This is a genomic window from Desulfoluna spongiiphila, assembly GCF_900101345.1.
Classification (GTDB): Bacteria; Desulfobacterota; Desulfobacteria; order Desulfobacterales; family Desulfolunaceae; genus Desulfoluna; species Desulfoluna spongiiphila.
The window spans coordinates 57,672-115,342 of sequence record NZ_FMUX01000016.1; the positions used below are offsets into that span (position 1 = coordinate 57,672).

A 57,671-nucleotide genomic window follows, 5' to 3' on the forward strand; every position below is an offset into this window, starting at 1 on the left:
GGGATCAGGCCCGCTGAACCGCACCTCCACGGCACCGCTGGACGGGCCGAGCTTGAACTTTTCCAATATGGGCTGGGCCTCCGGAAACTCATCGCTCAAGTAGGCCAGGTACTCTTCGATAAGGTCACCGATCACCTTGTAATCGTTAACGGAAACGAGAACCAGGCCAAAGCCTTTGTCCCTGGAAGTCTCCGGGTTGAAGGTGAGCATGAACCGGGGCGCCCCCTCACCGATATACGACGCCGTGGAGACCACCCGCTCGTCCTCCAGCAGGCGTTTTTCGATCTTGGCGATGTCTTCCGTGGTCTGACGAATATCGGTTCCTGCCGGGAGCCAGTAATTGATCATGAACTGAGGCCGCGTGGATTCCGGAAAAAAACTGTTCTTCAGCATGCCGAACCCGGTGACGGCCAGAAACAACAAACCGGTCATGATCAGCATGGTGCCCCAGCGCCACTTGATGCACACCTTGAGAAAGGCCTTGTAACCCACAAAAATCACGCCGCGATACGGGTCTTTCGCCTCGTCCTCTCCCTCCGAGTGGGCCTTGCTCTTGAGAAACATGGTACAAAACAGCGGAGTAATGGTGATGCCGATGACCCAGCTGCTCATCAGAGAGATGAGCATCACCTGAAAAAGGGAACGGCAATACTCCCCTGTGGAGTCCTGGGAGACTCCAATGGCCGCAAAGGCAAGCACCGCGATGACCGTGGCGCCGAACAAGGGCCAGAGATTCTGATCCACCACCTCCTTTGCCGCCTTAAGGCGATTCATGCCTGACTCGATCCGTATGAGCATGCCCTCGGTAATAACAATGGCGTTGTCCACCAGCATGCCCAGGGCGATGACAAGGGCCCCCAGGGAAATCCTCTCCAGATTGATGGCCAACATCTTCATGATCACCAGGGTGGCAAGGACCGTCAAGGCCAGGACCACGCCGATGAGAAGACCGCTCCGGAGCCCCATAAAGAGCAGAAGCACCACCACCACAATGAGGACAGCCTGGATAAAGTTGCTCACAAACCCGTTCACCGCTTTGGAGACATCATCGGACTGGAAATTGACAACCCCCATCTCCATGCCCACCGGCCTCTGGTTTTCAAGCTCTGCAAGCCTCTTCTTGATGGCCTCCCCCATGGTGACCACGTTGCCCCCCGGCACCACGGAGATGCCGATGGAGATGGCCGGAGCCCCGTTGAAATGGAGCACCCTGGACGGCGGCGTTATATACCCCCGCTTCACGTCTGCAACGTCCTTGAGATAAATGACCCGATCCGATTCGGGGTCCCTCACCTGGAGGTTGGCGATATCCTCAACCGAGTCGAAGCTGCCCGTGGGATTGATCCGGATGTATTCGGGTCCCACCTTCACTGCCCCGGATTCCACCACGAGGTTCTGGTCCTTCAAGGCGGAATAGATGCTGTCCAGACCGATGCCCAGACGAGCGATGCGCGCGCGGGAAAGCTCGACGAAGACCGCCTCGTCCTGAAGTCCCCAAAGGGTGATCTTGGCCACGCCCGGCACCAGCAGAAGCTCTTTTCTCAGAAATTTCATGTACTCCTTGAGTTCCTCGTAGGAGTACCCCTCTCCGGTGACGGCAAGAAGAACGCCATACACGTCGCCGAAGCTGTCGTTGACGATGGAGGGATGGGTCCCCGGAGGCAGCTGGGACTGAATATCCCCCACCTTGCGCCGCAGCTCATCCCAGACCTGGGGAAGGGTGTGCTTGTCATACTGATCCTTGATTGTCACCGTTACAATGGACCCTCCGGCGCGGGAGGTGGACTCCACATAATCAAGCTGGGGCATCTGCTGAATGGCCGTCTCGATACGATCCGTGACCTCATCGGCCACCTCCATGGGGGTGGCCCCGGGGTACGGGGTGAGAACAACGGCATTTTTCACCGTAAACTCGGGATCCTCCAGGCGTCCCAACCCGAAATAGGCAAGGATGCCCCCCACAACAATGCAAAAACAGATCACCAGTGTGACGGTCTTTTTTTCGATGGAGAGTTCTGCGATATTCATAGATACCAGCCTCCTATCCCGCATATTTCATGAGAAAACGATCACATGATAACAATAGGCTGTGATTGGCATGCGTTATTGTGGAACGCTCAGTCACTTGAAAAATACACAATGTAATCAACGGTTATATTGGCGATTTTCTCACCTTCCGGGCTAGTTGGACCGCAATTCCCTGATTTTCATTCCGGACTGAAGGTAGCTGACACCAGCAGAGACGATCGCCTCTCCGGCTTCAAGCCCCTCAAGGACAATGATGCTGCTCCCCGACACACTGCCGACCTTCACCTCACGCATCTCCACGGTCATGTTGCCTGAGTCCACAACCCAAACGAATTCGCGGCCCGTTTCATCTGCGAAAACGGAATTGACAGGCACGAGAAAGCCTTTTTTTACCTTTATGCCCTTCAGGCCTTCCACCGTATCCTCGCTGGCCTTGTCCTCTGTTTCCGCTGCCGCCTCTGCCTCTGCCTGACTCTTTCCCGTGACCTTGGCGGTCATTCCGGGAAGGATGTTGGCTCCCTTGGGAGCAGGCAGGGCAAGGACCACACGATAGGTCTGGGTCTGGTCGTCTGCCTCGGTGGAAAACTCCTTGAGGGTGAGGTCATGCTTGACCCCGGCCATGGCAGAGAACTCCACTTCGGCCACGACGGCTCCCTTGGACTTGTTCCTCACTCTGGCCATGAGTGTCTCGGGCACGTCCACCACGATCTCCAGTTCCGATACGTCCTGAAGGCTGACAATGGGGTCCTTGGCGCGGACCTCCTGAAAATTTTCCACGTACCGCCTGGCAATCACCCCGGCAAAGGGCGCCCGCAAATAGGTATCCTTGAGGGCATTCTCTGCGTTGGTCACATCGGACTTGGCCACGTCGTACTCCCGCTTGGCCCTGTCAAAATCGGCCTTGGAGACCTGCTTTTTGATGTAGAGGTCCTTGTACCGATTATACTGATGCATGGCCTCCAGCTCGTTGGCCTTGGCCGTGGCAAGGGCTGTCTTGAAGTCCCTGGGGAGGATCCGTGCCACCACCTCTCCTCTTTTCACGGGATCGCCCTCCTCAACAGGGAACGTTGTCAACGGTCCGGAAACCTGGAACGCAAGGTCGGCCCGCCTGCTCGCCCTGACCCTTCCCGGGAGCTCCCGGAGATTCTCCTCAACAGCAGACGTGACGCGAAAGAGTTTTGCCGGGCGCACCACCTCCGGCTCGGGCTCTTTCTCGCCCCTCCTGCCGCAGGACAGCAACAAAACCGCCACAAGAATCATGAGCCCGGTGCCCAAGGGCAACCTCCGGGCCAACGCCGGGCCTCTGTCTCTTTTTTTTGAGTCCATGTTTTCCCCGTTTTCTATGTTTATCAGTTAGGAATCGCCGCATTAAACGGCACGAAACCTCAACTAAACAGCGTTCCGAGAATCGATAAAAAAAGCCCGCCATCTATAAGGGAACCTGCCCACAGCCTGCTCCCGATTTACCAATGCAACAGGCCTCACAGTATGGTATGATTTCCATCATCCTCCCGGATTCCGAAGAAGCCAACAGCACGCATATGACAGGCTGGATGGACAAAATCCATCGCCTAAGCGACTGTGGTCCTAAGGCCGAATTTCAAAAAGTAAATATGTGGACATCCGAACAGAAAGGCATGACTGGCTTGAAAGACGACTGGCCTTGCGATGTCACTGAGTATCGCAGTGCACCACACTCACCAGTACCGGTGATTACCCGATGAATATATCAACAACCTGCGTGGGTTACAAACATAATAAGGAAGGGCGAAGCATTATATTCATCGGACCCATGTGCGGCAGGCCCCATTAAACGGAGAAAACGCGAAATCAGGTTGATTTCGTATGACAGGAGCAATACCGCCCGGATTGAAGGCGATTTCGCCGAGGGGCAACAACGGCCCCCCCCCTTTACCCTGCAGTATGGACACGAAAGGCTCTTAATCGTGGACTATCCGGGTTAACGACAACCCCGGCCATAAACAACGCAGCGCAACAACCAGGGCGCTGCAAAGGAGACACCATGACCGCCCCCCTTCCCTACGCGCTTCTGTCACCGGAAACCCTCAGCCGCTGGCTGGAAGAGGAAAAGCCCTTTTACCTGCTGCATACCCTCACCGAGGACCACTACACCAAGATACGCCTGCCGCGAGCATTGAGGGCTTCGGTGTTTGAGATCAATTTTCTGGAACAGGTCGAAGGCGCCACCAGGGATCCGGAAGCCGTCATCGTCCTTTACGGCTCCAGCCATCGCTCCATGGACGCGGATACGGCGGCACGCAAGCTTCACCGCGCCGGGTACCGCCGCCTCCATGTCCTGTCAGGGGGACTCAGCGCATGGAACGAAAAGGGGCTGCCCCTTGAGGGAAGCGCACCGGAGGTGGTCCATGCCCCCCAGAGAACGCTGACCATTCCCGACGGTACCTACCGCATCGACACAGAGGAGAGCTCTATCCTATGGGTCGGCCGGAACCCTGCAAGCCGCCACCACGGCCAAGTTCGTCTTGCCTCGGGATCCGTGGACGCAAAGGGCGGAACCGTCACCGGACACTTCGACATCGACATGAACACCATCGCCAACATCAATCTGGAAGGAGATGAGCTGCAACAGGTCCTGGAAGACCACCTGAAATCAGATGACTTCTTCTTCACCCGGCGCTTTCCCGTGGCCCGCTTCACCATGGAAGACGCAGCCCCCGTGCCGGAGCCCTTTTTGAGCGTTCCCAACTGCAAGGTCCGTGGACAGCTTGAACTCGGCGGCGTCACTGCCCCCCTCGCCTTTCCCGCCACCGTTACCCCCACCGACGAAGGCCACCTGGCGGCCGAAGCCCACTTCGACCTGGACCGCACCCGGTGGAAGGTGATCTACGGCTCATCCAAATTTTTCGAACACCTCGGCATGCACCTCGTCTTCGACCTCATCAGCTTCGAGATCCGCATCAAGGCACAAAAAAGCCAGACGTAAGTCAGGGAAAAACGCTGCAGCCGGAGACATTGCAAGCGCTTCAAACAAACAACCGAATCTCCCCTGCCCATGCCCCGTGATGATGCATCAGGCACAGGCCACACTCCGGATTGAACCGGTGAGCAATGTCAACCGTCTCTTTCTGCGACATCTCGTCAATGGATCTCACACCGCCCTCCTTTGCCCCCGAGCGAATCGGGTCCAGTGGGAAGAAACGATAAAAACACACAGCGGATAACCGATAAAACGGATGCAGTGACGAGCCAAATGTGGTTACCACACTCCGGGAATCAACCGGTACCTCACCGTCGTTGCGTACTCTGCATATCCTTCCAGTTCCTCCTGCAGCATCCTGTCTTCCAGGAAGGTGCGGAGTACCGTGGCCCCAATGCCAACGAAACTCAGGATCAGCGCCAGCCTGGAGCCGATGATAAACGGATCGGCCAGGCAGACGAACACCATGGCCACATACCCGGGGTGACGCACTACGCCATAAGGGCCACGGGTGACGACTTTATGCCCCCGCTCTTTCTGGATACGGGCGGTCCCTTCAAAATGCTCATTGACCAACATGGCCCAATAAAACAACAGGAAAAAGCCAAGGTACAGGACAAGTCCCACCCCGCAACTGCCCCCTTCCATCTGCACGCCTCCGAGCCGCCCCAGATCCAACCCCGCCACGATGGGAACACCGAGGATCAACACCAAAAAGTAGGAAAGCAAAATGAGCTTGTCCCATCCCTTGGTCCCCTCCCTGGCCTCCGCCCTCTGATTGGCCAGTCCCGGTGCGAACCGCAGCATCAGGTAGGCTCCGGTAACGGCCCCGGCCACATGGATACCGAAGGCAAGCCAGGCCCTGAAAATATCCCATCGCCCGGCGGCAAGAAAAAAGGCAACGCCCATGAGGAGGCTCCAGCGAATGGGAGCAAACAGGTACTTCAATCCATCTCTGTTCAATTTTTGTGACAACAAACGTCTCCTTTTCGAAAAATCGTACGGGTGGGCTGCCATCCCCCTGACCTCCCAAACCATCAATTTCCCATATATCCATAATCATGATCACGAATCGATGGTAGTGATGACCACCCCGGGTCAATCCCTCAGCATGATGGTCCCGCCTGCAGCGCATCGAACGTGCAGGTCTCCCGATGTCCGCCCCCATGACTCATTCTATATACCCAACGATTAGAATAGGCATACGACACAACCCGCCATGCTTCAACACAAAAATATGGAGCCATCCATTTCACAGATCCCTGTCGGGGCCCGCGATATTAAAGGAGATTAACGAGACACATTACGAATCAAAAGTACGAGGGATGCCCAGAAAACATCCCTTCGCGATAATCAATGACGCCTGAAAGCCCCAAAACCCCGCCAAAAAAAAGTAAAATGAGTGCTGTAAAGGGCCGGTCTTTTTTCCCTTGGCAAAGGATCTGAAAATCCTTATAGTTCAACACATAAAAAACAGAAACGGGGCCGTACCGGACCCATCCCATGGATTCCATGCCCCTTCCAACCCCACAGAAAAAAGCATAAACAGACAGGCCAGACGCCAAAGCGATTCATACCTCAGCCCAGGGCAGGCGTTCCGCCCCCCTTGTTTGTCACATCGCAAGATTCGCGACACGTTTTCGCATGCCCCGTACCTGATGCGATACACACATACCGGATAAGGAAAAGAACCGCTCAGCCCGCTGACAGCACCGCCGTACGATTGCCTGCCCCAATGCTCAGGCACCTTACCGCCCACCCGAACATGTACGTTTATCACGGCTTATTCTCCATAAAAGGCGCACCCGCGTCGCGTTTAACGTCATAAACACGCCATAGCAGCAGAACATTCATCATTCACGGGTCACTAACACTCTTTTGGAGGACACATGAGCACCTACCCCACACTGAAAAACCTTGTGAACGCCATGAACGGAAGCTCTTCCACCAACAACTGGGACATGGTCTGTTCCTACACCACCAAACAGCTCAACGACTTTCTCGCCACAGCCTACGCAAAAAAACAGCTGGTCACTGAGATGCACTTTGATGTCCAGGAAGACGACCCCCTGACCGGGGAGCCCTTTACGGTGAAATACGACCTCTTCCTCGGCCAACCCACCCTGAAATTCATCGCCGGCCGCTCGGACCAGGCCAACCTCACCATGCTCATCACCAAGGGCACCTACAGCATCTATTTGAAAGGCCAGGAGAAGCCCTTCAAGACAGCCGATTTCCCAGAGAATAAATACAGCGTGGATGCCTATGTCCCCCTGGCGGCCGTCACGGGCGACACCGGCAAGGTCTCCTCCAAGGGAGACATCGTCACCTTTGATGACGACAAGACCAGCCAGAGCCACGTGATCCTCCACTTTGCCAATGAAAAGGGCACCCAGTTCAAGATCATGCCCGAACCGGACCCGTCCCTCAAGGCCATCATCAACCCGCAGTTTGTCGACGCCGTGGAGAGCTACTTTACCTACCATGTCAAAGAGATCGATTACGCCCTGGCCCAGGTGAACAACGACAAGGCCTCCCAGGGAAGCGTGCTTCTCACGCCGAAATCCTTTGTCTTTGCCTCGGAAGGAGACGGAGATACCGGTATTCTGAGCCTTTACATTCAGGTCAAGGAGAGCGGCAACCCTCCGGGCAACCGCAACCCCTCGTTTCAGCCGGGCACCAAAGAGATGCTCCCCATTCCGGATGGCTACACCGCCAGCCTCATCCTGGGCTACCAGCTCCTCACCACCTGCTACATTACCAGGCAGCTTCAGGGCGAAGGGTTTACGGTGACCTACGAATCGGTGCCCAAGGGCATCGCATGCAATGTGAGCAAGGACCTGGAAGTCCTTGCCAAGGACGACTCGGGCCACTGGTTCTTCGGCAGCCATTACTACAAGGGCTTTGACATCAACTTCAAGGACCACCCCATCCGCATGCAGATCGCAGACGGCAGTGTGTCCCTTAACTGGCAGGCCTCTGCCGACACCTCCTGGTCCGAAAGCTCCTCCTTCGGCCAGTCCTCCTCCAACCAATGGGGCGGGGTCAAGGTGACCCTCTCCTATGAACAGGACGGCGGTACCATCAGCCTGAACACCACCACCGACGAAATCAGCATCGCCTCCATCTCCATCACCCCCAAAAACATCCATGTGGGGCTTCACAACGACGGCTGCAGCTTCTGGAAACGACTGGTGGGCTGCGTGGAGTCCCATCCTTCGTTCTACGACAACCTGGACGACCACCTTGTGATGCCCAAAAGCCTCACCATAGACCTCAAGGGGTTGAACTTCCTCATGGAGACCAACCTGCTGGCCCCCGGTGAGACAATGATCAACTTTGATGCCTCCGCCGGTGTCAAGACCCCCATGGACTTTCTGCTGGTGGGGCAGGTAAACGCCAGATAGCCGTACCCGGCTCACACCGCAGGCAGGAAACGCGGAACGACAACAACACAACGGGCCCGGCAAATGGCCGGGCCGTCAACGTAAGGAGAATCCCCATGCCCAAACAACTTGAGGTCTTGTTGTATGATCTGGCGTTCCACATGGCCAAAACCGTCTTCAAGCAAACCCCGCTGACGAGCCGCACGGTCTCGTTCACCAAAGGCGACGCCGTCTACCGCTACGGCAGCTACATCGCAGACCGGCCCCAGCTCTGGAACGAGGTGCTCAAGGTCTGGCAGCCCTTAAGCAAAGACAACAACCGCTGGACCGGCACCGACGGCAAAGGGGGCGGCAGCCAGGGCCTGTATACCTCCAACGAATTCCTGTTTGACACGGACTTTACCTTTGCCGAGATGAAGCACTACATGACCCAGTCCCTCACGGACACGCCCCTGGATCCCCAGACCCCGGTGGAGTACATGCACTACGAGGCGGGCAAAGCCCCCCAAGCCAAAATGGAAAAAGCAGGCAACCTGCGCAGCGTCTTCCTCTACACCTTCAACCAGAGCCAGGACGGGCTGAACCTCCGGTTCACCGCAGACCCCATGAGCTATCCCCAACTGATCTACAAAAACATGCTCAAGGAGGGGGCGGACATCGTCAAGGGACGCAGCCTGAAGGATCTCTACCTGGGAGAGGATTACAGCTTTACCCGGGCCGTGGGCAACGCCGCCTTCGAAGCCTTTGACCTGCCGTGCATCCAGGTCTCCTCAGCGCGGGAGCTCGGCGGGTTCAACACGATTTTCCGATGCGACCAGGGCCAGATGGTCCTGGACGTGGAGCCCCAGGGCCGAGCCTCTGGCTACCAGATCCTGAAAGACGGCAGCACCGTGGTCCGCCAGGCCTACACCATGGACGACCTCACTTACAACGCCATGTTCGACCAGCCGGAGAGCAAAAAACTCGTGCCCCTGCCCGAACAGCTGGAGGTCCTCTCCCCCCTGGAAAAAAAGGTCCGGGACATGTCCAAGGAAGTGGACTGGTCCTTTGAGCCCACCACCGTGGACAAGGCCATTGCCGACTCGGTGAACCGCCAACTGTCGGCCATGGATACGCCCTTTGACACCTCTGTTGACGACTTGAACAAAACCATGCAGGACGGTGTCATGGATTCGGTGGCTTTGGCCCTCACCAAAACCGGCGTGAGCCTCATCGCCCCGGAACCGGGATTTACCGACCTGGTCACCCGGATTCAGGTCTCGGGCGTGGCCACCCTCTTCCAATCCCAGATGGTCAAGGAGCGCCTGGCAAAATTGACCGAAAAGGTGTCCGGGGCCCCGGGCTACCTTCAGACCGTCACCGACCAGGTGCTTCTGGAGAAAAAGCAGCACCTTCTTTCCCAGGAGGCGGGCACCATCCAGGCCACCATCGCCGAAGCGGGCACAGCCAGGCAGGAGACCAGCGCCTCCATGGAGACCAAAAACCAGCAGCTCAAAGAGGTGGAGGAAAAACTCAAGACCAAACCCGACGATCCGGACCTGAAAAAGACCCAACAAGAGCTGACCCGGGAACTGGCTGACCTGACGGACAAGCTCAAGGCGGAAGACGAAAAATACACCACGGCCGAAGAGGCCCAAAAGAGCAACGAAGCCGCCCAAAAAGAGGCCGAGGAGAAGGACAAAGAGGCGGCAGAGCGTCGGGCGGCCCTTAAAGACCACGTATTCGAGGGGAAATGACATGAGCAATCCCAAAACCGACACCAACCTGCTCTCCAACCCCCAGGAGGCTTTCCAGACCCTGGCGTCGGGGGGCAACCTCTTTATCATCAGCGTCCTGGACGAAGTATCCCTGGGCAAAGACACGGACATCGGCGACGACCTCACCGCCTACGACCATGTCTACCTCTACGGCCAGGGATGCCTCCTGAGCCAGTCCGTCAAACTCAAGAACAGCCTGTTTTCCCTGCAGAGCCTCACCACCACCGGCCCGGGGCTCTTCGATCTCTCCGGCAAACCGGGCACCAGCCCGGACACCCCCAACCAGAACCCCAATGAAAAAGGGCAGCCCGGAGGTTCCGGAGAACCGGGAGGTACCTTTCGCCTCTATCTCCAGAACGTGGCCGACAACCGGCTCAACTTCAAGGTGTCTGTTGCGGGGGGGGCCGGAGGAGACGGGCAGCAGGGAAAAATCAACACCGACGGGGGGGATGGGGGAGACGGAGGAAACGGTGGCACGGCGGAGGTCCTGGTGGGCCTCAGCTGCTGCAACCTGCTGGACAGCCTTCGAGCCGTCGCCGGGCTGGACAACCTTGCCCGGCGGCATGTGGCTCTGACCCCCATCATCGGGGCCTACAAAGCCGACACCCAATGGGCGTCATTGATCCCCCTTCTCACCAAAGCAGCCCGGGCCAAGAGCCTGGACGACTCCACCCGTGCCCTTCAAGCCGTGGCCGACGAGTTGGCATCCATGGACTCCCAATTCGACAACACCCTCCACGGCAACCTGGTGGTCAACGGCGGAATCTACGGCACCTACGGCCAGGGCAAAACCCCGGGAACCAACGGCTCCCCGGGATCCCCGGGAAGCAAAAGCCTCTTTACCTTTGGCCGGCTCTCCCAGCTGGACTGGGAGACGGGACACACCGCCCCGGGATTTTTCGTCCACCCCAGCCAGGTGAGCCGCCTCATGGACAAAGCCAGGCTCACCTACTGGACCATGGACCCGGTGGGCCGCCCCCAGTCTGTCACCGACACCATGGTCCTTTTTCAGCAGATCGAGGAAAAGACCGCGCCCTTTGCCTACGCCACCCCGGAAAACAAGGCCCTGCGTTCCTATTACACGGCCCATGAAACCGAGTACGGTGCCCTGGGGGCGGTGCAGCAGCTCCAGAGCCTCCATGCCCAGGCGGTTAACGCCCTGCTGCAGATCAAACAGGGCCAGGACCTCTTCGGATTTGCCGCCGATCACGTCCCCCTGGTCTCCTTTGACAGCCTCTTTCAAACCCTGGATGAACTCATGGCCAACTTCAGCCTCATCCAGGCCGCCTACGACGACTACTTTGCCAAACTGAAAGAGAAAAAGACGGAGATCGCATCCGTGGTCACCACACGGCAGAAAAACGAGGCCCTCATCAGCAACGCAAAAAGCCAGATCCGGATGCTGAAAGTCCTTCTTATCAAACAGGCGGGGGTCATCGACAGCTACCAGAGCATCCTGCCGACCCTGAAAAAGAAGGTGACGGACCTCCTCAAAACCTTTGAGACCAAGGTCAAGGACCACTTTGACTTCAACTTCGACAGCTTCCTCCAGAACATGAGCATGGTGGCCTTTGCCCCGGAGTCCAAGTTCATGGCACTGACCCAGGGAGCAGAGTTTCTTCACAACTCCCTGTCCAAGGTCACGGACAGCCGGGGGATTGCGGTGAACAAAGACTACCTGGTGGACGAAATCCAGACGGTGCAGTCCAGCGTCAAAGGGTTGCAGGAGGGCTACGAGGCTTTAAACGACGGGACCCTGAAACCCGACGACCCGGGCGGGGCCAAGCTTATGGCCGAAGAGCAGCAGTTCCAGACGTTCTTCAATGACTTCAAAGACCAGTTCCCCGACGATCTCAAGGAATTGAAAAAGGCCTTCGACGCCTACGTCCAGAAGGTCCAGGAGAGAAACAACCACATCCTCCAGTACAACGCCCAGGTCATCGTGGCCCTGAAAAACCACCAGCTCATCGACAGCCTCACCGCTGAAGACGCCACCTACACCGCCAAGGTCCTCTCCACCATGGACCCTTCCCTCCCCGACATGGTCAGCTTCATGTCCCGAAGCTATTACACGGCCCGACAGCAGATCATGGAGTTCATGGACCTGACCCAGCAAGCCTACAGGTTCTGGGCCCTGTCCGACGCTGAGATCATCAGCAGCACCTTTTCAGGCAACCTGCCCACCCTCAATGCCTCCGCCCTGCTGGCCGCCAAAAGCGACCTGCTGGCCAAGACCGACAAGGCCCTGGAACACTTCGGTTCCAACGCCCAGCACTTCCCGGACAAGCCCGACGAAAAGGGGCTGATGGTGGAGGTGGGTCAGGGGGAACGTTCGGTGCTGCCGTACCTGAACCTCATGACGATCTCCCTTGCCGCCCCCAGCCTCACCACCGGCAAGGCCGACAGCGTCTTTGCCGGCATGTGCGATGTCCGCATCTCCCGCGTGCGGCTCTGGCTGGACGGTGTCAAAACAGATTCGGAAACCCTCAGCATCCACATCACCCACACCGGCGGGGAAGAGATCTACGACCAGGCGAACAACCGCTTCACCTTCACCCATGAACCCGTCACCAAGCTGTTCACCTACAACCTCACAACCAAAAAAATTTTTGAAGACGCCAACTTCGGGGTGGAACAAAATGCGGACCAGGGAACAAGCGAATATGCGGCCCTGGGCCCCTTTACCCAGTGGCAGTTCAAAATCGACCCCGACCTGAACCCCGGGCTGGACCTCTCCGGCCTCAGCGCGGCCCGCATCGAGTTCCACGGAACCAACTACGTCTTTGCCTGAAAAAATCGTCTACGATTAAAGTCGAATGAACCACAGGGTCAAGAGGGCTCAGGATAAAACAAAAAGATGCCTCCGACGGCAAGGTGTGCCACCTTGAAAGCAGATTGCGAATGCTTTCCCCCCTCGTTCCTCGGGGTGAAAGCATCCGCGAAGATTTTCATAAAATCACCTCAAACCTGTATGGCAAACTTTTAAAAAGTTTGGCCCCCGGCAGAGCCGCCGGAGGCCATTTTGAGCTGAACCGTTTGCAAAAACGCAACATGGCCCCGGCAATCCTGCCCGGGGCCATGTGCATGTTGCATCAAAAAAAACCGCAAAACCGACCCGCCTCCGTCATGGGCAGGCCATGGATTCCAAATCTGCAGCCAGGATGCCCTCGTGCCCCAACGGATGCTGAATACTCGCAGCGTACCCCCGATCCGTTTCAATGACGTTCCTGCCCAGAGAGACCTTCCAGATCTTTTCCATCTTCGGGTCCGTGGTCAGGTAAATGGTTCGTTCCCGGGGCAGACACACCATGGAACACAGGGTCGTGCACCCCGGATCATCACAGACCACCTGCCCCAACAGATCAAACCCCTGGGACACACCGAAGGACTGCTTATGCGCCGCCAGGTACGTATGGGCCCGCCGGTACCGTTCCGCCCCGACGCCCACCACCTCGTCCAAAGGCTTTCCGGCCATGGCATGATTGGGAAAATTTGCCATGACCAGAAAATCACCGCCCATGTCAGTGATGACGTGATCTCTGTTGTCCGTCTCGGTGACCATGGCATGACCACCTGTGTCGGCAAACAGGTTGTGCACCGAAGGCCCCGGGGACTGGACCCACCGCGTTGACGGGATCAGTCGCCGGACATCATCTACGCAGGTACAGGTTTCCAGCGCATCGTATTGATCTCCGATGTCCCCCTCCCCTTCCCCCAAACTCTCAAGGCCCTGCACATAGGGTTCCACCTCCTGGCAGGAGCAAAAGAGCCCCCGGTCATTCATGCCGCAGGTTTTGGCGTAATAGTTCCTGAACCTGGGATCATCCTGGGTTTTCTCATAGAGAAAGGCCAGGTGAAACACGTTCATGCCGCCACGGGATTCAATCAAAAATTTTAAAGGGATGGAAAAATAGTCAAAATTCATGCCGTAGACGATCTGCTCGCCATACACGGCAAAACCCGTGCAGGCACACGCCAGTGGCACCCAACAGAAAACAAACAATACCGACAAAAGAGAGATTTTAAGTTTCATCTCTCTTTCATCGCATGTTTTTGCTCATGCCTAAAGGCCAAAGCAAGTTAAACACGGCACAGGTCACCCGATATGGACGACGCGCCATGGCCTTGCCGGAGCAATCAATAGTCAAGGGTCACAATACGTCCTTTGGTAAAGGAGAAAAAAGCCTTCTTATCGGCAACCCGAATTCCCTCGGCCAGATCGTCTTTGCTCTTTCCCGCCGCCTTCAGGCATCCCGGGCAGGCCATGAGGACCGCGTTCTTGTCCATGAGCGATTTCAGGGACGCTTTCGAGGAAGGAAAATGTGCAAAGGTGATCTCCTCGGCATCACGGAGAACAGCCTCCACGCCCTTGATGTCAAAATAGACGAGGACATCCTTGTCCTCGGCCATGATGCTGGCCATGTTCAAGGCCATCAACAGCCTGTGGGGATCATCCGCACCGTGGCTGATGTGAAGAAAAACACCGTCCCTGGGAGCCTCGGCACCGCCCTGACATGCAACACCAAAACAGACCAACCCGATCAACAGAAGTATGGACAAAAACACGCTCAGCTTTTTCATGTGCTCCTCCTTTGCTTTTTTGCAGTTGGCAGTCTGAAACAGATCGACATATCCGAAGGGCAGGCACCAGGGCCCAACAAAGAAAACCGGAGTGCATGCCACAACGGTTCAAAAGAAAAACAGGGAATGGTAATGATTTCATGGAAAGGAAAGCTGCGGTTTGCCCCGCACCGAGTCACGACATATCGGCACCGGTCAATCGTCGCGATAAGTCTAATACCCCAAGCCGCAAAAAGAAAGAACAATATCCCATAACAACCTGTGACATTTATACAAAATCAGTGAAGTCCGGCACAAAAAGAATGCCCTCTCCCTGGGAAACGAAGGGGGAGGGCATTCGCAGCCTGGGGTCCAGGGGATCATCACCTGGCCGCCGGAGACAGTGCGGTTAAAGATGCCTCCGGCGGACCTGCCGGGGGCTAAACTTTTGCCTGATCTTACAACGACGGGTTTAATAAACAGGCTTTAAAAAACAGATTCAGGCCAATCAAAGGCGAATGTGATTTTCCCTGAGGAACGAAGGGGAAAGCGCAATTCGCAACCTGCTTTCGAGGAGGCATGCTTTTCCTGTCCACGTTGACCATAGAAGGCAAGCTGATCAACCCGGATCGGGAAGGTTCACCTCCTGAAGATCTTCGCCCAGGTGAATCCGCTCGGAACTGCCCAGAACGCCCAATGCCAGGGCCAGAATGGTCCAGGCATGGACGGCGTGATACCCGCCCCCGAAGTGATCTCCCAGCTCGTGAATCTGGGCATGGCAGTTGTGACAACCCGTGACACAATAGGTTGCCTGGGTTTTCTTGATCTGCAGATCCTTTATCTGTCCGTAGGCGAGCCGTTCTTCCTTAAAGCCGGACTGAAGGAACCCGCCGCCCCCGCCGCAGCAGAAGTTGTTGGATTTGTTGGGGTACATATCCACGAAGTTCTCTTCCCCCACGCACGACTTGACCACAAACCGCATATCATCCGCCGCAGGATCCCCAAAGGATTTCCTGACGATCTGGCAGGGGTCCTGAAGGGTAAATTTAATTTTCAGCTCATCGTTCCAGCTGGGATCCGGCTTGAGTTTTCCTTCGCGAATCCACCGGGCATAAAGGGTGTACATGGTCTCGACTTTGAAATTATGAGGAATCTTGAATTTATCCAGTCCCACCAGGACTGCAAAGGTGATGTGTCCTCATTCGGTATTCAAAAACGTCTTGCACCCCAGTTCCTCACATTGCATGGCGCTGCGGGCGGTGAGCTCCTTCCACCCCTCGTCGTCGGCCATGAACATGCAGTAGTTCTCGGCGGCCCACCCGGTGCTGCCGTAGGTCCAGTCCACCCCGGCAAGGTTCAGGATTTTCCACAAAGGGCCCATCTCTTCGGGCTCGATCATGGGCTCCCTGGAGTTCTGGTTGATAAAATATTCCGCCCCCTTCTTGTCGATGGGGGCCTGCAGGTTGCGCTCCTCCCAGATGGGATACTCCTCCTTGATTTCGTCGAGGATATCTTCCACCACAAAGGCAAAATCTTCCTGGGTACACCCCATGGCGCTGTTGGTGGGCTTGGCCAGGGCCATGTCGCAGGAACCCAGAATGCCCTTGGGCATCTCCTCCCGGGGACGAAGCCTCCGCGCGTTGAACACGAGCTGGGGGATATTGATCTCCATGGGGCAGGCATGCACACACCGCATGCACATGGTGCAGAACCAGGGCCACCGGCTCTTTTTGATCTCCTCATCCATGCCGAGGGCGGCCATGCGCAGAAACTTTCTGGGGTCCATGTCATCCAGTCCCGTGGCAGGGCAGCCCGAAGCACAGACCCCGCAGGTCAGGCAGGAATTGAGGTTCCCTCCCTTCGGGAGGAGCTTCATGACCATGTCCTTAAAGGGGCTTTTGGATCCCCCTGTCAATTTCACAGGCTTCTCACTCATGGGTTCTATTCCTTATTTTGATGGCTTTTTCAGAAGGGCGAAGGCCCGGCCCGCATCACAAGAGATGACGCGACACATGGTCCTGGCCGGTACCGGCGGACGGCATGCTCCCTGCTGGAAGACCGACAACAAGATGACACGCGCAGGTATCACCTGAAGTCAGGAATCGGTGAGAGGAGAGAAAATGAAGGCAGAGACGGACAGAGAGTGAGGAAGGAGAAAACAGCCGATATACACCAAATGCCAAAGACACACGCCATAAATCCAACTCTACCAAACCCGTCATCCCCTGTAAATACGCAAGGTTTGCCCACGACAAAATCCAAGGAGATATCCGGGTCGGGCGCAGAGCGTGAAGGCCCACGATCTTCTTTCGCGACCACGGTTCTTCCCCACAGACAAACACCGTTCAACACGCCATCTCCGCGACATGAAGGCATTGTCCGTACGCCCAGATAAGCAAGTGCCCCTGTGGACGGGACTTTCCCACAAGGGTATACATGGCAAGATGCCTTGCAGGACAAACCATGCGACGTCCCCCCCCATGCCTGCAAAGACCTGTTCAGCGCAAAAAAAATGCCGGTTTTTCAAACAACACAAGTCAAGGTCCGGTCCATGAATCGCCTTTACTCAAAAATCCTGACGCTCTCCGCCCCCACCATCTTCGGCCTGATCATCCAGGCCATGTACCAGGTCCTCAATGCGTATTTCGTGGGATTTCTGGGGGTGTCCGAGCTGGCAACCGTCAACCTCACCTACCCCCTGACCTTTGTGCTCATCGCGTTGGGCCAGAGCATCGGCATCGGCACGGCGGCCATCACCTCACGGAGCATCGGGCGAAATGACCTTGCCCACGCCCATGTGGCCGCCAGCAGCGGCCTGATGCTGGGAATTCTGGCAGGGGGGGCCTACCTTGGGGTGATGTTCTGGAAATTTGACCTTGTGGCCCGTGTCATGGGAACCGTCCCTGGGACCGAAGCCTGTTTTTACAGGTACGGCAGGCTTATCCTAGTGGCCTTCCTCCTGGTGCTTGCCAACACCATCTTCGGCTTCATCGCGCGGAGCCAGGGGGGCACCCTGTTTTCCATGGTGACCTTGATCATTGCCTTTGCCCTCAACGCCCTCTTCGACCCGATTTTCATTTTCTGGCTGGACCTGGGCATCCGGGGAGCAGCCTGTGCCACCTTACTTGCCCAGATCCCCGCGGTGGGAGCATACATCTGGTATTTTTCGAGCAATAAAAGCCGTATCCACCCAACCATCCGGGCTGTAAACCGCCGAGTCTCTGTAACCATCATGAGTATCGGGATCCCCACCTTCATGGCCTTTACGATCAATGTCCTGGCGGTGATCCTGGTCAATCGACAGGCCGCCGTTTTCGGGGCGGAGGCCGTGGCGGGAGTCGGCATCGCCCTTCGGCTTTACACGGTATCCACCCTGCCCGTCATGGGCCTTGCCAACGGCGTCCAGTCATTAATCGGGGCCTGTGTGGTGGACACAGACCCCGCAAGAATCAAAGACCTTCTCTCCGCCCTTCTCAAAATCGGCACGGGGTACGGCGCCTTGGCGTCCCTTCTCTTTTTGATCTTTTCCAGGCCCCTTGCAGCCCTTTTTTCAACGGAGGCTGCCGTGACCACGATTCTGTCCGGATCCCTTGCCATCTACATGGGCTTTTTCGCCATGGTCCCGGTTCAGCTCATTACCATGATCTTCGAGCAGTCCAAGGGCAACGTCGGGCTTGCCATGTATGTCTCCTTTGCCCGCCAGGGCATCTACCTGATCCCCCTGCTGCTGGTCCTGCCCGGACACGTCGGCATCAAGGGCATCGCCGCCAGCCAGCTCCTCTCGGACCTCACGGCAGGCTTGTCCTGTGTGTTGATCCTGTGGCGGCAGGTGTTCGCCGCCACGGATGCAACGCCGGAGGCCGCTTTTCGGAGCTGACCAGTTAAAACCAAACGGACAGGCCAGACATGAATGTCGTTGCGCTTTAACGCAATGGACGAGGGTTAGACATCATTCGAAGCTTGCGAGCCAGCCAGCACAAGCCATCAGCGTTTATGCCGGGCGAAGCCCGAGTAAAAGGCCCTTGCGCTTTGACCCGAGGAACGAGGGACGAAGCGCAAGGGCAATCAGCTTTCGAGATGGCTCACCTCGCCGCCGGAGGCACGTTTTTGGGACCGACTTTAACCATAGAATTTGGCATTCACCGGGCCGGAAAATTCACATAGATGGGGTTGGTGACCGCCTTCACCCGGCCGTAAAGCAGGCGCTGGAAAAGAAGGAGGTCAGGCGTTCCCATGAGTTCCGCACGGTAGTAGGTCCTGCCCCTTGATGCCGGGACGTCGTCAAAGGTCACGCGGGTGGCACCTCCACTGACGATCCAGGCTCTGTGGGGGATACCGTTTTTCAAGACGCCCACAAGGTAGGTGTCTTTCCCGGCCAGGAGCCCCAGCAGGGCCGGAAGATCCACCTCCCCTGCCGCGAGCTTCACCAGATTCTCGGGCGTGAGTTCTTTGACCCTGGGCACGGCAAACCAGCCCGGCGGGGCCGGGTTGCGGATATCGATCTGAAAGGAGAGCTCCCGGCCCGGGGTCTGGATCAGGTTGTCCCCCATGAGGGTCTCGAAGTATCCGTCGCCGTCCCGGTCGGCCACCAGGTCCAGGCGCTCGGCGTCCGGGGCGTAGCTCAAGGAGACATGGCCGTTTTTCAAACTGCGGAGGATGGCATCCCCGGTCTTCTCTTCGGCGTAAACCCAGGTGGTGGGGTTGCCGTGTCCGAAGAGAGCCGCCTCGATCTTTGCAAAGGGGTCCGAAGCATACTCGGCAAGTTTGTGGGTATCCGAGCCCCCCACCCCTGTCATGCGGCGCCCCTTGAGGAGCTCGGCGTCCCAGAACGGATGGCTGGACCAGCCGTTGAGGTTCGGGATGCGGTACATGCTGTTCCAGATCTCGATGGTGTCCACGGCGTTGTCCACATCATACTCCCAGGGGCAGCAGAAAATGGCCGAGGGGTGGTTGATGGAGAAGAGCGCATCCCCGTCATGGGCCCCGTAGACCGCGGCCACGGCATCCAGACCGGTGTTGGCGTGCCACAGGGGCGTGTAGTCAAAGGGCGCTGTGGCCCAGGCATTGGCATGGCCCTTGCCGGTGGTCCACTCCACGCCGTAGAGGAGCACGGTCTCCTCGGAGGTGTAATCCGGGTCATCCCAATGGGTGGGCATGACCGGGCCGGGGTCCTCGGAATCAAACATGTCCGTGTCGTGCTCGGTAAGGACAAAAAAATCGAGCTCTTTGTGTTCCGCGCTGTTCAGAACGGCGGCAACCGGAGCGTTGCCGTCACTGTGCAGGGAGTGGGCGTGCAGGTCCCCTTTGAACCAGTGCCCCGCGCCGTTGGTGCCCTCATCCTCCCCTTCCAGCCATCGGCTCATAAGAAGAAACAGATCGGTGTTGTCGATAAACGCACCGGAAAATCCCGGGTCAAACCCGGAAAAGAGCTCCGCAAAAAAGGGATCTGTACCGTCCACCAGACCATCGAGGAACGGCCCGGCGCCGGTGCCCTTCACATAGCAGGGAACGGGTACGTTGCTGTGGGTGTCGGCGTGGAACACCATGGCCGGCAGGTTGCCCGCCCCGTTATCCCCCACCGGGACAAAGGCCCTCTCGTCCGTCCCCCAGAGGTAGCCGCACTCATGGTCGGCGGTGACGATGAGAAGGGTTTCCTCCCAATTGCTGTTCTCCTCCACCCAGGCCACCACCTCGGAAACGGCCGCGTTGAAGGCGCTCTGCTCTTCGATCATGCGGCCCTTTTCATTGCTGTGGTTGGCCCAGTCCACGGCCCCGCCCTCCACCATGAGAAAAAAACCGTCCGGGTCATCGGACAAGGCCTGAATCGCCCCCAGAGTCATGTCCGAAAGGCTGGGAACAGACGGGTTCCGGTTGCTCTCGTTCACCACCTGGGGGTTCCCTTCCCGCCCCTGCTGAAGGGTGGTGGCGGCTCTTGCCAGGCCAAACACCTTGCCCGCCGAAAGGGTCCCCTGGGCCAGGGCCTCAAAATCGGCTCTCTCATCCATGAACGACCAGTAACGCCCGTCCTTTGCCCGGGCACCATCCGAATCGGTGAGGTCCTCAAACACCTCTTCGCCGCCCACATACCTGTACTCCCGCTCTTGGAGCCTCGGGTTGCCATTGTTGTCGAACATGGGGTGGCCTGCACCCATGATCACATCAAGATCGCTGTCATAAATCATCTGCGCTGCGATCTGTTCGTAGTTGTTCCGGGAGATGTTGTGGGCCACCATGCCCGCCGGCGTGGCGTGGCTCACCTCAACGGAGGTCACCACCCCCGTGGCCAGCCCCTGGGTCGAAGCCGTTTCCACCATGTTTTTCATGTCCATGAAGAGAGGGCTTTTCCCCAGCATGCCGGGGTAAGTCTTGACCCCGATGGCCATGGCCGTGGCCGCCGCCGCGGAGTCCGTGGGATTCAACAGATGCGAACCGAACAGGCGCCAGCCCAGCTCCGGCTCGTATGTCCCCAGGGCACTGTAGGTGGTCATGGCATACTTACCCTCAAAGGACTCATAGACCGCCCGATTGCCGTTATAAAAATCCGTTGCCATGACGGTGCCCATGCCCTGCCCGTCGCTGATCATCAGGATGACATGTTTTGCAGCCGAGGCCGGTGGGGCGAAAAGCCCGATCACAAGACACGCAATACCCCAAAAACAGCCCTGCTTTCCAAGGATTCTCATGGTTCCTCCTGAAACATACGGGTTGTGGTTTGACAGCTGCCTTTCTTTACCTGTTCGGTGTTAAGCCTGGGTTACCGTTGTGTCATTATTCCGTGCGTATTCCAATAAAGCCAAAAATGATGCCTCCTATGGTTAAAGTCTGATGAATCACAGGGTCAAGAGGGCTCAGGAAAAAACAAAAGCAATGCCTCCGGCGGCGAGGTGTGCCACCTCGAAAGCAGGTTGCGAATGCGCTTTCCCCTTCGTTCCTCAGGGAAAATCACATTCGCCTCTGATTCAGATCAAACTGAATTGTTTTTAAGACCTGTTTGGCAACCTTTTTAAAAGGTTGGCCCCCGGCAGGGCCGCCGGAGGCATCTTTAACGGCACTGCCTCCGGTGGCAAGCTGTGCCACCTTGAAAGCAAGTTGCGAATGCGCTTTCTCCTTCGTTCCTCAGGGAAAATCACATTCGCCTTTGATTTTGATTGGCCTGAATCTGTTTATTAAACCCGTCGTTATAAGATCAGGCAAAAGCTTAGCCCCTGCAGAGCCGCCGGATGCAATGGCGGGACCAATCGCTCTACCGCACCACCACGGAAAGATCGGCATACCGCCCCGAGGCGTCCATCACCGTCAGGGTGTGCCTGCCTGGGGTGGGAAAGGTGATACGGGCGGACGCCCCGTCACGGCTTCGGGACACCCAGGTGTGGTCGATCATCCAGTGCAGGGGACCGCTGCCGCCGGTGGCACAGAGTTCCACGGTGAGTGGCTGTCCGGGTTTTAAGGGGTCTTTGAGAACGGCACCGTCACGGGTGCCGTGGATGGTGATAGGGGCGCTCAAGGGAGCTTCCCCTGCACGGCAGGTGAGATCGGGGTCGGGAAACCGGCTTCGGTCCCGGATCCATGGGGGGAGAAAGGCGATGGCCCCTGCTGGCCACCTGGCGATGGTACGGGTGGGAATATGCGGCCTGTCCGGGTGGGTTGCCAGCCAGCGATCGAGGCAGGGACCGTAAAGCCCTTTGCCGTTGTCCGGGTTCACGGAGACGACAAGGGGATTGGGCGCCATAATGACGTCTTCACGGCCGGAGGCAAAGGTTGGCGGGATGGTATCGTTGAGAACCCAGGCCGTCCGCTTGACGTGGCAATGGCCGGGCTCGGTGTCCGACGAAGAGACGCCCAGGGGCCAGCAAACGGTTTCCCGGGACACACTTGCGGGCATCACCGAGCCCGTTGGGGCTGCCGGGGGCAGACGGTCGGCCACCTGAAACAGGATGGGGACGGCCGTAACGGCACCGTAGTGACCGGGAAGGGGCGTGCCGTCGGGGCGTCCCACCCAGACCCCCAGGGTGTGGGTATCGGTGACGCCCACGGCCCAGGCATCCCGAAAGCCGTAACTCGTCCCGGTTTTCCAGGCCAGCTTCCGGTTGCTGCGCATGCCGAAGCGCCCCCGCCTGTTCCGATTTCTCTCCGGCGTCTCCAGGATACGACGGATAATCCAGGCTGCCCCTTCCGAGAGTACCTGGGTCTCAGTGCCCCGGGCCTGTGAGAGCCTCCCCAAAGGCATCACCCTGCCTCCCCTGGCAAAAGCGGAAAACCCCGCCACCAACTCTTCCAGGGTGGTTCCCACTCCTCCCAGGACCATGGCAAGGTTGGGTTCCCCGCCCTCGGGATAGCGCAGATGAATGCCCGCCTGGCGCAGGAGGCTGTCAAAACGCACCGGTCCCACCCTGTCAAGAAGGTCCACGGCCGGAACGTTCAGGGACCGGACCAGGGCATCGGCGGCCGATACCGGCCCGGAGAAATGGCGTGTAAAATTAAGGGGCGTGTACCCGCCGATGGACAGGGGGCTGTCCATGAGCAGGCTCTCCGAATGAATAAGGCCCTCGTCAAGGGCGACGGCGTACAAGAAGGGCTTCAGGGTGGAACCCGGAGACCTCACGGCCCGAACCATATCCACGTGACCGAAGCGCCCTTCGTCAAAAAAGTCCATGGAGCCCTTGTACCCCCTGACCAGCCCCGTGTCGTTCTCCACCACCAGAAACGCCACGGAGGTCCCGGACGGCAGCTCGCCCTTCAGGTTAACCGCAAGATCGGCCAACCCTGCCTGGAGGGAAGGATCTATGGGGGTCTGGATCACCCCCTGACCCGGACAGGCTCGCCTCAGGCGACGGGCCAAAAGCGGCGCTCGAAACGGGGGCTTCCAGGACTGGACGGCCAGGGGTTCGTCCCGGGCCTCTTCTCCCTGCCAGGGCTCCCAGCGGCCAAACCCCACAAGGCGGCGTATCACCTTGTTGCGGGCCGTAACGGCCCGGTTGGGGTGCAGGTCGGGCCGATAGCGGGACGGCGCCTGGGGCAACACGGCCAACAGGGCCGCTTCGGCGTGGGTCAGCTCAGCGGCGGGTTTGCCCAGGTAAGTCAGGGACGCGGCCTGCACCCCTTCCACGGTGCCGCCAAAGGGGGCATGGTTCAGGTACAGGGTAAGGATCTCCTCTTTGGTGAGACGCCGCTCCAGTTGAAGGGCACGGAGCATCTGGCCGATCTTACCGGCAACGGTGCGCCGATGGGGGTGAAGAATCCGGGCCACCTGCATGGTGAGGGTGGAGCCCCCGGACACGATGCGCCCGTGCCGAATCGCGTCTGCAAGGGCACGTGCCATGGCCAGGGGGTTCACCCCGGGATGCCGGTAGAACCAGCGATCCTCGTAAGCCAGAAGGGCCTCGATGTAGATCGGGGAGACCTCTTCAAGGGTCACCGGGTACCGCCAGATGCCCCGGTCATCGGGAAACACCCGCAAAGGGCTCCCTTCCCGGTCCACCACCGTCACGGCCATGCCCTCACCCGGTGCCGGAATGTCCGGCGGGAAGGCCAGGTCCAGGCAGACCGCCAGCACTACCGCGCAGGCCAGCACGGCAAGCCTCCAGGTTCCCTTGATGATCGCAAGCACACGTGCCATGGATTGCCCTTCCCTTGTGGGCCTTATCTAAATATGCCCCGTGGGCGATGGGGCCCAACCCGTTGGATTCGCCTTCATGGGTCCCCTGCCGCCCGGCCTTGTCTTTCCGAACCGATAATCAACGAATAGTTCCCCGTAGCCCGGCCACCTATCTTTTCTATTTTTGTTTCGCATCGTTAGTAAACATCGCTTAAAAACTTCATGAATGCCATGGTTCCCTGTGGCATCACGATCGCCTCAAAATATAGTAATCCCCCATTGTATTCCTTGAAAGGCTCTGGTATCCACACTCTTTCACAACCAACCACCCCATATAATCCTGATGACATGGGTCAGGAGTCTCTACCGGAAGGCCGTCCATCCGACTATGGGAGTGCAAGAAAAGCCGCAGGTCTCCTGTTGTCCCGGGTGATCTGTTTTCGTATTTCTGCGCCCTCGAGAGACCCCTTGTTCGGCATGTATTTTCAGGAACATGACAACCGCATAAGGAGTCTCATACAATGGAATACATCAAAGATATCCTGGCCGCCCTGAGCGTCATTCTCAACGGCCTGCCCCAGGGCCTTCTCGCCCTCTCCTTCGGCTTTGCCTCCATCCCCACGGCCCTGGCCTTTATCGTTGGCGCCGCTGGGTGCCTTCTCTTCGGGTGCGTGGCCCCCATCTCTTTTCAGGCAGAAACCATCACCCTGGCCGGAACCATGGGCAAAAACATGCAGGAACGCCTCTCCATGATCTTCTTCGGGGCGGCGGCCATGGCCACCATCGGTGTCTTCGGCTTTCTGGAAAAAATCGTCAGCTTTGTGGGGCCCGCCATCACCAACGGCATGATGGCAGGGGTCGGCATCATGCTCGCCAGGGTAGCCTTCGGCATGGCCACAAAAAACAAAGCGGTGGGGTTCAGCTCCATCGCCTCAGGGTTTCTCACCTACATGATGACCAAGGACCTGGTCTACACCATCACCATCTCCGTGGTGCTCTCAAGCGCCGTGGCCCTGGCCATGAAACAGAAATCCGACATGAACGCCGTTGAAAAAGAGGGCTTTTCCCTCCAGAAACCCATCCTCAACCTGTCTGTGGCCCGTGGGGCCCTGGCCATGGTCTGCCTCAACATCGGGGCCAACATCGCCTTTGGAAAAATCACCGGCAACATCGCAGGCGCCAGCGTCAACGTGGATCACCTGGCCATCTACAGCAGCCTGGCGGACATGGCCTCTTCCCTGTTCGGCGGCGGCCCCGTGGAAGCCATCATCTCCGCCACGGGCAGCGCCCCGCACCCGGTCTTTTCCGGCGTGCTCATGATGACCCTTATGGCCATCATCCTCTTTGCCGGACTCCTTCCCAAGATCGGGAAATACGTCCCCAGCGAATCCATCGCCGGCTTCCTCTTCGTCCTGGGAGCCATCGTCACCGTCCCCATCAACGCCTCGGCAGCCCTTGGCGGTGGAAACACCATTGTGGGCGGAGTCACCATGGCGGTCACCGCCATCTCCGACCCTTTTTTGGGCATGATGGCCGGCCTCATCGTGAAATGCCTCTCACCCCTGGTGGGCTTCTGATGACCCGAAAGTACAGGGCAGCCTTGCCGTTTGACACGGTGCCCCACCAGGGCGTAAAACCGATTCCGCCAAAGGGCGATGTGATTTGCCCATTCTGATGTGCTCACATGTACCCAGCACATGCTTGCGGCGTTTGAATAAACGCCACCGACGGTTGCCCGACTGTATTTATCTGTTTTTGTAATTATTCAGTAACAAAAGGCAGCCTCCGGCGGCAAGGTGTGCCACCTTGGAAGCAGGTTGCGGATGCGCTTTGCCCCTCGTTCCTCGGGTCAAAGTACATCCGCCGTTAAAACTCAGTTCATTTAAGCAGTTCAACCCATACGAACTGACAAACGTTTAGCCCCCGGCAGACCCGCCGGGGGCATAAGCTGAATAGTTACCTATTTTTTTACTTGAAGGATATCCCATGAACAAAACATACAGACTGGAAGTGGCCGGTGTAACACGAGACCTTCCCATCATCCCCATCAGTGACACACTGAGCATCGCAAGCTTCGTGGTTCTGGGCGACACCGAGCTCATCTGCGCCGCAGCGCCCCTGCTTAAAGAAAAACTCCCGGACGTGGACGTCCTCGTCACCGCAGAAGCTAAGGGCATTCCCCTTGTCTTTGAGGTCTCGCGCCTCATGGGCATGAAACAATTTTTCGTAGCGAGAAAAAGCGTGAAAGCCTACATGGACAACCCGGTCATTGACGAGGTGCAATCCATCACCACCACGAACAAGCAGCTCCTCTGCTTAGACGCTCTCGATGCCGCAGCCATCAAAGGCAAACGCGTGGCTATCATTGATGACGTCATCAGTACCGGCGAATCCATCGAAGCCATTGAGCGCCTCGTCAAAGCCGTGGGGGGCATCGTCACCGTCAAGGCGGCTATCCTCGCCGAAGGAGATGCCGCCTCCCGCAAGGATATTCTCTTTCTGGAAGAGCTCCCCCTGTTTCCCGCGGAATAGCCTGACCAGGTATAAACAGGCTCTCCCCCACGCCCAGCCAAGAGGAGAGCCTGTGCTTGTTGATTACACAAACCGGTTGTAACACCTCAGGCTATGCCGTCGTCGGCCCTGCAGGAGCCCACCCCTTGAAACAGGTCAACAGACAGGTCTTAAAATGGGATTTTTTGCAACCGGAAGGACCCCGTCCCGGGATTTACCCCATGGTGTCCATGCGCCGGGCCAGCGCCAGGAGCTCCTCTTTTTTCGGGCGGTAGACCAACATGGCCACAGCAGCAACACCCAGGAGTTGGTAGAAAGAGAGGGCATCCTTTGCCAGGAGAAAAAGGACCAGGCCGTAAATACCGATGCTCTCAAGGAGGGCTGAGGTGACAATCACGATGACGGAGTACCGCGCCACCGCCGGATGCTGGGCGGAGGGCATCGATCGTAAGTTCTTCACCGCCCCCGGATGCCCCAGCATAAACCCCCGCAGAAAATGAACCGCCACGAGGGTCGCTGCGGAAATACCGAACAGCGCGTACCGAAGGGTCACCAGTGGGAATTTATCCCCCACCGCGGCCGTCAGGGTATCTGCGATAAAAAGGCTTACCCCGAGGTACACACCCAGGGAAGCAAAGATAGCTCCCCAAATGATCAGGATCAAAGAAAAACCGGAATCAAGCTTTTTAATTTCGTCTGGTTCGATCATGGACACCTGCCTCGTCAAGTTCGTGTTCCCGAAACGTTGGGTAAAAACACCCGCAACAAAACGCGACTTCGACCATACCACAGGATGGCATCCATGTTCATCCATGAAACAGACCGACAGGTACAGAAACATGTCACCGGGAGTCACCCCGGTGCATTCCCCCTTACTCCCCGAACACTTTTTTCAATAGCGCGGTGGTCTGCTTCACCGGGTCTTTCCGGATTTCAGCCTCTTCAATGGCAATATAATGAAAAATCCCGTCGACCCCTTTGTCCAGGACATAATCGGTGAGATCAGCCTTCACATCCGGGACATACGGCATGGTCTTGTACTGATCCATCACCTTGTCGTAGGCCTGGATGGCCCCTACTTCGGAGAGGGTCTGATCCACCACAGGCGCCATCTCCTTCTTCAGGGACGGGGTCATTTTCTCTTGAAAGTAGAGGGTCGCCGAGTTCTCTGGCCCGTCATAGATCTGCTTGACATCCTCAAAGGTCATCTCGGCGATGGCATCCATGAAAAGCGATTTCGCTTTGGGGGTTGCGGCCTCGGCTCCCCGGTTCAACTTGAGCTCAAGATCGTCCACCAGATGCCCCATGCCCGCCTTGTCCAGCATGGATTTCACCGCCTGAAGCTCCGGCGGCAAGGGGATGTGAATGGCCGGGTCGCCGTTGAACCCATCTGCGGTACCCAACTGGCCGACGACACTCTCGGTGCCCATGCGAAGCGCCTCCTTGAACGCATCGCCGATCTCACCGGTGGATGGTGCCCCCTCAGCCACCTCCGTACTTTCTCCACTGTCTTTCTTGAAGATATTGATCTTATCCAGCCATGACCCTTCCGCTTCCCGGTAAACGGACGACCCTGCAACCACACACAGGGCAATCCCCACGGATATCCACTGTTTTTTCATATGAAGTTCCTCGTAAGGGGTGTCGGGTATCAGGCAGAACGCCTGGGACGCAAGGCAACACGCGTCCTTAAAAGACAAGGGCTTTCGCGGAATAGCACAAAAAAACAGGAAAGGGGAGACATGGACAGCGCGGCGGCAGGAGGGGTGCGAAAGCCTGTAATAACTCAGGTAATATACCATGACATGGGCGCATAGGGACATAAAAATAGATTCCCTCTCACCAACGTCATTCGGTTAAACGGCCCGCTCAGGTGCGAAACTTCAAGTTCAGAAACGAGTTCAGGCTGGGGCCTGTTCCGTGTGTACATCTTTACTGCGCCATTTTCTGTGCGGGGAGGCCCACACTCCGAATGTATGTTGCGGGGACGCCTCCGACAACCGTATAGGGATCCACGTTTTCAGTCACCACCGCTCCGGCTGCAACCACTGCGCCCCGGCCTATGGTTACCCCTTGAGTGATGATTGCACCCCCTCCGATCCAGGCTTCGCTTTCTACTGTTATCGGCCGGGTCGTCATCCCTCTTCCCACGCCCTCAACGTATCTCAGGCTGTGGCTTGCGGTTTCAAACATAACCTGCGGGCCAATCAGGACACGGTCCCCGATAATCACCTTGTCCCTGGGAACACCGAAACGCACATGTGTATTAATAAAACAGTTTGCCCCGATTTCAACGTTCCCGGCGCATCCGATGGGCCGAATGGTAAGCGGCCCCCAGATGGTGCACCTGCCTTTTACCCCCACCCGGGCCAGGCGAAAAAAAACATACCGGTGCCTGTCTGCCCAGGCACTCCTTGGAAGATGGTTTGCCAGGGCCAGAAAAACAGACTCTCTCACGGAAGGTCCTTTTAGTTTGAACATACGGTGTAGTCCTTCATTTCGGTTTGTCTTTCCGGAAAGAAAAAAATGATGAAAACCGTTAGAACAGGAATAAAGGAAATATAAAAAAGAACTGTTTTAATGGAATACAAATCAGCCAGCTTCCCGACGAGGGGGGAAAAGAAACCTCCCAACCCAAACGCAAGCCCCATCATCAGGCTTGACACCATTGACCTTCCCTTTGGGGCAAGCTCTTGTGCCATCACCACCCCCAGAGTCATGGTGGCAAACAGAAAAAAACCAGCTATAAAAGCTCCCGGATAGACCCAATGCCCTGAAGAGCGGATAAAAAGCAAAAGGATGGGCGTCATCAGGGTATGCGTTATAAGAAAAATAATCTTGTACCCGATCCTGTCCGAAAGATACCCAGCGGCAAGCCCACTTATTGCGCCGGAGGTGATCAAAAGTGAATTCACAATTCCGATTGATACGAGTGAATACCCCCTGTCGTAGAGCATAATGGATGTAAAGGTATAAAAGGATTGCCCCACGATAGCCCGCAGGACCATAACAAACCATATAAGTAATATAGCCTTCCAGACACCTCCCAACGACTCCTTGATGGATCCTAGGAAGCCGTGATCCTGAAAGCCTTCACTTATTGGAACGGGGATGAGGGGATAGACGCATATCAGGCAAAATATGCCCATAAAAAGCGTATACGACGTGTTTTCAAAACCAAAGGCATGGATGTACCAGGAGATGAAAAGCGGCCCTATTCCAAATGCCACGGTTCCCCCCGTGTTGAAAACCGAAAGGCAGACCCCCTTTCTTGCCCCGCTGTAAAGCGGAACCATACCCGTTATTGAAGGGTGAAACATGGATGAGCCGATAGCCCCGAGTGCTGTTACGGCGACAAGCAGATAAAAACTGTGAGCTATGCAGGAAAGGGGAAAAAAAAGGATTGTCAGCAGGACTCCGCAAAGAGCGAACAGCTTTGTCTGGTATCTGTCGGAAAGATATCCCACTGTTGGCTGGACGATAAACGCAAGAAACCTGACAACGCCTGTGAGCAATCCGATTTGCGTCATGGAGAGCATCATTTTTTCTTGGTACAAGGGAAGCATGGTGCTGAAAAAAGAGGTATAAAAGTCACCTATAAAATGAATCGCCGTCAAGGCAAATATGATTTTCACATTTGCTTTGACGTTGCTGTCTACATCGTAACTCATTACACGTTAATCCCTGAACTGTTGAAAATAGTTATGATCTCAGCTCGAGTATCCGGGGTTTTGTTAAAATCTGCCTATGTCAGGCTTTGCAGTTGCGGCCCGGACTTCCCGGCGACCAGACAGAGGGAACCGTCAACTTCACTACATAACCGACTGCTTAGACGATATTTTGATTTGCTTCTTTTTCTTACGTTTATATCGGTCAGCCGGAATAATCAGAATGTTCCCGATCTGCAACAAGTCTCTTTGATTTATGTTATTTACTTCCGACAGAGCCCTTACCGTCGTACCGTTATCCCTTGCGATTTTGTAAAGGCTATCCCCGGATTTGACTTTATGGTGGCGAACGGATCTGTAAATGGCAAGCCTGCTTGATTCCGGGATAGTGTCTATTACAGAAAGCAATTTTTCGGAAGTTCCCTTGGGTACCCTGAGTTCATAAGGTCTATCCGGAAGAATAGCGTGCTTCAATTCCGTGTTCAGCTCCGCAAGGGATGAAAAGGGTATTCCGGTGGTTTTGGCGATGCTTTTCAGGGACAGCTGTTTGTTTATTTTCACGACGTCAAACGTGACAGGCCGTTCCGGTTGAATCTGATCAAAGCCGTATTTTTCAAGATTGTTGACGATTTGAATGGTGGCCAGAAAGCGAGGAACGAACCTTGCCGTCTCCCTGGGCAGGCGATTGTAAAGGTCCCAGAAGTTATCAAGGTATTTATGTCTCTGACCTTTTATTGTCCTGAGTACACGCCCCTCGCCGCAATTGTATGCTGCAAGAACTGTTTCCCAGTCTCCGAATGTTCGATGAAGTATCTTAAAGTAACGGACAGCGGCAACGGTTGATTTGAACGGGTCCAGCCTTTCATCCACATAGAGGTTTTTCTCAAGGCTGAACCTGTTTGCCGTAACAGGAACAAACTGCCACAGGCCAAGTGCATTCTCGGTTGACAACGCCTTTAAGTTGAATCCGCTTTCGATCAGGGGCAGCCATGCCAGTTCTCCGGGCAGCCCCTCTTTCTCAAGTTCTTTTCTTATAAAAGCTATATACTTCCCGGAACGCCTCAGGGAATCGGCAAAATACCTTTTCTCATATGTGGTAAATCTTTTGATTTCCGCTTCCACATGCTTGTTCAGCAAGGTGGGAATGGCGCTTTGACTCATGGGAAGAGCGGTATGTTTTGAGACGTATATTTCATGGAGCCGCTTGCATATCATAAAGCGGATTTCATCTTTCTGCTGCAGTCCCTTGAGAGATGCCGAATCACCTATTGACAGAATAAACCTGTAGGCAGCGTCTAACGTTGCGATGGCATCATCCGCATCTCCATTCTCCCACATTTTCTGGGCATTCCGGCACAAATCCAGGGCCCGTTCGGCCGCATCAAGGCTCTGGTCATCTTCATCCTGTAATTTGTACTCCTGTTCCATTGCTGCCAGATCGTCATATACGTTATCCTCGGATATCTCTTTACCTGGCAATAACGAACCGGATGCGTCGGTTGCAACTGCAGATACATGTGTGGCAGGTTCTCCCTTTTCCTGTTGGGTTACGATTGCATCTTGAGGAATTTTCGGAGTCACAAATAACGGTTGCGTTGTGCAACCTGTCGCAACCGCAGATATCAAGGCTATGTTGAGCACTAATTTTTTGATAATCATCGTCCTATATCAGTTGTATGGTTATGCGTATGGCGCCTTTTGTATTAGGGCTCGGCCGAAAAATGATGAAACCCCCAAAAGTGTTGGCCGTTTGAGCGATGAGGCGAATTAAGCCATCGGTAACGCTCACCGAGAGCTATGACACACGCCGATACGTGTATATTTTATGTTTGCCATAGCCCTTACATGCCCATCGACACGTTGCCCATATCCGGTATCATACGTTTATTCCTAAGGTATTCCACAATAACTTCCGCACATTCAAAGGGGGTGCTGCCGGTGGTATCAATGGTTATTTCCGGACGTACAGGAACCTCATAAACACCGTCCAGCCCCGTAAAATTATGAATGTCCCCCTTTAATGCTTTTTTATACAACCCTTTCGGATCTCTTTGTTTGCATTCCTCAAGGGGCGTGCTGACATGAACCTCGATAAATTCACCGGAGTCCAGAACGCTTCGGACTCTATTTCGATCCTTGGCAAAAGGAGAGATAAAGGCACAGAGCGTAATAAGGCCTGCATCAACAAACAACTTTGAAACCTCTCCTATACGCCTGATATTTTCTGCCCTGTCTTCATCGGAAAGGGCCAGGTCCCTGTTAAGGCCATATCGAACGTTATCACCGTCCATGAGATAACTGTGGCAGCCGAGGTCGAAGAGATACTCATCAACGGCTCCTGCCAAAGTTGATTTTCCAGATCCGCTCAGCCCTGTAAACCAAAGCACGCAAGGGCTTTGGTTTTTCTGTTCTGCCCTGCCAACTTTTTTTATGGCGTGCCTGTGCCGGAAACAATTCGGTATCATGGTCCCATCCAGTTTAAAAAAATGACGAAAAGAACAGACGTTAAAAGATGTATTTTCCCCTTTTCATAAGGAGTCGCACCAATATCGGTAATCATATTTATCAACACGGACAAAGACTTCCCGGCACTTCGAAATCAACTCGGTTTATAAATGGGTGCCTCGACAGGTGTTTTTTCAACTCATCAACATCTTTTTTTTCCGTTGCTTTCCTATTCAGCAAATTTTTTTTTGACAGATGACTTCCAGCCTGCGAATCCTTAAACAACACGTCACATACGGTTTTCATACTGTCAGGACGACACCCACAGTATTCCAGCATGGACTCTGATGTTTCCAGCGGTGAGTTGAGCCAGTTTTTGAATGGTATGGCTGGCATTTCAATACCCTGGGAGCGCAGTTTCATATACCGCTCCATCACGGAAAGCCAGATTAAGGAGAGTATTCCGGCATACGAAAGGTGTGTGCCCTCATCAAACCGGGCCACCATGGGAACCAGACGAGCCATGCGAGAGCGATAAGCCCTCTCTCCGATGACAACCCCTTTATCCGGGTCCCCGGTACTGCCCACAAAGGCTCTCATGGAGGAAGACAGCCACGATTCTGCGTCCCGATAGAGAAACACGCTTTTCATATCGGGAAAGCATTGGATCAGCCAGTCGCAAAGTTCGATGACACTGCCCCGAACCTTGATAACTATCTGTTTTTCTAAAACGCCTGCGCACAGCAGTCGCACTGAGGCAACCAGAAGTTCCTTTAACTTCAAGTCATTGCATGAAGCGTTCAAACGGGCAGCAAGCAGAGCGGTCAGTACATCAGGTTCTGAAATGGTCACAACGTCTTCTATCTGGGAGAACACACGTCCCGCCAATGTTGAACCCGCTCTACCCGTTGAAAAGATAAAGATCAGTCTTCTGCTCTCTACATCAATGGTCTGTGCCAGACGGATCATGATGTCAAAAGATATGGTAAATACCCGCTCGGCTGCTTCATATTGCGCCATATAATAGAAAGGAGCTTCAAACAGGGTACCGGTGGTTCCAGAAGCCACAAACACAGCGATTTGGTTTGCCGTATCCATGGCATAAAGCGAGATACCAGGGTCATTCAACAGCTGCCGAGCATCAGTGCAACCGACGCTTTCCAGCTCAAAATCGTTGATATCCGTCACTCCGGTTGCTGAAGTCCGTGTTTTCGCCTTAATATCGTACTCATGCGCGATCACAGTCTTTCTCCCGCTTCGGACATCAGGTCCTCTCGGAACCGTATCAGCTCTTCAGCGGCCAGTTCAACATCATCGCCTTTGAACGATGACAAAGCAGTTGGGCTGTATTGTTTCAGTGTATCTTTTGTTTTGTCAGTATAGGAAAGCTCACCCCCTTCAGAAATGATGATCCCTTCGCTTTCAAGTACAGCCCGATTGTTTTGGACCACCTCATCCACATGCACCTCAATAGGAAGGTCCAACTCCGGCTCCCCATCCCTTACCACTACCGGATACCCCCCAGGGTACCCGAAAATACCGGGAATATGACCGTAAAAGAGATCTTTTTTGCGTAAAAAAGCCAGCAACTGAGGGATAACACAGGCTGCCGTAACCCAGTTCAACTCAGAGTCGGCAGGAAGTCTCAGAAAACGCTCGGGATTGATTTGTGTTTTCACGCCATCTGCCCATACGTTCAGGTACTTTGCATTTTTCACATCTTTTATAAGCTGAGCCACATCATAGTGCCCGGCTATCACCTGAAGGCGTTTATCACATAACTCTCTGTCCGCTTTAAGCATGGCGGCTATAATCGCAACATTCCCCATACCCGTCAGCAAATTGGGAATCTGCGAATCCATCAGCGGGTTGACCGCGTCGGGATAACAGGCATTGATGATCACTGTTTGTGAGCTTTCCTTTCCGACTGCGCTCTGCAACCTGTAAAGCAAACACCCGTTTAAAGCGGTTGTCAGCCCGAACCCCACCTCTTTGACAAGGCGCCCCCACCGGCTGCCGGGAGTTAGTGACCAGGGCGACTGAACCGATGCCGTATGGATGACAACATCGGGACGATGCTTTCCGATCAGTTCTTCAAGACGACCGGGGCTGGACCAGTCAATCACCTCTGCTGAAAAAGAGAGGGAAGATCCGAATATTGCCTGCTTTGCAGAGGATGCGGAAACGATCCATTTCAGAGCACTCCGGTTTCTTGCCACAAGAACCACATCCATATGTTCTGTGCAGGAGGTCATGATAAAACAGATGCATCGGGCCAGATTCCCCGAACCGGTAATCATAACTTTCGATCTATTTTGAATCATCACAAAACCTCTTCTATGGATTCGCAGATGGAGGCAGGGTCAAGTCCCGCCTGCTCCAAGAGGCTTATGGTGTCACCAGATCCGCCGGTCCAGCCGTCCGGCCACGCAAACACCCTTGAAATCCTGACCCTGTCCAAAAGGTGTCGCGTCAGTGAGGCCAGTCCTCCGAAGGAATAATGATCTTCTATTATAAAAAGCTCTCTGGCATATTTGATTGCTTCGTAAATGTCTTCAACAGGGTATGGTTTCAGCCTGCAGATGTGAAGCACACCCACATCTATGCCCTTATCGGCAAGTAGCCCATGAGTTTCCATCGCAATTTCAGTCGAATAGCCATACGACAACAGGACACAATCGCTTGGTTCGGTCAGCCATACGACGGTTCCGGGACTGAATGCCAGGCCCCCCTCCGCCTCCCTGGGAAGCCTTATATACGCCGCTCTGTTTTGCTCAGCTATTTCAGACACCATGTAAGGTATCTCAGCTGCCGATACAGGTGCCCAAATATCAATATTCGGAAGTGACGCCATCACGCAGACATCGTTCAATGACTGATGAGTCTTGCCGTTTCTTCCCAGGCATCCCCCCGCATGCGATCCAACAAGAACCACCGGAAGGCCTGTCTGGCAGATACTTACCCGGATCTGATCATAGGCGCGGTAGCACAAAAAAGCGCTGAATGAAAATACCCATGGCAGCAATCCGCACTCTGCCATTCCTGCTGCCATCGACACCATATTCTGTTCAGCAATCCCCCCCATGATAAAGCGGTCCGCTTTACTTTCCGCTACGTGCATAGCCCCATTCGAATCCGCAAGGTCTCCGTCAATAACGCGTATTCGCGCATCAACGTCACATCTCCTTGCCAGCTCCATTCCCAAATAATCAGCTAATTTCATGCAAGACCCTGTTATACTCTTCATCGGTTAGGCTGCCGCAGTGACATTTCAACGGTTCTTTCTGCAACAGAGGGGATCCGTAGCCCTTGACAGTGTTGGCGATTACAACTGTAGGCTTTCCGTTAACGGAGTTATCCAGACATTCCCTGAATGTATGAGTGAGGCTTAAGTAGTTATTCCCGTCCGCCTCATATGTATTCCAGCCGAAGGCGCCCCACTTTTGAAGTGGATCAGGCAGCGGGTTTCTTTTTTCCAGAGAAACATTTCCCCACCCGAATTCCTGTTGCCCGTTGTTGTCCACCACCACAAACAGATTGCTCAGGTGATACCGTCCGGCAAGCATGGCAGCTTCCCACACCTGTCCTTCCTGGCACTCCCCATCACCAAGTACAACCCAGACATTCACATCCTTTGGCAGGGACATGGCCATTCCGATTCCGGCAGACAGGCCCTGCCCCAAAGACCCCGATGAAAAATCAATACCTGGAGTAAGCGTCATATCAGGATGGCCAGCGAGCGGGGACCCGATATCGCTATAGGATTCAAGCCAATCCTCGGGAATAAATCCAAGCTCGGCAAGCAAGACATAAAGAGCCACCGCTGAGTGCCCTTTGGACAAGATCAACCTGTCACGCAATGGATCATCTTTGGTTTCAGGTGACACGTTCAGAAAGGTAGTATACAGGGTATGGAGTATATCAATCACACTCAGACAGCCCCCAAAATGCCCCCCGTCGGGATGAAGAACAGAGACAATTTTTTTCCTGAGATATTTTGCCCTACCCTCAAGGCCGCGATAATCAGAAAAGTCTTCTTTAATTTTGGAAAGCATAGCGATGCCTTTTGTAGGGTATACGGGTTGTGTCGTCTACATAACTACCTGAAAAATCATTACAGTCGTAACGATTCAGTGCCTGTCGGAACATTTTATCCCTGCTTTCCCATCGATTATCCACCGAATAATGACGGATGCGGCTCTCTTCATCATGAGAGATATGAATCGCTTCACCGTATTGCATGCGTAATAGCCCCAGCCCAAGGGTAAGCCGTGCTATCATATCCTGATCTTCCCAGCCCCATCCGATCAGATCACTGTTGTACCCATTGATATTCAAAAAATTTTTGCGGCTCACACAAAGCAGGCCTGGAGCATTTCTGAGCCCTGTCTTGGCGTCTTCTTCAGAGTCGATGATCTCCAACCTTTTTCCGTCAGCAGTCTTCAGCTCAAGCCTGTAGCCGAATGAAGTGATATGCCCAGCATTCCTTGCATTGACAGAAGATTCCTTCACCCCCTTCAGCGTTGCGAAAGAGTTCGGATTGCGTTCCAGTTCCTGAACAATATGGGACATGTCGTTGGGATTTACGATGATATCGTTGTCGCAAAAAAACAAAAAAGGGTTACCGCTGCAACGCACACCAATATTATGCGCCGCCTGCTTATTGAAATAGCTGACAGTACTGATTGTTATAATTTCAATCTCATCCAGGTAGTTTTCAGTAAGGGTATAGAGGTCATCCGGAGAACCGCCGAAATTGACGATATATACTTTCCCGTTGAGAATCTCAGCCGTTTCAACCAGAGATGGAAGGGATTCCGGTAATTCGTATCTATCACACCAAGGCACAATGATATCGAGCATTATTGGTTATCTCTCCTTATTTCTAATAGTTGATTGATGTTTTCTGACTATAGAAATCTATATCCCTGAATCCGGCGCTAAATGATAAACCGCGCAAAGCGCTCAGGTCTTCGTGTGGATTCGCCCAAATGTGGTTATTCGAATCATTCGAGCTGAATTTTTGCCTTGCCTTGGGCACCCTTACTGATGGGTGTCGTCGTGAACCATTTGGTATTTGGTCCCGCTGTTGCATCGAAAAGATACGCCCCCAGAACATTTATCCTGTTTCGTTCGCGGACGACTAAAAAGCCAACGCGGGATCATTATCACGATTTTCCCTTCATGCATCTATCGCAAGCAACGTTGGAGGCTGTGTGCTTTGGTGGGTTCTGAATTAGAAACGTTCGAACCATCTGACGGTTTTTTCTACTATCTTTTATAACAGCCCTAATTTAGCGATCCTACTACTTTTTTTATAGTTTTTTATCGAGTCTTCTGCTCATCTGTTTTGAGGTGTCAGGGCTCGGCCGGAAAATAATTCCACATCCTGAAATGTTGGCCGTTTGAGCGGTGGCGAGAATTCACCGATCGGTAAGGCATTCATGGAATGCTATACACGCCAATACGTGTATATTATAAATTTGTCATAGCCCTTACCTTTAAGGACGTTTTTCTACACGCATGAAACCGTCATTCAGGGTTCAGTGGAGGTAAGGGGATCTTATTTCGAGAGATTCGGTACTTTGCTACATTATCTCTATTCAACAGAGTGAGTATATGATCAGCTATACAATGTCAATAATTTTCATTATAGAAAAATGGTTATTCTAAATATTTCGAAATAATAAAGAGTAAATACAGTCCCAAAGCCCATAATACAGACAGTTCGTCCGCCCTTGAGCAGTGTCGCCACCACATCCCAATACACCAAATTGACAGTTGGATGCCAGATTGACACCCACCGATCTCGTTTCGCAACAGACCAATTACCACAACCACTTTTATTGCAGCCTGCGCACACTGGCCCATCAACTATAGTAAAATACAATAAGTTGAAGCATCCCCCATAAGCTATACCTATACACCACCAGGGGCGCCATCTCTTCACATCGCCGGAAACTCTATTGGGAGTTATAAAAATGTTAGGGGTGGCGAAATTTTAGGTTGACATCAATTTTTACGGCAGGTAAATAAACAGACACGTCGCGGCCACCGGGCACGCGAGCAGTCATAAAGCAGCAGATCCTTTGGGTGGATTGCCTGCATGATGGAACCGTACGATCATGTGACCTTTTGCACCCAGGGAGAGCCTGCCAACCACAGCCTTCCTTAACTCGTTAAACCAGCATTCACATCGCAAGATCACATCGGATTCATCATGCTCACCCGCAACGATCCCCCCGGCTCCCGCCCGGCACGTTGCGATAACCGTCACACCACGCATTTGGAGGAGACGTGAACAAAACTGAGATGTTCTGGACGATTCTAAAGAAATTCAACGAGGACACACTGCCGGTACAACTCCTGCTTGTCCTGCTCTCACTTTTCGCACTTTACGGGGTCTTTGCGAAACCGTCAAAGGCATCGGACAAAGGAATGACTGCCTTTCTGGCTGTTGCCTTTGCCTGGAACGGCATTGCCTGTTTCCTTGTCTATTGCGGAAAGAGCCCCATGGCGCTCTTCGTTGGGGGCCCCCTCTACCTGGTAATCTCCTTTCTCTTTCTCGTGGACCTGCTGGTCACCGGAAAATGTTCCTACCGTCTGCCGGATACGCCCCTTCACCAGGGCCTGACCGGAGCCCTCCTTTTGTGTGTGTACCTCTTCCCCTTTGCAGGAATGGCCCTGGGCCATGGCTTCGTGGTACTTCCCATGTTCCCCTGCCCCCTCGCCGCTTTTACCCTCATACTTTTTGCGGCGGCAGCCCCCCGCATCGACAGGGACATCTTCATCCTCCTCCTGGTCTGGGCCTTCGTCAACATCCCGAAATGCTTCGGACTCTATGGATGTTACGAAGAGATCGTCCTCTGCGCCTCGGGGTTTTACAGCCTTTACATCATAAAAACCCGACCGGCCGTCCACAAGGCAACCATGGAGCCTGTCCATGAACCCATTTGAATGCATCGACGCCGGCAGCGAATACTGCCCCTGCTACCTGGCCGAAGCGGGTGAGTGCACCGTCTGTACCCTGCTCCAGGGCAAAGAGGTGTGCGCCTGCAACTGGTCCAAGGTCTGCATTTACCAGAGATACCTGCGTAACGGCTCCAAAGCGGTGAAACGCAAACAGACCGTGTTGTGCGATATTTCCGAAGCCCGGCGCATTGAAGACGGGATTTACCTGGAAAAAATTACGGTCTCCCGGGCCATGGCACGGGCCCTCAACCACCCGGGGAGCTATGTGTTCGTCAGGGGGCTCACGGAGCGCTCTTTTTTCGACGCCCCCATGGCCATCGTGGATTCAGACATCATGGCAGGCACTGTGACCCTGGCTTTTCATGTTACCGGGCCGAAGACACGCCTTCTGGAACTGAGCTCCCAGCGCCTGTTCCTGAGGGGGCCTTACTGGAACGGCCTCCAGGGAAACAGGGCCGTTGAAAGCATTCGGGACGCCCGATGCCTCGTGGTGACCGGCGGCATGTCCCAGGCCTCGGTGCCCCTGGTAATAAAACGCCTCCTGGCCCACGGCAACACGGTGACCCTCCTGGTCAACAGGCCCGGCCCTTTTTTTATCGCCGACTACCTGCCCGACGAGGTGAAGGTTTATGAAGTGCCCCTTCACGGGAACCAGGGCCGCGACACCATGGAAGCCCTTCCGGAAAAGGAAAACATCGCCTTTGCCTACAGCGCCGGAAGCACGCCCCAGCACGAACTCGTCCGATCTTTTATCAGTCGGCACTGCCCCGAAGCCGGTATGGCAATCTCCAACAACCACACCTTCTGCTGCGGCGAGGGCATCTGCGGGAGTTGCATGGTCACCATGGGAGGCAAGGCGATCAGATCCTGCAAGGTTCAGTACGACCCGCAACGCATGACGGAAGAGGAGGCCGTCTGTCCATGACGACACCATGTCCCGGGATACCTCGGAGCGAGGCTGGCACATTCATTACGTCCATGAGCGTCCATCACGATAAGAAAGGAATCACATCATGCCCAAGGTAGTCATTATCGGTGGAGGGTGGTCGGGATGCGCGGCGGCCATTGCAGCCCGAAACGCAGGTGCAGAGGTGGTACTGCTGGAGCGGACGGACCTTCTCCTGGGATGCGGCCTGGCCGGGGGGATCATGCGAAACAACGGACGGTTCACGGCCGCAGAAGAGCTGAAATGCCTGGGGGCTCCGGAGCTGGTGGACCTCACCGATGCCTTGTCGCGACACGTCAACATCGATTTCCCCGGCCACCGGCACGCGAATCTCTACGACACAGCCCTCGTGGAACCGGCGGTCAGGCAGCTGCTTTACGACAAAGGGGTGGATATCCGTTTTGTGGCCCGGGCCGTGGGGGTATCCATGGACGAACCGGATTCTATCCGTTCGGTGTCTCTGGCCGACGGGACCACCATCCATGGGGATGCCTTCATTGAGACCACAGGCTCTGCCGGATCCATGGGCAATTGCGCCCGATACGGCAACGGCTGCACCATGTGCGTGCTCCGGTGCCCCTCCTTCGGCCCCCGGGTCAGCCTCAGCCGCATGGCAGGATGCGAAGAGAGCGTGGGACTTCGGGATGGAGAGACCTATGGGTCCTTCAGCGGCTCCTGCGAACTCAACAAAGCGACCCTCAGCCCGGAAATCCGGCAATGCCTCGCAGAAAAAGGGGTGGCGATCCTGCCCCTGCAAAGGCACCTCGTGGATGAGGGCATCTTGAAACTCAAGGCCTGCAAGCAGTATGCGATCCCCGAATTCAAGCAAAACCTCATCCTCCTGGACACCGGAGCACGGGCCAAGATGATGATGCCCTTTTTCCCCCTTGAAAAACTGAGAAAAATAAAAGGGCTTGAACGGGCCATGTACGAGTTTTCCGGCGGTATCTCCAACTCCGTCCGGTTCATGGCGCGAACACACCGGGACAACGCCTTAAAGGCCCAGGGACTCACCAACCTCTTTTGCGCTGGGGAAAAGGCGGGGCTCTTCGTGGGGCACACCGAAGCCATGGCAACGGGAAGCCTTGCCGGCTGGAACGGCGTGCAACAGGCCAAGGGGCTCCCCCTGCTGTCCCTGCCCGACGGCCTTGCCATCGGGGATTTGATCCGGCACGAAAACCTTGCCAGCACCACCCTTGAAGGGCTCAACGACCGGTACACCTTTTCCGGGGGAAACTACTTTAAACGATTGAAGCGCCTCGGCCTTTACACCACCGACCCAAAGGCCGTCGAATCCAGGGTACGGGCCCACGGACTCCACCATGTGTTCTTGACGGCCCATGAGAAAAAAGAGCGCCCCCTCCAGACCATGCAGGCTTAAACGGCGCACACCAACCAAAGCAATGAACAGATACCATGTCACCCCCCGTCCCAGAGCACGGGGAACGATGAAACCACAAACACCTAAGGATGGACCCATGACGGCACCCCAAAAAAAACACCTCGTACGTAAAAGTTTTTTCGGTTGCAACTCCGCCCATGGATTTCACTGCTTCTTTGATTTTTTCCATGACCTTACCGACGCCAGGATCTCCATCATCAAGGGGGGCCCGGGCACAGGCAAGTCCACCTTCCTGACGCAGATCGCCGACGAGATGCTCAACCAGGGCTTTTCCGTAGAACTTCAGCACTGCTCCCTGGACGCGAAATCTTTAGACGCCATCATCGTCCCGGAAATCAAGGCGGTGGTGACGGCCGCCACCGGTCACCACGTCTTCGATCCCCGGCACCCCGGGGCCGTGGACGAAATCATCAACCTGGGTCGTTACTGGGACGAAGCGGGCATTCGGCGCCACAGCGCGGAAATCCAGGCCATCACCGCCGAATCCGACCGGCACTTCGGCAGGGCATACCGCTTCCTGGCCGCGGCCCACCTCATCCGAAAAAACAAGGCGGACCTGTCCACGGAGCATCAGGATTTTTCCAAGGTTAACGCCCTGTATGAAGCCCTCTGCGCGGACCTCTTCACAGGCCACCCCCTGGCCGACACCATCGGCCCGGAGAGACACCTCTTCATGAACTCCATCACCCCCCAGGGTAAGGCCAGTTTCATGGGCACGGTGGTTGACGCCGCCACCCGGCTCTTTGTGATCCACGGAGCTCCGGGGACCGGAAAATCCACGCTGCTGACGCGAATTGCGGCCAAGGCAAAGACCCGGGGACTCAAGGTGGAATATTGCCATCACCCCCTGGACCACCACCGGCTCAGCCATGTCATCATCCCGGCCATTGATGTGGTGATCTCAACCGACGCCCTCACGGGCCACCCCAGGGAACAGGAGCACGACCTGAACGCCTTTCTGACATCGGGAATCGCAACAAAACAAATGGAAATGAAAGGAGATGACACCCGCTACACGTCCATGATCGACGCCGCCATGGAGACCCTCATCCACGCAAAAGAGACCCACGGCAAACTGGAGCAATACTACATCCCCCATATGAACTTTGAAAAGGTGGACCAATGCATGGCCGACACCACAGAACAGGTGCTCCGGCATGCCGAAAGGCACCATGCATTCACCAGGCGGTCCTCCAAGGTAAAGGAGTTATGTTTGTGAAGATAACATCGTATTCAGCCCCTCTGAAACGGGGCGCCCTTGCAGCATGCATGGTTGTTCTGTTGGCAACGCCCTTTGTCTCTGCATCCGAAGAGTCCCAGCGCACTCTGGACGACATGGTCATCACCGCGAGCAAACGGGAATCCTCCCTGGATGACTTTGCGGGGAGCATCTCGGTCAAAGACGGTCAGTTCATCACGGATCATGAGATCAAGGACCTCTCCGAGCTGACCCTGTTTATTCCCAACGTCTACTTTAAAAAGACGACCTCCGGAGACGCCTTTGTCTCCCGGGGTATCTCCACCATCGACACCTCGCTGTTCAGCCCCATGGGCCTTTACATCAACGACGTCTCCTACCCCTTGAGCTTTATGCAGAATCAGCTGCTCACCGACGTAAAACGGGTGGAAGTTCTTCGAGGGCCCCAGGGCACTCTCTACGGACGAAACAGTGAATCCGGGGTCATCAACGTGGTCCTGGAGGAGCCCGGAGACAAACTGAAGGCAACGGCAGGCTTGTCCGCCGGCAACTACAACACCTGGTGCGGGGAAGCCTCGGTGAGCGGCCCTGTGGTAAAAGACACCCTCTACCTGGGGCTGTCCGTGACAGGACGTAAAACAGACGGTTTCATAGAAAATGAGGTCACGGGCAAAGACGACGTGGCCGACGAAGAGACCACCGCAGCCCGGGGAACCCTCCGCTGGACCCCCGGAGAACGTTTCGAGCTTGTGGCAACCCTGGACGGCCTGGATCAGGACAAGGGCATCAGTACCTTGCGCCTGGAAGACGGCCCCCAGGCCTCGGACAGACACAAGGTCCGTTCCAGTGAAGAAGACCGCGCCGAAGAAGAGGAGGTGGGCGGAGTCATCAAGATGAACTGGCGAGCCGACAACGCCAAATTTACATCCATCACCAGCAACCGCCAGTTTACAAGGGAGTTTACCCACGATTTTGACCGAACCCCGGCTAAACTGGGAACGACCGACTTAGATATCGACCAGGATAACTGGAGCCAGGAATTCCGGATCGCTTCCGAAGGGGAAGCTCCGCTTTCCTGGCTGGTGGGCCTCTTCGGGTTCACCGAGGACCTGGACACCACCATGGCATTGAACCATGTCAACCCCGCCATGGCCAAAGACCGAGTGACGGACTCGGAAAACGACGGCTACGCCATCTTCGGCCAGGCAACCTACCGGCTTACGGACAAGCTGAAACTTACCGGCGGTCTGCGAGGGGAGCACGCCACGGCCGAAGGTACACAGACCTTCACCAGCATCATGGGGCCCGTGACCTTCGACGAAAAACTCTCCGAAACGGAATGGCTCCCCATGGCCTCGGCCTCATACGAAATTGCCGACAACCTGACGGCCTACGCCACCTGTGCCCGGGGCTGGCTCGCCGGGGGCTTCAACTACTTTTCGGCAAACTCCGAAGAGACCTTCGGCTATGACCCCGAATACACCGTGAACTACGAAACAGGCCTTAAGGCCACCTTCTTTGACCGACGCCTCAAGGCCGACTTTTCCCTGTTTTACATCGACATCGACGACAAGCAGGTCAGGGAAGAGGTGCCTGGGGGAGGGCAAGGCATCTGGAAATTCTCCAACGCCGGCAAGGCCCACAGCCAGGGGGTTGAATTGGACCTCACCGCCCTGCCCCTGGGCAACCTGGAAGTTTTTGCAGGTGTGGGACTCTCCGACACGGAGATCGACACCTGGCAGGGTACCACCGGGGGCATGCCCTTCGATTACTCGGGCAACTCCCTGCCCTGGGCCCCTGAGTTCACCTGGAACGCCGGGGCGGCCTACTACATGACCAACGGCCTCTACGGAATCGCCGATGTCACCGGTGCAGGAAAACAGTACTTTGATGCGGCCAACACCCTGAAAGACGACGGCTATGCCCTGGTGAATCTTAAAATGGGCTACGCCTTGGGACGTTTTGACATCTCCGTCTACTGCAAAAATATCTTCGACGAAGAGTACGCCACCAAAAAAGTCAAAAACATGCAGGGATTCACCATGGTGGAAGACGGCGAGCCCCTCACCTTTGGTCTGACACTCAACTGGAGGCTTTAATATGACCCCCTTATTCGATACCAACGGTAAAAATCCCATGGCCCCCGTCTTCGAAGCCCTCCAGGGCCCAGTCCGCATGGCCGTCCTCAAAGCGGCCGTGGAGATGGGCATGGCAGACATCCTGGCAAGGGTCTCGACCCCCGAAGACATTGCAGCAGCCCTGCCCGGTGAAACGGACCTTGCAAACCTCACCCATTTTCTGGACAGCATGGCGGGCATCGGCCTGGCCGTGAAGCACGAAGGCAGCTACCTCAACTCGCCCTTTGCCGAGACCTCCCTGCGCACGGAGAGACCCGTCTATTTAGGGGACATGGTCCTCAACCTGTCCCGCATGCAGCACCGGAACATCCACAAGATCGAGGCACTGGTCCAAGGCGGACCTCCCCCTGTAAAAAAAGAGGACCGCCTCGCAGACGAGAGCAAGTGGCAGGCATCGGTCAAGCACTTGGCCCCGTATCAGCGGGCCGGCATCGCCGCCCTTGCAGCCGACACCATCGATGCCCTGCCCGAATGCAAATCCGCATCAAAAATCATGGACATCGGATGCGGCCCCGGCCTCATGTGCATGGAGGTCCTCAAACGCCACCCGGCCATGGAAGGGGTTCTCTTTGACCTGCCGGCCATCATCGGCCTGGCGGAAAAAGAGGTGGAAAAAGAGGGAATGGCATCACGGGTCTCCTACATCAAAGGAGACTACAACACCACAGAGTTCGGGGACGGATACGACATCATCTGGGCCAGTCACAACCTCTACTACGTCAAAGAGGCCCCGGCCTTCTTCTCTCGCCTCCACACGGCCTTAAACGACGACGGGGTCTTTGTCAGCCTCCACGAGGGAACCACCGGCGAAGGGACGGCCCCTGAGCATGTGGTGCTCTCCAGACTCTCTCTGGCCCTTGAAGGCCAGAACTATGTATTTAAAAAAGGGGAGATCGCCGAGCACCTGCGGAGCGCCGGGTTTGAATCGGTGGAGACCTCTCCCCTGACCCTTCCCGTGGGCGAGGTGGAGCTGACCATTGCCCGGAAACAGAGAGGATAAACCATGACGCACGCTGTACGCACCCCGGGGCGACCCGGGGTGTTTTCATCACGTTTTCTGTTCCTTATGCTGGCCGCCCTGTGTGTGGCGGCCGCATGGCCGGGACGCACCTGTGCCGCCAATCGCCCGGTGATAAAAATCTCCGGACCCCCGGTGGCCGAAAGCCTCCCCTTTGCCATGATGTCCGGCATGACCTTTGACGACCCGGCCATGACGGTTCAATTTACCCCCTGGCACTCACCCGACCAGATCCGGGCCATGATCGCCGGGGGCCAGGTGGACGGAGCCATCGTCACCACGGCATCGGCCTCCCTTTTTTACCACAAGGGGGTCCACACCAAACTGGCCGCCCTCTTTGAAACGCCCCTTTGGATCATCTCCACGGCGGAATCCGCAGGCACCTGCCTGGAGGACCTCGGGGGGACGATCCTCTTTCCCTTCGGCCACAAGGAGATGCCCGAGCTTCTCTTTAACGCGCTTCTGGGCCCTGAGCCCCCGAAGATCACCCGCCACCACACCGGCGGCGCTCTGGAGGCGGTGAACCTTTTGATCCTTGGAAAGGGGCATCACGCACTCCTGGCCGAACCGGCGGCCACCCTGGCGGTCATGCGATCCAAAGAGATGGCGGACAAAGGGGCGCCGCTCCTTACTAAGAACCTGGACTTAAGAACGCTCTGGAAAAAGAAGTTTGACGGAAAGCCCCTGTATGTCAGCGGCTTTGCCCTGTTTGGAGACGCCTTGGACAACCCCGCCATGGTCCGCCGCATCCTGGAGGAGTACGACAGGGGCGTCGAGCGTATCGCGGCCCACCCGGAACAGGCAATGGCCATGGCGGACAACAGCTTTCCGGCCCTGGCCGCCCAGTCAAAAAACGGAACCCTTCCCGGGGTGGACATCCACGTGACCAGCGACCCGCAGGCCTTTTCCGACACCCTATTTTTCCTTGATCAACTCTCCAGGCAGGCGCCCAGAGCCACCGGAGGCGGCCTGCCTGAAAACGACTTCTTTCTGGTGACGCAATGATGGGGACCATCCACGGGAACACCGCCCGCCTGGTTCTACGCCTCTCCGGCATCCTCCTGCTCATCCTGGCCTGGGACCTTGTGGCGCGCCACTACTCCGGCCTGGTGGTGGCCTCGCCCCTGGACACCCTTGCTGCCGCGGCCAAGCTGTTGAGCGACCCGTCCTTTATCGTCCGGCACTTTGCCGTGAGCCTCAAACGGGTGGCCCTGGCCCTGGTGTTCGGGCTCCTCGTCGGAGGGAGCCTGGGCCTTCTGGCAGGATTCTTCGATCCCTTCAGGCTCATGATCGAACCCCTCAGGTGGATGCTCATGACCATTCCCGGGGTGGTCATCGTGGTGGTCTTCATGCTCTGGTTCGGCATGGGGAACCTGATGGTGATCAGCATCACGGCCTGCACCATCGCGCCGGTGGTCTATGTCAATGTCTCCCAGGCCATGAGCTCGGTGGACAGGTCCCTCCTGGAGATGGCCGAAATCTACCGGTTTCCCCTTGCCATGAAACTTCGGCGCATCTATGCCATGACCGTTGCCGGCCCTTTTTTTTCGGCTGCGGTCATTGCCGTGGGAAACGGAATCCGGGTGGTGGTCCTGGCCGAGGTCCTCGGCGCCAACAACGGCATCGGTCACTGCCTGGCCATCTCCCGGACCAACCTTGACACACCGGAGCTATACGCCCTGGCCCTGATCAGCATGTCCATCGTCGGGGGAATCGAATTTTTCCTGTTGAAACCGTTAAAAGAGAAATACCTGTGGAGGGAATCATGAAGCCGGCTGTTGAGCTCATCGATGTGAACATGGTATTCAAAAAGCAGGAGGTGTTGCGAAACCTCAACCTGACCATACCGGAGGGTCAGCGCATGGCCGTGACAGGGCCCAGCGGTGCGGGAAAATCAACCATTCTGAAAATCATCGCAGGCCTTGTCACCCCCAGCTCCGGCAGGGTGATCCGCCACACCTGCAAAACCGGGTATGTCTTCCAGGAGCCCCGCCTGCTGCCCTGGAACACCGCCCTGGAAAATGTAATTCTCCCCCTCATCGCCAGGGGAGAAAAAAAGAAGGCGGCCCGAAAGGCCGGAATGAACTGCCTTGCCGATATGGGCCTTTCAGGCTTTGAGCACAACTACCCAAGCCAGCTCTCAGGGGGCATGAAACAACGGGTCTCCATTGCCCGTGCCCTGGCCATCGAACCGGACCTCCTCCTCCTGGACGAGCCCTTCACCGGCCTGGACCCGGACCTGCGGGACGCCATCTGCGAACATCTGGAAGATGCCCTTTCTAAAAAGGCGACCACCGTCATCCACGTCACCCATGACGTGGGCAACATGATCCACACCGCCGATACCCTCTACACCCTGGCCGCACCGGATACGCTGAGGCAACTGCCCCTTGCGGGTTAGAGGGAAAAGCAGCCTTCTATGGTTAAAGTGCATGGAAGAAGGCCTCCGGCGGCGAGGTGTGCCACCTTGAAAGCAGGTTGCGAATGCGCTTTCCCCCTCGTTCCTCAGGGAAAATCACATTCGCTTTTGATTTTGATTGGCCTGAATTTGCTTTTTAAAGCCTGTTTATTAAACCCGTCGTTCTAAAATCAGACAAAAGTTTAGCCCCCGGCAGGGCCGCCGGAGGCAGCTTTAACTTGGCTGCCTTCTATGGTTAAAGTGGGCAGGGAAAACCTGCCTCCGGCGGCCAGGGGATGATCCCCTGAACCCCAGGTTGCCAAAGCCCTCCCCCTTCGTTCCTCAGGGTGAGGGCTTCCGCGAAGGTTTCTGTTAAATTGAGCAAAACCTGTTTGTCAAACTTTTCAAAAGTTTGCCCCCCGGCAGGGCCGCCGGAGGCGTCTTTAACCTGGCTGCCTCCGGCGGCAAGGTGAGGTGCTCTCTGTGCTCCATATGTGGGTGGCCAGACGCTTCAAAATCGCGAAAGTATCCGGCCAATCCCATGCCCTTCAATCTTCTGGAGCGACACATGACATTCGGACTCCAGAGGCCATCCCTACCCCTCCACCTCCTCCAGGGCCCGTTGCATCCAGCCTGCCATCTCCACGCCTTCAGGACGATAATAATGGGTCATGTAGGGCTTGATATCGATGATGGGACTGCCGTCCACGGCTTCCAGTCCCTGGACCTTTAAGACGTTGCCCTCGCGGGACAAAAGACGCACCGCCGTCACCAGGACCGGATTGGGCCGTGCCGGGCTGCACGTGGAAAAAACCCCTTTCAAAGGGAAGTCCTTTCGCCCCATGGGGTGGACCTGAAGAACCGAGCGACTCTCGTCCGGGATCAGGTGGGGCCAATAGAGAACGAGGACATGGGAAAACTCCTCGACGCCTTCCAGAATGCCGTCGAAGCGATCGTCGATGACAAGCTCCGACACGAGGTCGGCAATCTTCTTCACACGGGCCCTGACGTCTTCGTCGCCTTTTTTCAGTTCAATACCGTCTACTCCGGCTTTAAGCTCCGGATTGGACAAGCTGCTTCGGATAACCCCCACCGGTGTAAGGTACATATCCCGGGTTGCGCTGGTTTCAGTCGGCATGGTCTCTTTCCTCCCACCCGTGTTCATAAAAATATCCGGATGTCGGCTTGGCTCATTTAACTTCCACAATACTTCACAAGTTATCTTCAAGTACCCATACCACCGCCGAAAAGAAAGATGCAACAGACAAAAAAAAGGGCCACCCTGCGACAGACCGTATGGCGGTCATGTCAGGTGGCCCATAAAAGTAAAAAGGGAAAGGACAAACAGAAATCGTTGACGGCTGCTTATCCGTAATGAGCTATCACTTTGCTGCGCAGAACGCCACTACGGGTCGCGCTTCCGGATGGTCACAGCCATGATGGTTCGATCCTCAAGGATCACTCCCTTGGCGTACACACGGTCACGGGCCTTAATAAGGCAGGCATTTTTCAAAGGGTTCCCATTGGCATCCAGGCATGTCGTCTGGACCCTGTTGCCATCATAAACCGCAGCTCCCACATAAAAGCGAGTCTCTCCCACGACCACCCAGGAACAGTCCCCGGCCACCTCCAGAACCCGGGCCTGCATCTCGATAAAATCAAAGACCTCGTACTCCTCCTCACTCCACATTTCTCCGGCCCAAGCAGTCGATCCTATCGCCCACACCATGAACACAACGGCCAGGATTAATCGTTTCATCGGTTAGTCCTCCTAACGGGTCTGCTTCCAGTAAAAGTATTCCACCCGATCGTTTTCGGGCAAATCCCAGCTCTTGGCCCCCACGTAAATTTTACGGTTCTTGATGATGGGCACGGCTATGGGCAGATCTGCAGGCAAAGTCGTCGACCGTACCTTGCCCGAAGAGGAATTACCCCAATCCGTGACAGGCGTTGCGTCCAGCATACTCACGGCATAGAGGCGACCGGTCCCGCGAGCACCGGTGCCTCCGCACGGATCGTCGATGGGCACTGCAACCCCCGTCACCACAGGCGTGTAGGTGGTGAAATAGACGACACCCGAATCCACCAAGGCCTGGGAGACAACCTTTTCCCCCGGATTGGTCAGGTTCATGTACCACCCCTTCGTAGCCTTGAGGGCCTCGTCGTAGGAGCCTGTGGGATCCGATACATCGAGAAGATCGTTTGCTGGCGTCAGGTCGGTGTCCAACCAGTGGTTATACACGCCGTAAAACCGATTGGACTCGGTGGTGTCCAGGGGATCGGCCCGGTTGCCGGTGCCGAAATAGAGCACCTCGATGCTACCCTCAATGTCCGAGGCCACGGGCGCGTAAAAGATCTTGCCCAGGCCGCTACGGAACAGGCGGTTTTTGTACGACCAGGTACCAGCCGGTGCGACCTCTTCGGCAATTCGGTCTGCCCCGGTACCAATGATGGCAACGTCGTCGGCAAGGACAAACACCTGGCCGGCCATGTCCCCGGCGTAGATGCGGGTTGTGATGCCGTCGGCGTTGTGATCCACGGCCGAAACATCCACGATGCTATGGGTCATACTGCTCCAGTTCCCGGCATGGACCTTAACGGGGGTAAGGGCCCCGGATGAAGCAACCACGGCAAACAGGGCACGTCCCACGCTGTCCGTGGAGGCAGGCGTATCCGAATCCTGCTGGTTGTCGTAACCGCCGGGAAGGATAAACACATCCTCCGTGGTACCCCCGGAAACCGTAATGGTTCGCACCTCAGGTGTCCCCCACGACTGCCCCAGGACCTCGGCCCCGGCCCCCAGATGCGTATTCTCAATGTCGTACTTCCACCTCGGGGTGTTGTAGTTGGTAATGTTCAGGGCGTAATATGTTGATCCGCCCCGACGCTCGCCCACAAGCACGGTTTCCGGGGTAAAAAGATCCGTGCCCGTAAGGCGTACCCCGTAATCCACCCCCGGAGGCCCGTCCACGTAGTAGTCGTTGTTGTTGTCCTGGAGCAGGTTGAGGCGATTCAGCTGACCTGGTGGCACAAAAGCCCAGACCTCCTCGCCATTGGCGTCGTTGATGCACCGGAACAGACCGTCATTGGACCCGAAGTAAATCATTGTGGAAGAGGAAGAGTAGTGTACCACCGTGGGCTCGGAGTGGATGATGGAGCCGATGGGCCAGTCATTGATGCCGTTCAGGACCTCTGTGATAAGGGCCGTGTCCACACCGATGGCGGTGTTGGTCTCCACAAAGCTATTGGTGGCATCGGTGAGGTCGTTGCTGGTGCCGGTGTAGGTGTAGACATTTCGGCTGGACTGGGTCTGGATCCGCTCTCCGGCCCCGCCTTTGGTCACATCCGCCCCATCCGTGGTCAACTGGGTCCAATAGGAGAGGCTGTTGTCCTTCATGGTACCGTCGGCATTCACCGCTGCGGCCCCAGTAGAATCGAGGATATCACCCACCGAATCAAGGCCATACTTTTTCAGGTTGCCCAGCCACTCTCCGATCTGAAGGGGCTTGAAAAAGGCCAGATAGATGAATCCCCCGTCCGCGGTGCGCTTCACCCGGTTCACCGGCACCACTGGCGCCACAAACACCGTGGACTCCTCCACGATGGTGCTGATGATGTCATCAAAGGCCTCTTTGAGGCTGTCAGCGGTATTGGCCGTGTGGTAGCTCCCCCCGCCCAGGATGGCCGTGCGGGAGAGCAGATCATGGTCCAGCTTGAAACCGATGGTGTGGGTGATGATGTTCTGCTTTTCAAAGGAGGTCCCTGCCCCCATGGCGTGCATGTCCGTGTCGTATAAAAACCCGGCCACGTCATCCAGAAAATCGGTGCCACTATAACTATAGGGATATTTGACGTTGCCGTCGGAATCAAGTTCACGTCCGTCGTTGTTGTAATCCCCAATTTTTTTATTGTCGTAATAGTTGGCCGTGTAAAGAATACTGTTGTCATCCTTGGTAGGCTGCCCGTCGGTGATGATGATAACATAGTTTTTCTGGCAACTGTGCTGGATGGGACTGGTGTAGGCGACACCGTTGTTGAAATGACTTGTGGCTCCGGCAAAATAGAGCCCGGCCTCTGCCAGAGTCTCCCCCAGAGGCGTCCAGGTTTCGGCTGTCAGTCCGGAAATATGAGAAGATATCGTGCTGTTGGTCGTTCCACACGTATCCCTCACGTACCCACCCTGGCTGGAATGGAACACCATCAACCCGAAACGCACGTTCGTGACATCGCTCAAAAGACCTGTCACCACCTCTTTTGCCACAGACAAACGGGTCCGGTTTTCCGAAAAGGAACTATTCTCATAGTTCATGTAGTTCCCGGTTCGCATCCTTCTTTGATTACCACCGCATGTCAGGTCCTTTGTGCGCAAATTATCCTTGTCAAAACCGTTTTCTTTCAAATCGTTTTTTACTGGTTCACAAACGATATTGTCCACATGATCTGTCAGCTTTTTCCAGTTTTGGTTTTTTCTATGATACACGGCATGGGTCTCGTAAGCGCCACTGTAAACCGTTGCCGAGTCATAAGGTTCCGCAGGTACATCTTTCGTAGACATACTCCCGGAATTATCAAACATGATGAGCACATTGGGCTCTAGGGTCACAGGCTGGGTCCCATAAATGGCCGTGTCATCGGCCAGGGCCGGGCCTGAAATCAAGAGAACCAGAGTCACCAGCCACCATGTGTGTCGAATACGCATACCAACCTCCCTTTGGGATCAGAGCCCCACCAGATGAACCACTTTGTCAAACTCTTCCCCAATATCCACGCCACACTGGATCGTGGGCCCGGTAAGGGAATCCGTGGGGTTTGCCGCATCGTACGTTGTGGGATCGATGGCCGTTGACGTCACAGCGTATCGCCGCGTTCGGTAGGTGGCCTTGTCAAATCCCGGAGGTGCCGGCCCGATATGGGCGATGGAGGGCACCTCGTCGGCGTCGGACGAAAGAGTGCTGCTTTCCCGGTTAACCTTCAGCACAATGGCGCGCACCTCGATCCAGGCCACGGGGATTCCGTCCCCGTCAAGGACCGGGGAGGCAAAGGAGACCCCGCCTTTTTTCGGGTCTCGGTCCCGCAGCGGAAAGGTCGCGCTGTCCAGGGGGTAGAGCCGGTTCCCATCGGCATCGGCTTCATTGGCATAGATACGCTCAAAATTGGCCACCGCTTCGAAAAGCCCTGCTTCGGCATTATAAAAGTTGCGCTTGACCACCCGGTCGCTTCCTGCAAGGCGCAACTCCACCACGGAGTTGTTCATGGAGGCGATCCCGATCATGGTGACCAGAAAAAGGAGCACCATCACAATCAAAAGCGCATTGCCCTCGTCATTTCGTCCTTTGCTCTTTTCAGCCAACCGTTTCATGCGTGTCTCCTTTATTGAAAAAAGAACCGCCGCCATGTCGCTTTTATGAAGAGCCCATTCAGTCCCATCACTGTTTTGTCCGCACCATCACCTGGGAAATGGAATGGGAATCGTCCCCGCTCCCCCAGCTCACGTTCAGGTTCACGGTCTTGCTCCGACCGTTGTCCGAGTCTTCCACCTGCCATGTGACGGTGTAGTCTCCTTCCGTCGAAGTATGGGGGCCTTCCGCCAGGTCGCCTCCCGTGGTTTTATCCGTCCACGTCTCTGAAAGAACCTGTTCAATGCGATCCCCAATGGTCACAGCGCCTTCGGTCATATTAAAGGCATTGGCGTTGGCCCTCATGGCATGGATCTGGAGGGCAGCGATACCCAGAAGACCCACCAGGAGAACCACACTGGCCACCATCACCTCAATGAGGGTCGTGCCCTCTTCGTGCGTGTTCCGATGCTTTTCCATATACTTTAAATCCCCCGATTCCGGCACCGCACCATATGACGCAGGAGACGCCGCCGGTGCCCGTCATTGTAAGGTCCCCACACTTTACTTGTATCGGTTGGATCGTATGAGTAGGTGGCGTTGTTCGTAAACCCCTGCTCCTCCCCACGGGTCCGGGCCAGGATGGCAAAACGCACCGCCACAATCTGGGTAAGGTCGGTGGGGGTTTCCGTAAAGCTGCCGTCTTCAAGCATGTAGGTGAGCGCCATGGCCTCCACGTTTTCCGAAACTGCCACAGCCGATCCGGTGTCGACGGTGCGGCCAAGATCGGTGGAGCCGTTGCTCCCTTCGTCAAAAAGGGCATAGGAAATTGTCTCGGTAAGCAGCGCTTCGTCTGCCTCGTCCACGGTGCCGTCCCCGTCATCGTCCGTGCCGTTGGCGTCGCCGTCCAGAGAATAACTGAAAGAAAATTGAGAGGCAGTTGCAACAGTGATGGCAGCCCCCGTGGTGCCGTTGGGATCATACCCGGCCATACGGATATCGTCCTCCATGAGGAGCATGGCAGCACGCAGGTTCTGCTGCATGTCGGTGACCCGTTCCTGGGTGATGCGCGCTTGAAGCTGATAGTTGTAAAAAAAGTAGGCCGCCGAGATCAAAATGATGGAAATGGCCATGGCCACCAGGATTTCCAAGAGGGTAAACCCCTGTGGTTCCCGCTGCATCGTCATGAGTATTACCTCCCTTTACATCGTTTCCACGCGGCTGGTTCCGGCCCCGTTGAGCACAACACGCATCGCCTTTCCGTAGGTGTTTCTGAACTTGACCTCCCCATTGCGCCCGGTGGTCAGTCCGTGACGGCCAAAATGGGTCCGATCCTTGTTCTGGGTGCCGGACCCCGACAGGTCAAAACGGGCATGGAACATATCGATACCGTTTGGAAAGCTCCCGGACTCAAGGGTGGTCTCCCCCGTATCCAGGGTACGGTCGCCGTCGTCATCCACAAAGGCCAGGTACTGCCCGGATGCCCCGACCCCTTCGGTAAAAGCGACCACCACGTTGTCCCCCGTCTTGATGGCCTCGGCCCTGGCAACCTGCAACACGAGATGCACGTCCCGGGCCGAAGAGTTGAGACGCTGTCCTGCGGCCCACTGCTTGAACTCAGGCACACCAATACCCGCCAGAACGGCCACAATCGCAACCGCCACCATCAGTTCAAGAAGAGTCATCCCTCTGCTGTTGCTCATGTTTCCTTCCTTTTCCCACACAGCCCCGCAGTGAAAACCTGCGAGGCAAAGGTGCGACAGGTAGTGAGTCATGGGACCGCCCTGATATGGACGAAAAACGATGAAAGCCTTTTTGTCAGTGGAATATTGCACGAACGATGAAGCAAAAACGGATAGCAGAGTACGAAAACCGGTCAGGGCCAACCCAAAAAAAAGCAATCAGGCACAGACACAATCAGATTTCGTCAAAAATCGTGCGCAGGTAAGGGGAAGGGGCGGTTTATTGAAATTCGGATCGAATGATGCGCACCTTGTTGTGAAGGGTCGTTCAACGGTGACTTTTTGCGAAGGCACCTCCGGGGATGCACCCGAAAAAGCCCTCAGGTTATGGGATATCGTCTTCCCAAGCGCCTGTTTCAAGGGCCCGGGGGTTCGAGCGCAGAATGCGGTCGCATGTTATATAGGCTTATTATAGCAGATTTACCGACAAAAAAAATATCATTAATTTTACTATATGTTAACGAACAATTCGCTATGGAAATTCAACATGGCAACACACCACACCATGTTGAAAAAACAGAACGCGGAAGCGACGAACAGGGCCGAAACCCCATGGGATGGGAGTTGAGGCAGACATATCTGCGTCAACTCCAAGGCCCCCCGTACCGTCTGCCCTTGATTTAACCCGGACATTTCATAAAAATCCAATCACGCCAAAGCAACAAATGTCATTACAGGTAGTTACCACAAACAAACAAGACATTTATAAAATGTAAAATGCAATTCACGGTTTTCCGCTCGATTTTCTCACTTCCACCTCGAAAAAATATCCGGAACAGGTCTCAGGCACAAAAATGCCGCTGCACTTTAACCCGAGTGGCAAGGGTTAAAACGCAACGGCGAACAGGTTTCACAGCGGCTAACCTTACCGCCGGGGTTATTCCGATTAGCGTCAAGCGAATCCCCAATGCCCGTCATCGTGTTTCCAGAAGAATGAAATGGGTCTTTCCTGCAAAAACGGTTGCCACATGTCACACCTCACGCGAATGCCCCGAGAACGCTTGCACAAGGGCTGGCTCCATGCATTCGCCATAGGATTTCAAGGTGCCCCCACCTTGCTGCCGGGGGATAAACTTTTAAAAAGTTAAACAAACAGGATAAAAAAACAAACTCGGGCCAATCAAAATCAAAGGCGAATGTGATTTTCCCCGAGGAACGAGGGGGAAAGCACATTCGCACCTGCTTTCGAGGTGGCACACCTCGCCGCCGGAGGCATCGCTTTTGTTTTTTCCTGAGCCCTCTGTGGCTCTGTGGTTAACCCGACTTTAACCATAGAAGCTATTACTTTTATTCGTTTTATTTTTGTACCGATCCTTACTTCTCCACGCGGATCACCCGGCCGCCTTGCCCAATCCCTCGAATCCCAGGACGGTACATGGACTCGGCAAAGGGAGGCGGGACGGTGAAGGTGCCGGGAGACACGGCCCGAACCACGTAAAACAGGTTGAACTCACGGTCTTTGTGAAGGTACACGGCCGCTGCAAAACGGTCTTCACGGTACTCGGCGTGGACCAGGGGGCTCTGCTCTGCATGGCGCCAGACCGCCCGGCCCCGCACCACGGTTTCATCGGCGCGGATGCTGTGCTCAAAGTTGGGGTTTTCGATCTCAAAA

Annotated in this window: 43 protein-coding genes, 1 pseudogene and 1 riboswitch (2 of these 45 cut by a window edge); of the genes and pseudogenes, 16 read left to right on the forward strand and 28 right to left on the reverse strand. The window is 55.7% G+C overall.

Features of this window, described 5'->3' with window-relative positions; genetic code table 11:
• Both BLQ12_RS18875 and BLQ12_RS18880 read right to left on the reverse strand, forming a co-directional pair.
• Positions 1-2,028, reverse strand: the 5' portion of a protein-coding gene (locus BLQ12_RS18875) for an efflux RND transporter permease subunit (RefSeq protein WP_092212985.1). 1,026 nt of this gene lie to the left of the window's left edge; only the first 2,028 of its 3,054 coding nucleotides appear in the window; it begins with the start codon at positions 2,026-2,028; its stop codon lies beyond the left edge, outside the window.
• Between the two features lie 153 nt (positions 2,029-2,181).
• Complete coding sequence (locus tag BLQ12_RS18880; protein ID WP_092212987.1) at positions 2,182-3,354, reverse strand: efflux RND transporter periplasmic adaptor subunit; 1,173 nt, start codon at positions 3,352-3,354, stop codon at positions 2,182-2,184.
• A gap of 697 nt (positions 3,355-4,051) precedes the next feature.
• On the opposite strand from BLQ12_RS18880, the gene BLQ12_RS18885 reads away from it, so the two are divergent.
• On the forward strand, positions 4,052-4,993 hold the full coding sequence (locus tag BLQ12_RS18885) for a YceI family protein (protein ID WP_092212989.1): 942 nt from the start codon (positions 4,052-4,054) through the stop codon (positions 4,991-4,993).
• A gap of 273 nt (positions 4,994-5,266) precedes the next feature.
• Here the strand turns inward: BLQ12_RS18885 and BLQ12_RS18890 are convergent, their stop codons facing one another.
• Together BLQ12_RS18890 and BLQ12_RS18895 are read right to left on the reverse strand one after the other, a co-directional pair.
• Positions 5,267-5,962: a methyltransferase family protein gene (locus tag BLQ12_RS18890; RefSeq protein WP_175469933.1), complete on the reverse strand. Its 696-nt coding sequence runs from the start codon at positions 5,960-5,962 to the stop codon at positions 5,267-5,269.
• A gap of 335 nt (positions 5,963-6,297) precedes the next feature.
• Complete coding sequence (locus tag BLQ12_RS18895) at positions 6,298-6,501, reverse strand: hypothetical protein (RefSeq protein ID WP_092212992.1); 204 nt, start codon at positions 6,499-6,501, stop codon at positions 6,298-6,300.
• A 375-nt stretch (positions 6,502-6,876) separates the two neighbouring features.
• On the opposite strand from BLQ12_RS18895, the gene BLQ12_RS18900 reads away from it, so the two are divergent.
• The 3 genes from BLQ12_RS18900 to BLQ12_RS18910 all read left to right on the forward strand — a co-directional run bounded on the left by BLQ12_RS18900 (position 6,877) and on the right by BLQ12_RS18910 (position 12,921).
• Entirely contained in the window at positions 6,877-8,394 is a 1,518-nt protein-coding gene (locus tag BLQ12_RS18900; RefSeq protein ID WP_092212994.1) for a hypothetical protein, read from the forward strand.
• Positions 8,395-8,489: 95 nt separating this feature from the next.
• Positions 8,490-10,109 carry a hypothetical protein gene (locus BLQ12_RS18905; protein ID WP_092212996.1) on the forward strand — a complete coding sequence of 540 codons (1,620 nt, stop codon included), beginning with the start codon at positions 8,490-8,492 and terminating at the stop codon, positions 10,107-10,109.
• A 1-nt stretch (position 10,110) separates the two neighbouring features.
• Positions 10,111-12,921, forward strand: a complete 2,811-nt coding sequence (locus BLQ12_RS18910) for a hypothetical protein (RefSeq protein ID WP_092212998.1) — start codon at positions 10,111-10,113, stop codon at positions 12,919-12,921.
• Positions 12,922-13,254: 333 nt separating this feature from the next.
• Here BLQ12_RS18910 and BLQ12_RS18915 read toward each other — a convergent pair whose 3' ends face one another.
• The 3 genes from BLQ12_RS18915 to BLQ12_RS18925 all read right to left on the reverse strand — a co-directional run bounded on the left by BLQ12_RS18915 (position 13,255) and on the right by BLQ12_RS18925 (position 16,626).
• Complete coding sequence (locus BLQ12_RS18915; protein WP_139164033.1) at positions 13,255-14,163, reverse strand: hypothetical protein; 909 nt, start codon at positions 14,161-14,163, stop codon at positions 13,255-13,257.
• 104 nt (positions 14,164-14,267) lie between these two features.
• Positions 14,268-14,711: a DsrE family protein gene (locus tag BLQ12_RS18920; protein ID WP_092213001.1), complete on the reverse strand. Its 444-nt coding sequence runs from the start codon at positions 14,709-14,711 to the stop codon at positions 14,268-14,270.
• Positions 14,712-15,309: 598 nt separating this feature from the next.
• Positions 15,310-16,626: a (Fe-S)-binding protein gene (locus tag BLQ12_RS18925; RefSeq protein ID WP_092213003.1), complete on the reverse strand. Its 1,317-nt coding sequence runs from the start codon at positions 16,624-16,626 to the stop codon at positions 15,310-15,312.
• 615 nt (positions 16,627-17,241) lie between these two features.
• Between BLQ12_RS18925 and BLQ12_RS18930 the strand changes: the two genes are divergently transcribed.
• Positions 17,242-18,567, forward strand: a complete 1,326-nt coding sequence (locus BLQ12_RS18930; RefSeq protein ID WP_175469934.1) for an MATE family efflux transporter — start codon at positions 17,242-17,244, stop codon at positions 18,565-18,567.
• Between the two features lie 262 nt (positions 18,568-18,829).
• On the opposite strand, the gene BLQ12_RS18935 is transcribed toward BLQ12_RS18930, so the two are convergent.
• Positions 18,830-21,373 carry an alkaline phosphatase gene (locus BLQ12_RS18935; protein ID WP_092213007.1) on the reverse strand — a complete coding sequence of 848 codons (2,544 nt, stop codon included), beginning with the start codon at positions 21,371-21,373 and terminating at the stop codon, positions 18,830-18,832.
• 560 nt (positions 21,374-21,933) lie between these two features.
• Entirely contained in the window at positions 21,934-24,306 is a 2,373-nt protein-coding gene (gene pbpC, locus BLQ12_RS18940) for a penicillin-binding protein 1C (RefSeq protein WP_092213009.1), read from the reverse strand.
• 289 nt (positions 24,307-24,595) lie between these two features.
• A riboswitch (purine riboswitch) is annotated at positions 24,596-24,694 on the forward strand.
• A 112-nt stretch (positions 24,695-24,806) separates the two neighbouring features.
• Here pbpC and BLQ12_RS18945 point away from each other — a divergent pair.
• Both BLQ12_RS18945 and BLQ12_RS18950 read left to right on the forward strand, forming a co-directional pair.
• A complete protein-coding gene (locus tag BLQ12_RS18945) occupies positions 24,807-25,862 on the forward strand; it encodes a guanine permease (RefSeq protein ID WP_092213011.1) in 1,056 nt (351 codons plus the stop codon).
• Between the two features lie 409 nt (positions 25,863-26,271).
• Positions 26,272-26,817, forward strand: a complete 546-nt coding sequence (locus BLQ12_RS18950) for a phosphoribosyltransferase family protein (RefSeq protein WP_092213013.1) — start codon at positions 26,272-26,274, stop codon at positions 26,815-26,817.
• A 193-nt stretch (positions 26,818-27,010) separates the two neighbouring features.
• Here BLQ12_RS18950 and BLQ12_RS18955 read toward each other — a convergent pair whose 3' ends face one another.
• The 11 genes and pseudogenes from BLQ12_RS18955 to BLQ12_RS19010 all read right to left on the reverse strand — a co-directional run bounded on the left by BLQ12_RS18955 (position 27,011) and on the right by BLQ12_RS19010 (position 37,772).
• Positions 27,011-27,505 carry a hypothetical protein gene (locus tag BLQ12_RS18955; RefSeq protein ID WP_092213015.1) on the reverse strand — a complete coding sequence of 165 codons (495 nt, stop codon included), beginning with the start codon at positions 27,503-27,505 and terminating at the stop codon, positions 27,011-27,013.
• A gap of 163 nt (positions 27,506-27,668) precedes the next feature.
• Entirely contained in the window at positions 27,669-28,418 is a 750-nt protein-coding gene (locus tag BLQ12_RS18960; protein WP_092213017.1) for a DUF4197 domain-containing protein, read from the reverse strand.
• A 346-nt stretch (positions 28,419-28,764) separates the two neighbouring features.
• Positions 28,765-28,935, reverse strand: a pseudogene (locus BLQ12_RS28505) (DapH/DapD/GlmU-related protein); the annotation flags it as partial.
• Positions 28,936-29,264: 329 nt separating this feature from the next.
• Positions 29,265-30,467, reverse strand: coding sequence for an MFS transporter (locus BLQ12_RS18975; RefSeq protein ID WP_092213021.1), 1,203 nt, complete (start codon positions 30,465-30,467; stop codon positions 29,265-29,267).
• 141 nt (positions 30,468-30,608) lie between these two features.
• A complete protein-coding gene (locus BLQ12_RS18980; protein WP_092213023.1) occupies positions 30,609-32,123 on the reverse strand; it encodes a lytic transglycosylase domain-containing protein in 1,515 nt (504 codons plus the stop codon).
• Positions 32,124-32,305: 182 nt separating this feature from the next.
• Complete coding sequence (gene cysC, locus BLQ12_RS18985) at positions 32,306-32,929, reverse strand: adenylyl-sulfate kinase (RefSeq protein WP_092213025.1); 624 nt, start codon at positions 32,927-32,929, stop codon at positions 32,306-32,308.
• 100 nt (positions 32,930-33,029) lie between these two features.
• Positions 33,030-34,151: a hypothetical protein gene (locus BLQ12_RS18990; protein ID WP_092213027.1), complete on the reverse strand. Its 1,122-nt coding sequence runs from the start codon at positions 34,149-34,151 to the stop codon at positions 33,030-33,032.
• The gene (locus BLQ12_RS18995; protein WP_092213029.1) at positions 34,148-35,233 is read right to left on the reverse strand and encodes a hypothetical protein; all 1,086 of its coding nucleotides are present in this window, start codon (positions 35,231-35,233) and stop codon (positions 34,148-34,150) included. The genes BLQ12_RS18990 and BLQ12_RS18995 overlap by 4 nt, the downstream gene beginning before the upstream one ends.
• Complete coding sequence (locus tag BLQ12_RS19000; RefSeq protein WP_092213031.1) at positions 35,233-36,132, reverse strand: transketolase family protein; 900 nt, start codon at positions 36,130-36,132, stop codon at positions 35,233-35,235. Before BLQ12_RS19000 ends, BLQ12_RS18995 begins: the two co-directional genes overlap by 1 nt.
• On the reverse strand, positions 36,119-36,964 hold the full coding sequence (locus tag BLQ12_RS19005; protein WP_092213033.1) for a transketolase: 846 nt from the start codon (positions 36,962-36,964) through the stop codon (positions 36,119-36,121). Before BLQ12_RS19005 ends, BLQ12_RS19000 begins: the two co-directional genes overlap by 14 nt.
• Complete coding sequence (locus BLQ12_RS19010) at positions 36,948-37,772, reverse strand: galactosyltransferase-related protein (protein ID WP_092213035.1); 825 nt, start codon at positions 37,770-37,772, stop codon at positions 36,948-36,950. The genes BLQ12_RS19005 and BLQ12_RS19010 overlap by 17 nt, the downstream gene beginning before the upstream one ends.
• A gap of 1,434 nt (positions 37,773-39,206) precedes the next feature.
• Between BLQ12_RS19010 and BLQ12_RS19015 the strand changes: the two genes are divergently transcribed.
• From BLQ12_RS19015 to BLQ12_RS19055, 9 genes are all read left to right on the forward strand, one after another.
• Positions 39,207-39,866, forward strand: a complete 660-nt coding sequence (locus tag BLQ12_RS19015; protein WP_139164035.1) for a DUF6064 family protein — start codon at positions 39,207-39,209, stop codon at positions 39,864-39,866.
• Positions 39,853-40,806, forward strand: a complete 954-nt coding sequence (locus tag BLQ12_RS19020) for a hypothetical protein (RefSeq protein WP_092213039.1) — start codon at positions 39,853-39,855, stop codon at positions 40,804-40,806. The genes BLQ12_RS19015 and BLQ12_RS19020 overlap by 14 nt, the downstream gene beginning before the upstream one ends.
• 88 nt (positions 40,807-40,894) lie before the next feature.
• Entirely contained in the window at positions 40,895-42,208 is a 1,314-nt protein-coding gene (locus tag BLQ12_RS19025; protein ID WP_092213041.1) for an FAD-dependent oxidoreductase, read from the forward strand.
• 97 nt (positions 42,209-42,305) lie between these two features.
• Positions 42,306-43,448: a hypothetical protein gene (locus tag BLQ12_RS27100; RefSeq protein ID WP_139164036.1), complete on the forward strand. Its 1,143-nt coding sequence runs from the start codon at positions 42,306-42,308 to the stop codon at positions 43,446-43,448.
• On the forward strand, positions 43,445-45,526 hold the full coding sequence (locus tag BLQ12_RS19035; RefSeq protein WP_175469935.1) for a TonB-dependent receptor: 2,082 nt from the start codon (positions 43,445-43,447) through the stop codon (positions 45,524-45,526). The genes BLQ12_RS27100 and BLQ12_RS19035 overlap by 4 nt, the downstream gene beginning before the upstream one ends.
• A gap of 1 nt (position 45,527) precedes the next feature.
• Complete coding sequence (locus BLQ12_RS19040; protein WP_092213047.1) at positions 45,528-46,565, forward strand: class I SAM-dependent methyltransferase; 1,038 nt, start codon at positions 45,528-45,530, stop codon at positions 46,563-46,565.
• A gap of 3 nt (positions 46,566-46,568) precedes the next feature.
• The gene (locus BLQ12_RS19045; RefSeq protein ID WP_092213049.1) at positions 46,569-47,588 is read left to right on the forward strand and encodes an ABC transporter substrate-binding protein; all 1,020 of its coding nucleotides are present in this window, start codon (positions 46,569-46,571) and stop codon (positions 47,586-47,588) included.
• Positions 47,585-48,352: an ABC transporter permease gene (locus BLQ12_RS19050; protein ID WP_092213051.1), complete on the forward strand. Its 768-nt coding sequence runs from the start codon at positions 47,585-47,587 to the stop codon at positions 48,350-48,352. Before BLQ12_RS19045 ends, BLQ12_RS19050 begins: the two co-directional genes overlap by 4 nt.
• Positions 48,349-48,984: an ABC transporter ATP-binding protein gene (locus tag BLQ12_RS19055; protein ID WP_092213053.1), complete on the forward strand. Its 636-nt coding sequence runs from the start codon at positions 48,349-48,351 to the stop codon at positions 48,982-48,984. The genes BLQ12_RS19050 and BLQ12_RS19055 overlap by 4 nt, the downstream gene beginning before the upstream one ends.
• Positions 48,985-49,576: 592 nt before the next feature.
• Here the strand turns inward: BLQ12_RS19055 and tsaA are convergent.
• The 8 genes from tsaA to BLQ12_RS19095 all read right to left on the reverse strand — a co-directional run.
• Entirely contained in the window at positions 49,577-50,119 is a 543-nt protein-coding gene (gene tsaA / locus BLQ12_RS19060) for a tRNA (N6-threonylcarbamoyladenosine(37)-N6)-methyltransferase TrmO (protein ID WP_254782085.1), read from the reverse strand.
• Between the two features lie 267 nt (positions 50,120-50,386).
• Entirely contained in the window at positions 50,387-50,740 is a 354-nt protein-coding gene (locus BLQ12_RS19065; RefSeq protein ID WP_139164037.1) for a hypothetical protein, read from the reverse strand.
• Between the two features lie 12 nt (positions 50,741-50,752).
• The gene (locus BLQ12_RS19070) at positions 50,753-53,290 is read right to left on the reverse strand and encodes a pilus assembly protein (RefSeq protein ID WP_139164038.1); all 2,538 of its coding nucleotides are present in this window, start codon (positions 53,288-53,290) and stop codon (positions 50,753-50,755) included.
• 408 nt (positions 53,291-53,698) lie between these two features.
• A complete protein-coding gene (locus tag BLQ12_RS19075; protein WP_175469936.1) occupies positions 53,699-54,340 on the reverse strand; it encodes a pilus assembly PilX family protein in 642 nt (213 codons plus the stop codon).
• Between the two features lie 67 nt (positions 54,341-54,407).
• Positions 54,408-54,797, reverse strand: a complete 390-nt coding sequence (locus tag BLQ12_RS19080; RefSeq protein ID WP_092213061.1) for a PilV family protein — start codon at positions 54,795-54,797, stop codon at positions 54,408-54,410.
• A 5-nt stretch (positions 54,798-54,802) separates the two neighbouring features.
• Positions 54,803-55,504, reverse strand: coding sequence for a prepilin-type N-terminal cleavage/methylation domain-containing protein (locus tag BLQ12_RS19085; RefSeq protein ID WP_092213063.1), 702 nt, complete (start codon positions 55,502-55,504; stop codon positions 54,803-54,805).
• Positions 55,505-55,519: 15 nt separating this feature from the next.
• Positions 55,520-56,020 (reverse strand): GspH/FimT family pseudopilin, encoded by a 501-nt coding sequence (locus tag BLQ12_RS19090; RefSeq protein WP_152007017.1) that lies wholly within the window; start codon positions 56,018-56,020, stop codon positions 55,520-55,522.
• A gap of 1,353 nt (positions 56,021-57,373) precedes the next feature.
• Positions 57,374-57,671 carry the 3' end of an alpha-2-macroglobulin family protein gene (locus BLQ12_RS19095; protein WP_092213067.1) on the reverse strand. Its footprint extends 4,493 nt past the window's final position, so 298 of the gene's 4,791 nt are visible here — the last part of the coding sequence; the start codon falls outside the window, past its right edge — the gene reads right to left on this strand; its stop codon occupies positions 57,374-57,376.

Bases quoted from the DNA above. Each gene is read 5' to 3' on its own strand.
- BLQ12_RS18880 (WP_092212987.1), bottom strand. From the start codon at position 3,354: ATGGACTCAAAAAAAAGAGACAGAGGCCCGGCGTTGGCCCGGAGGTTG.
- BLQ12_RS18885 (WP_092212989.1), top strand. From the start codon at position 4,052: ATGACCGCCCCCCTTCCCTACGCGCTTCTGTCACCGGAAACCCTCAGC.
- BLQ12_RS18895 (WP_092212992.1), bottom strand. From the start codon at position 6,501: ATGGAATCCATGGGATGGGTCCGGTACGGCCCCGTTTCTGTTTTTTAT.
- BLQ12_RS18900 (WP_092212994.1), top strand. From the start codon at position 6,877: ATGAGCACCTACCCCACACTGAAAAACCTTGTGAACGCCATGAACGGA.
- BLQ12_RS18905 (WP_092212996.1), top strand. From the start codon at position 8,490: ATGCCCAAACAACTTGAGGTCTTGTTGTATGATCTGGCGTTCCACATG.
- BLQ12_RS18910 (WP_092212998.1), top strand. From the start codon at position 10,111: ATGAGCAATCCCAAAACCGACACCAACCTGCTCTCCAACCCCCAGGAG.
- BLQ12_RS18915 (WP_139164033.1), bottom strand. From the start codon at position 14,163: ATGAAACTTAAAATCTCTCTTTTGTCGGTATTGTTTGTTTTCTGTTGG.
- BLQ12_RS18920 (WP_092213001.1), bottom strand. From the start codon at position 14,711: ATGAAAAAGCTGAGCGTGTTTTTGTCCATACTTCTGTTGATCGGGTTG.
- BLQ12_RS18930 (WP_175469934.1), top strand. From the start codon at position 17,242: ATGAATCGCCTTTACTCAAAAATCCTGACGCTCTCCGCCCCCACCATC.
- BLQ12_RS18935 (WP_092213007.1), bottom strand. From the start codon at position 21,373: ATGAGAATCCTTGGAAAGCAGGGCTGTTTTTGGGGTATTGCGTGTCTT.
- pbpC (WP_092213009.1), bottom strand. From the start codon at position 24,306: ATGGCACGTGTGCTTGCGATCATCAAGGGAACCTGGAGGCTTGCCGTG.
- BLQ12_RS18945 (WP_092213011.1), top strand. From the start codon at position 24,807: ATGGAATACATCAAAGATATCCTGGCCGCCCTGAGCGTCATTCTCAAC.
- BLQ12_RS18950 (WP_092213013.1), top strand. From the start codon at position 26,272: ATGAACAAAACATACAGACTGGAAGTGGCCGGTGTAACACGAGACCTT.
- BLQ12_RS18955 (WP_092213015.1), bottom strand. From the start codon at position 27,505: ATGATCGAACCAGACGAAATTAAAAAGCTTGATTCCGGTTTTTCTTTG.
- BLQ12_RS18960 (WP_092213017.1), bottom strand. From the start codon at position 28,418: ATGAAAAAACAGTGGATATCCGTGGGGATTGCCCTGTGTGTGGTTGCA.
- BLQ12_RS18975 (WP_092213021.1), bottom strand. From the start codon at position 30,467: ATGAGTTACGATGTAGACAGCAACGTCAAAGCAAATGTGAAAATCATA.
- BLQ12_RS18980 (WP_092213023.1), bottom strand. From the start codon at position 32,123: ATGATTATCAAAAAATTAGTGCTCAACATAGCCTTGATATCTGCGGTT.
- cysC (WP_092213025.1), bottom strand. From the start codon at position 32,929: ATGATACCGAATTGTTTCCGGCACAGGCACGCCATAAAAAAAGTTGGC.
- BLQ12_RS18995 (WP_092213029.1), bottom strand. From the start codon at position 35,233: ATGATTCAAAATAGATCGAAAGTTATGATTACCGGTTCGGGGAATCTG.
- BLQ12_RS19000 (WP_092213031.1), bottom strand. From the start codon at position 36,132: ATGAAATTAGCTGATTATTTGGGAATGGAGCTGGCAAGGAGATGTGAC.
- BLQ12_RS19005 (WP_092213033.1), bottom strand. From the start codon at position 36,964: ATGCTTTCCAAAATTAAAGAAGACTTTTCTGATTATCGCGGCCTTGAG.
- BLQ12_RS19010 (WP_092213035.1), bottom strand. From the start codon at position 37,772: ATGCTCGATATCATTGTGCCTTGGTGTGATAGATACGAATTACCGGAA.
- BLQ12_RS19020 (WP_092213039.1), top strand. From the start codon at position 39,853: ATGAACCCATTTGAATGCATCGACGCCGGCAGCGAATACTGCCCCTGC.
- BLQ12_RS19025 (WP_092213041.1), top strand. From the start codon at position 40,895: ATGCCCAAGGTAGTCATTATCGGTGGAGGGTGGTCGGGATGCGCGGCG.
- BLQ12_RS27100 (WP_139164036.1), top strand. From the start codon at position 42,306: ATGACGGCACCCCAAAAAAAACACCTCGTACGTAAAAGTTTTTTCGGT.
- BLQ12_RS19040 (WP_092213047.1), top strand. From the start codon at position 45,528: ATGACCCCCTTATTCGATACCAACGGTAAAAATCCCATGGCCCCCGTC.
- BLQ12_RS19045 (WP_092213049.1), top strand. From the start codon at position 46,569: ATGACGCACGCTGTACGCACCCCGGGGCGACCCGGGGTGTTTTCATCA.
- BLQ12_RS19050 (WP_092213051.1), top strand. From the start codon at position 47,585: ATGATGGGGACCATCCACGGGAACACCGCCCGCCTGGTTCTACGCCTC.
- BLQ12_RS19055 (WP_092213053.1), top strand. From the start codon at position 48,349: ATGAAGCCGGCTGTTGAGCTCATCGATGTGAACATGGTATTCAAAAAG.
- tsaA (WP_254782085.1), bottom strand. From the start codon at position 50,119: ATGCCGACTGAAACCAGCGCAACCCGGGATATGTACCTTACACCGGTG.
- BLQ12_RS19065 (WP_139164037.1), bottom strand. From the start codon at position 50,740: ATGAAACGATTAATCCTGGCCGTTGTGTTCATGGTGTGGGCGATAGGA.
- BLQ12_RS19070 (WP_139164038.1), bottom strand. From the start codon at position 53,290: ATGAACTATGAGAATAGTTCCTTTTCGGAAAACCGGACCCGTTTGTCT.
- BLQ12_RS19075 (WP_175469936.1), bottom strand. From the start codon at position 54,340: ATGAAACGGTTGGCTGAAAAGAGCAAAGGACGAAATGACGAGGGCAAT.
- BLQ12_RS19080 (WP_092213061.1), bottom strand. From the start codon at position 54,797: ATGGAAAAGCATCGGAACACGCACGAAGAGGGCACGACCCTCATTGAG.
- BLQ12_RS19085 (WP_092213063.1), bottom strand. From the start codon at position 55,504: ATGACGATGCAGCGGGAACCACAGGGGTTTACCCTCTTGGAAATCCTG.
- BLQ12_RS19090 (WP_152007017.1), bottom strand. From the start codon at position 56,020: ATGAGCAACAGCAGAGGGATGACTCTTCTTGAACTGATGGTGGCGGTT.